A 55,045-nucleotide genomic window follows, 5' to 3' on the forward strand; every position below is an offset into this window, starting at 1 on the left:
ACAAGGTGGTGGTGGCCAACAGTTTCACCGCCCACCGCCTGATCCACCTTGCCGCGGCGCATGGCAGGCAGGACGCGGCCAAGGAGCGCCTGCTCAGCGACCACTTTGAGCATGGCAGGGACATCGGCAGCCGGAACTACCTGTCCTCCCTCGGCAAGGACCTTGGGCTGCCTGCCAACGAGGTGGATGAACTCTTCACTTCCGACAAGTACACGGACGAGGTCCGGTTCGACATCCAGGAGGCCCGGGGACTGGGAGTCAGCGGCGTGCCGTTCTTCGTGATCGACCGCAAGTTCGGACTCTCCGGCGCCCAGCCCACGGAGACGTTCACGGCCGCCCTGAACCAGGCCTGGCAGGATGCCAACCCGCTGGTCCTGGTCAATTCCGGTGACGGGGAGGCCTGCGGCCCTGACGGCTGCGCGGTATAACATCTTTTACTGACACATCGCGGTAAAGTGTCTGTATGCCCAGGATTTCAGCGGCCAGCAACGCGGAACAACGAGCGGACACCCAGCGCCGCATCCTCACCGCTTTCGGCGAACTTCTCTTCACCCATGGCCTTCCAGGGCTGACCATGACCGACGTGGCCCGGCACGCGGGTGTGGGCCGCACCGCCGTCTACAACTACTATGCGGACATCGAGGAACTCCTCATCTCCTACGCCCTGGATGAGACCGAAAAGTTCCTGTCCGACCTGCGCGAGTCGCTGGCGCGCCTGGAGAACCCGGTGGAGCGGCTGGCCCTGTACGTCCGCGCCCAGGTGGTTGACCTCAGCCGGCGCCATCTCCCGCCCGGACCTGCCATGGGGGCGGTGCTGTCGCCGTCGTCCTTTGCCAAGCTCTCCGACCACGTCGGTGAGCTCAGCGTCCTGCTGCAGGGCATCCTGCGTGACGGCATGGAGCAGGGCTACCTGCCGGTGGCGGATGTGGGCCAGCAGTCCCAGTTGATCCTGGGCACCCTGTCCTCCAGTGCGGCGAGGGGCAGCGATGAGCCCGCCGAGCTGGAGGCCCGGGTGGCCAGGACGGTGCGCTTCATCCAGTTGGGCGCGGGTGCAAGGTTCGACGACGACGGGCGGCCCATCCGCCTGGCACAGCTTCCCGCAGTGGCCGGCTGAGCAAGGGTCAGGCAGCAGGGGTGACGGGCAGTTTGTCCGTGTCCGCTGCGCGCCGGCTTTCCCGCGGGCAGCTGAGCTTGCCGGGCGTCTGGTCCACCAGGTCCGGCGGGACGAGCGCCTTGTAGTCCTGCGCCAGGATCAGGTCCACGCTGGCATCGGTCCTGCCGTCCTGGAAGTAGTCGGACCCCGGCGCATTGCGCTGCACGGTGAACGCCGCCGATTGTCCGGCCGCCCCTGACACTACGGCGGCCACACCCCGGTAGCCGGCGTTGATGTTGGAGACATTCCCCACCACGAACTTCCGTGCCAGCAGCTCGTCCGCGACGGTCCGGGCCAGCCCGGGCCTGCTGGTGGAGTTGTAGACGTTGAGGTTGATCTTCTCGTTGGGCGTGTAGTCGAACATCGAGGCAGGGCAGGATGACACCGGCGTTGGGGCGGGCTCGGCGGCGGGTATCCGCAGCCGGCCGTTGATGATGGCCAGTGCAACGATGATGCCTGCGGCGATCAGTCCCGCCAGGAGGACCAGCACCACCCCGTGCAGCACGCGGCGCCGGACCCGGGCAGTCTCATCGGCATTCGCTGCCGCTTCCATGGCGGCCCGCAGCTCGGGGCCGGAAACTACATGGTGGCCGTGAAGGACACTGGGGTCCACCGGCCGCTTCCTAGCCATCGAGCACCAGGACCCGGGCGTGGATCGCGGTGCGCTGGTGCAGGGCGGTCCGGACTGCCCTGTGCAGGCCGTCCTCCAGGTAGAGCGTCCCCTGGTACTGCACCACGTGCGGGAACAGGTCCCCGAAAAATGTCGAATCCTCCGCCAGCAGCGCTTCCAGGTCAAGGGTGCGCTTGGTGGTCACCAGTTCGTCCAGCCGGACCGGTCGCGGCGGCAGCGACGCCCACTGTTTGGGGGTGCTGTAACCATGGTCGGGGTAAGGGCGGCCCTCGCCCACAGCTTTGAATATCACCATGCCACAGTAGGCACCGCGCTGCGCCAGCGAAAGTGGCAGGGCGGACCGGCGCCAGGTTGTAGCCAAACAGTGACCATACGTCACTCGCCCGGTGGGCAGGCAGGACAGGGCCCCTCCTGCTGACAGAATGGAGCCATGACAGCATCCGAGTCCCCTGCCGTGGCCGTGCCCGGAATCCGCCTGCCGTCCGCACCCCCGCTGGCGCTCCTGCTTGACGTGGACGGGCCGGTGGCCAGCCCCGTGACGCGGGATGTCAAGCCGGACATCATCCTTGACCTGGTGGCCCTGGCAGCGGCGGGAATCCCCGTCATCTTCAACACCGGCCGCTCCGACGCCTTCATCCGCGAGCAGGTCATGGAGCCGATGATCGCCGCCGGCATCCCAGCGGGAACCGTCATTCACGCCGTTTGCGAAAAGGGTGCGGTCTGGTTCAGCTACACCTCTGCCGGCCCCGGGCCCATCCACGTGGACCGGGAGCTTGCCGTTCCGGCGGCCTACGGCGACGACATCCGCCGGCTGGTGGCAGAAGACTATGCGGCCCACATGTTCTTCGATGAAACCAAGCGGGCCATGGTGTCCGTGGAGCAGCACATCGATGTCCCCAGCGACGACTACCTGGCAGAGCAGAAGCTGTTCGACGCCGAGGCCATGGAAATCATGGGCCGTCACGGGCTGGGTGTGGTCCGGCTGGACCACCACGCCCCGAATTCCGACGACGAGGTGGACTACCGCGTGGACCCCACCATCATTTCCACTGACATCGAATCGGTGCGGTTGGGGAAGGACCTTGGCGCCAGCCGCGCGGTGGAGCTGCTGGCAGCCCAGGGCATCACGCCGCAGGCGTGGCGGACCGTGGGCGACTCCCGCACGGACTACGCCATGGCGGACTGGCTGCACCACAATGACCACCCGGTGAAGCATGTGGACGTGCGGCCGGCGGACGGCGTGCCGACCAAGCCCTACCCGGTGCTGACCGCAGCGGACCTGGGGCTGGAGGCAACAGTCATCCACGACGACGCCGGCGGCGCCTTCCTGCGCAGCTGGCGTGAGGCGCTGGGCGCCTGAGCCCCTGCCGGGCCGCCGTCGACCGTTCACCAGGGCGCCCAACAGCGCCCCGGAAACCTTCCGTTACTCCGGCAGGACTATCATGCAGGTAAGAATGCCCACTTTCACCAGCTCGGAGACAACCATTACAGAAGCACCGGTCCAGGACGAGGTCTACTACGGCGGCCAGGCGTCCGTGGAGGAACAATTTCACGCCGAGATCACGTCGGCGGCGGCTGAACAGCGGCTCAGGCACCGCCCTGACGTCATCCGGCACAAGGGCCGCTACGCCCTGATCAACGACACCAGGACCCCGTACCAGGCCATGGTGGAAGACCTGCTGTTCCTGCGCAATGTCCTGGCCGGCGCCGGCCTGGCCTATCTCCTGGTCCGCGGCAACAACGACCGGCCCGTCCTGGCCCTCGACTGGCAGGACCGGAAGAAGCTCCGCGCCGCCCTGGTGGAGGCGTGCCGCGACGAACCCTTCTATTCCATGACCGTGGACGCCAAGAAGAAGACGTCCGTCCTGGTGGCCGACGGCGAGCTCTCGCCCAACCGGCAGGGACGCATCTTCCGCCTGTACCGGCCACGTGTGGAGCCGGTGGGCGGCTTCGAATTCGGCGCCTCTGCCGGCGTGCAGATCGAACTGTGGTCCTTCGAGGGCGAGGAACTCACCCTCCCCATCGAAAACTCCCTGACCCGCAGGACCCTGCTGCGCCAGGACGCCGTCCGCGGCACCGTGGAACGCTACGGCCACACCTGGCCCACCATCGAGAACATGTTCGCCGACCATGCAAGCGACATCAGCTTCGACATCGACATCGTTTTCTCCTGGGTCGACGGAAGCTCCCCGGAATACATTGCGGCCCGCCGCGCCCAGCAGCAGGGGGTTGTCCTGGGCGAAGGCGACGACCACGAGGCCCGGTTCCGGCAGATCAACGAACTCAAGTATGCGCTGCGGTCCGTGTACATGTTTGCGCCCTGGATCCGCCGCATCTTCATTGCCACGGACTCCCCCGCCCCTGCATGGCTGGCTGAGCACCCCGCCGTCACGATCGTCCGCAGCGAGGAATTCTTCGCCGACCCCTCCGTGCTGCCCACCCACAACTCACAGGCCGTGGAATGCCAGCTCCACCACATTGAGGGCCTGTCCGAACACTTCCTCTACTCCAACGACGACATGTTCTTTGGCCGCGCCGTGGGGCCCGACATGTTCTTTACCCCCGGCGGCATCACCAAGTTCATCGAGGCGGAAACCAGGATCGGCCTGGGGGAGAATGCCGCGGAGCGCAGCGGGTTCGAAAACGCCGCCCGCGTGAACCGGAAGCTCCTGTGGAACCGCTTCGGCCGGATCACCACGCGCCACCTGGAGCACAGCGCGGCACCCCTGCGGCGCAGCGTGGTGGGCCAGATGGAGGAGGAGTTCCCGGCAGAGTTCAGCAAGACGGCGGCCAGCAGGTTCCGTGCGGCGGACAACATCTCCGTGACCAACTCGTTCTACCACTACTATGCGCTGCTCACCGGCCGGGCCGTCACGCAGACCGCCGCCAAGGTGCGCTATGTGGACACCACCATGCGGTCAGGGCTCAAGTACCTGCCCAAGCTGCTGGCCAAGCGGAACATGGACTTCTTCTGCCTGAACGACGGCAGTTTCCCTGAGGTCAGTGCCGACGAGCGCGCCGAAGTAGTGACGGACTTCCTGGAGAGGTATTTCCCCATCAAGGCACCCTGGGAGAAGTAGCCAGGTACAGGCTGCACAGGACGACCGGCGGACGCACGTACAGCCTGTACTCACCGGATGTAGGTGCTCACCGTCCGGGGGACACTCCGAACTTGGCGTTGGCGCGCTTCTTGGTGGTCTCCGGGATCCGGACTCCCGCAGCCTCCAGGCGCCGCGCTGTCTCCTCGGGTGACACATACTCCCCCACCGTTGGTGAACTGCCCAGGGGGACCACGGAGTGCACGATGGTGTGCTCGTAGACGTGCACCAGGTTGAAGGATTGGCCGGCGTCCTGTCCGCGGGTGCCTCCCGCGGGGACGTTCAGGTCCTGCGTGTAGCAGGTGGCGGAAGCGACCGAGACGGGAACGCCGGCGAAGCTGGCGGTGGTGGAGTAGTGCAGGTGGCCGGCCAGGATGGTGCGGACGTCCGAGTTGCGGACCACTGCTTCCAGCGATGCCTGGTCGCGCAGCTCCACCAGCACGGAAAGGTCCAGCACTGACGGGACCGGAGGATGGTGGAGGGCCAGGATGGTGCCGTCCGGGGCAGGGGTTTCCAGCTGCCGGGCCAGCCAGTCCAGCTGGGCGGCACTGAGTTCGCCGTGATGGAAACCAGGGACGGTGGTGTCCAGGGTGATGACACGCAGCCCGTTGATGAAATAGCTGTGGTCCACCGGTTCGTCACTGCCGGGCTGGTCCAGCAGGCCTTTCCGGAAGTTGGCCCGGTTGTCGTGGTTTCCCATGGCCCAAATGACCTGGGCTCCGAGCTCCTTGCAGGCAGGCTCCACAATGGCCCGCAGTTTCACATAGGCCCGGGGATCACCCTTGTCGGCGAGGTCGCCGGTGAAGATGACTGCCTCCGGCCGGGCCCCGGACGCTTTGACTTCGTCGAAGAGCTGAATAAGCCTGGCTTCGCTGTCAACGGTTCCGTAGAGGGGGTCCGGACCTCCCAACAGGTGGGGATCGCTCAGGTGGAGTAGGAAGTGGCGTGGCCGGGGATGTTCGGCCTCGATGTGCTCCATTGCTACCTCTATGGTCGGTGGGAAGCCGTTCTTCCCTTGTACCCTTCAGTAATATTTATCCAATCAGACATTTGGCAAACTTGGGGTGAATCGCCGTAGCTGATGTGGAAAAAGTTGGAAGAACTGCGCTTTTGCAGGCCGGATTCGGCGAGACCCCTGTTTAGCCGAGCGCCCGCTCCACCGCGTCGATCACCTCAGCGGAATCCGGTTCAACCGTGGGGGCGAACCGGGCCACCACCTCGCCTTCTCGGTTGACCAGGAACTTCTCGAAATTCCACTTCACCAGCCCCGGCAGCAGCCCCGTCTTGAACTTGGTGAGCTCCGTGTACAGCGGGTGCTGGTTCCTGCCACGGACGTCGGACTTGACGGTGAGCGGAAACGTCACGCCGAAGTTCCGCTCGCAGAACTCCACGATGTCACTGTCACTTCCCGGCTCCTGCCCCGCGAACTGGTTGCAGGGAACGCCCAGGACCTCGAAGCCGCGGTCCTGGAACTTTCCGTAAAGGGCCTCCAACCCGGCGTACTGGGGAGTGAAGCCGCAGTTGGAGGCAACGTTGACCACCAACACCACCTTTCCCCTGAACCGGCCGAAGTCGGTCATGGTGCCGTCGTTAAGGACCAGGGGGACTGGATACAGTGGCCCCGGCCCGCGGGTCTGCGGAAGGTTGTTCATGTGGACGGTTCGTCGCCGATCCGCCCAGGGACGGGTCCCAGGTGCAGATTTCCTTCGCCGGCGGCGTCGCTGCCGCTGCGGTTGGCGTCGCGGTGGCCGTTGCGGAGGCCGTTGCGGTTGCCGTTGCGGTTGCCGCCGGCCCGGGTTCTGCCGGCGGCAGTGTGGGAGTGGGTGCAGGTTCAACTACCGGAGGCGGAGCCGGGGTCGTAGCTGCCGGCGCAGGCTCATTCACAGTCGGCGCGGGCGCAGGCGCGGGCTCTTTCACGGTCGGCGCGGGCGCAGGCTCAACTACCGTGGGCGGCGGGGCCGGCGTTGTGGCCACGGGGGCGCTCGGCAGTGGTTCCGTCGGCGGGGGCACAGGTTCACTCGAGGCCGGAGCCGGTTCAGGTTCAGTTGGAGTCGGTGCAGCAGTTCCAGAACCAGTCGGCGACGTGGCGTGAGTCGGAGTCGCGGTATCGGTCGGCGACGGGGTCGGAGTCGCAGAATGCGTCGGCGACGGGGTCGCGGTTTCCGCGTCGGTCGGCAACGGCGCAGCAGTTCCAGAACCAGTGGGCGACGGCGCAGCAGTTCCAGAACCAGTCGGCGACGGGGTCGCGGATTCCGTGTCAGTGGGCGACGGCGCAGCAGTTCCGGAACCAGTCGGCGACGGTGTCGGTGTCGGGGTCGGGCTGGGGTCCGTCGGCGACGGGGTGGGAGCCGGAGTCGCCGTATCGGTAGGTGACGGCGTCGGGTCGCCGGGTGTCGGGCTGGGCGCAGGGTCCGTGGGCGGCGGCGACCCGGCACTTCCTGAAGGTTCAGCGGATGGCGGGGCCGTCGTCGTCAATTGCACGTCAGGGGGTGGAAGCACCACACCCGTCGCCTGCGACGGCGCAGGTGCCGGAGCAAGCGGCAGGAGTGGCGGGAAGGTCGGGGCCTGAAGCCCGGCTGCAGGGAACCCACCGCCCGTGTCCACCTTGAGGGGGATGGTCCAGGTGATCCTGCCGCCGGCCGACGCCTGGCCGGGCGCGTAGGAAACCATGCCGGCAGGGAGTGCCCAGTTCACGTCGCGCAGCTGTAGGAAGCTCCATTTGAGCGGGTTGATATAGCGCCCGTCCAGGATGGCCTCGAAATGCAGGTGGCAGCCCGTTGACCACCCGGTGGTACCAACGCGGGCGATGACCTGGCCTGCCTGGACAGTGTCGCCCGAACGGACGCCGATGGACTCAAGGTGGTTGTAGGTGGTGATGAGCCCGTCGCCGTGATCGATTTCCACGCGGTTGCCGCCACCCCAGGGATGCCACCCGGCCGCGCGCACAACACCGGCGTCAGCTGCGTGGACGGCGGTGCCGCAGGCCGCTGCATAATCCTGACCCAGGTGGAAATCACCGGCAGCCCCGCTGATGGGACTGACCCGGAAACCGAAGGGCGAACTCGGATCCAGAAGCTGCAGCGGGGCCATGAGAAAGCCGGCTCCGGGCCTGCCCATGCCTGCGGGGCCAACTGTCAGGGCCCCGTCGCCGCCTTGGACGGCATCCCCTATTGCCGTGTGCGGGAAGGCCAGGGTGACCAGCGGATTGGACAGGATGGCCGGCGGGACCGCACCTGCGCCCACCTGGTCCGACGTCGGGTGGGCCGGTTCCCTGCGCGCTTCCAGGAGGTTGTCCCCCGCGGAGGTTCCACCCCGAACAGCTGCACCCTGGGCCCCGGTCCCGGCGACTGACCCCGCCAACTGCACCCGCTCAGCGGAGCCGGCAGAAAGATTCACGGCACATACGGAGGCCGCCAGCACCCCTGCAGCGGCCACGGCGCGGGCAACCGGGGAAAAGGTACGCTGGCCCGGCTTCCTGTTGCCGCGCACTGAATTCCTGCCCAATTGATTGACTCCACGACGTGGCCTGCCGCACGTTGTCTCGACGGTATGTCCCATGGGACCACAGCGGTGCAGGGGTGGAAACCCCACAGGGGGACTTTGCGGGTTTTTTGCGGGCGTTAGGGGGTGGGAGTTTCCGCTGTTCAGGCGGTGAATACGGGCACCTTCGCGGAAATGGGCAACAATGTCTCATGCGCAATGTCCTTCGCACCTGGCAGGACGAAGTCAAAAAGACCTTCTCCGGGAAGGCTGATGCCCCACCTGAATGGTCGCTGCGGCTGGCGGACGGTGACGACGCCGGCTACCACCTGCCCGGTTCAGCTGTGTGGGCAGTACACGGCTCCATGACGCCGATCGTGGGCGGAATCCGCACGCTGCTCATGCAGTCGCTCCATCCTGGCGCCCTGGCGGGAGTGCACGAACATTCCAACTTCCGCGAAGACCCCCTGCGTCGGCTGGCCAACACCATCCGCTGGATTTTCACGGTCAGTTACGGGTCAACGGCAGCTGCGGAGGAGGCAACGCGGCGCGTCCGGCTCCTGCATGAGCCTGTCCAAGGCAGTTACCAGGACAACGACGGCGGCGTCCGCACCTATAGTGCCAACGATCCCGGGCTGGCCGGCTGGATTCACATCGCCTTTACGGACGGCTTCCTCGCGGCCCACAAGATCTGGGGCGGACCCATTCCCGGCGGCCCGGACGCCTACGTCAGGGAGTGGGCACAGGCCGGGCGGCTGATGGGAGTGGACAACCCGCCGCTGACCGAAGCGGAGATGCGCAGCCAGCTGGACCAGTGGTACACGCAGGGCGGGCTGCGGTCGGACGCCAGGGTGAAGGAAACCGTTCAGTTCATCCGCAACGCTCCGCTGCATCCCCTGCTGAAGCCCGGTTACCGGATCCTGTTTGCAGCTGCCGTCTACAGCCTGGAACCGAGGTACCGCCGGATGCTCGGGCTTTCCGTTCCACGGCTGGGCCCCTTCCCCCTGCCCGTGAAGCTGGCCACAAAGATGGTGCTCGGCGTCGTCCATCTCGCCCTGGGCGGCCCCCGCCGGCGGATGGGTCCCAGCGAACTGGCAGCGAGGCAGCGCCTAAGGCGGCTTGGTGAACCTTTGGCAGATATGGCTTAACGGCCGTGGGCCTTGGACGTTTGTGGCGAAAACGCAAGAACCCGGCCCCGGGAGTACCGGGGCCGGGTTCTTAACCGGCGGAGAATGGGGGATTTGAACCCCCGAGGGCGTTAACCCAACACGCGTTCCAGGCGTGCGCCATAGGCCGCTAGGCGAATTCTCCAACTGCTTCTGAATCAAAAGCAGGTATTAGATTACCTGAACTTTTCCCCATCGCCCAATTGGGCTGTTCAGGGCAGGACTTCGGCGCTCCGTGCACGCTGTGTTCGCGGCGCCCGCATGGCGCCTTAACCTGAAAATGGACGCCCCCAATGCGCCCATTCCCTGTTGCACCGTTGAGCTGCCGGGTCCGTCCCGTCCACCAGGCCACGCAGCTCACAACCTTGAGATTGCCCCAATCGGTGTACATGCCCATGATCGCGGCTCGCGCCGGGATAAGCAATGAAATCCGCGATCTGAATGCCCTTTCGGCACTCGGAGGCGATGGGCACGGGGCCGGGGAAGGGAGAGGGGGCCGATTCGAGTCGAGCCCGATGTTCGGGTAAAGTATCTGACGGCCCCTCATGTGGCGTCATCCTGTTGAACTCCCCCAGGACCGGAAGGTAGCAAGGGTAGGCGGGCTCTGGCGGGTGCATGGGGGGTCTTTACTATTCCCCCACAGGGCGGCATGATGTCAGCCCGGATTGGTAGGGTTTTCTCTGTGACAGTTACTACCGCCCTGTACCGCAGATACCGTCCCGACTCGTTCGCTGACGTTATCGGGCAGGAGCATGTCACCGAGCCGCTGATGACGGCTTTGCGGAAAAACCGCGTCAACCACGCCTACCTTTTTTCCGGTCCCAGGGGCTGCGGCAAGACCACGTCCGCGCGAATCCTGGCCCGCTGCCTCAACTGCGCCCAGGGCCCCACGGACACCCCCTGCGGAACCTGTCCCAGCTGTATCGAGCTGGCACGTGGCGGTTCGGGCTCCCTTGACGTCATCGAGATTGACGCCGCCAGCCACGGCGGCGTTGACGACGCACGCGACCTCCGCGAGCGCGCCACCTACGCCCCGGTGCGCGACCGCTACAAGATCTTCATCATCGACGAAGCCCACATGGTTACCTCGGCCGGGTTCAACGCCCTGCTGAAGATCGTGGAGGAACCGCCGGAACACATCAAGTTCATCTTCGCCACCACGGAACCGGACAAGGTCATCGGAACCATCCGCTCCCGGACCCACCATTACCCGTTCCGGCTGGTGCCGCCCGAGCCGCTGATGGCTTACCTCGAGCTCCTGTGCCGCCAGGAAAACGTCCCCGTGGCCCCTGGTGTGCTGTCGCTGGTCATCAGGGCAGGCGGCGGTTCCGTCCGTGATTCGCTGTCCGTCCTGGATCAGCTCATGGCCGGCGCCGGTCCCAACGGACTGGACTATGAGCTCGCCGTCGCACTGCTGGGCTACACCCACGCCTCACTGCTGGACGACGTCGTTGAGGCCGTAGCCGCCTCCGACGCCGCCACGGTCTTCCGTGCCGTGGACCGCGTCATCCAAACCGGCCACGACCCCCGCCGGTTCGTGGAGGACTTGCTGGAGCGCTTCCGCGACCTCATCATCGTCCAGGCCATGCCTGAAAGCGCGCACGCCATCCTGCGCGGGATGCCTGCGGACCAGATCGCCCGCCTGCAGAACCAGGCCCACAACCTTGGTGCCGCGGAACTTTCCCGCGCCGCGGATGTCACCAATACGGCCCTGACCGAAATGACCGGAGCCACGTCCCCCCGGCTGCACCTGGAACTGCTGTGTGCCCGGATCCTGCTGCCCAGCTCGGAACAGAATGAGCGCGGCATCGCCGCCCGGATCGACCGTGTGGAGCGGCGCCTCAACTACACCGGAAATGACGTCACCGCTCCGGTTTCCCAGGCAGCTCCCGCAACGCCGGCGCCTGCAGCCGCGCGTGCCGGCGTCCCCGAAGCCACATCGAGCGAACCCTCCTCGCCCGTGCCGCAGCCCATGACTGTCACGGCTAGCCCTTCCGCTCAGGCGGCACCGGATCAGCCGTCCCAGTCCGCATCCGCCCGGCCTGCCGCTGCAGGATCCCCGCAGGCGCAAACCACGCCCTTCCAGCCTGCGGCGGAGGCTCCGCGGAGCCCGCTCACACCACCGCGGCTAAGCACCAATGACTGGCCTGTCGAGGACACCGCACGCGCGCGGACATCAGAGGGCCCCGCCGCTGCAGGCCCCGGCCAGGCAGCGCCGCAAAGCACCGGAGCACCGCAGGCCGGTACAGGACCGCAGGTCCAGGAAAACCTGCAGGCTTCCGGCCAGACGGCCGTGCCGCCGGCACAGGAAACACGCCCGGCACCCGGCCCCCGCGTACCAAGCCCGCAGGTGCCCGGCGAGCAGGCCCCTGGCCAGCAGCCTCGCGACAAGGCAGCCAGCCAGGAGGCGACCAGCCGCCCATTCCCGGGCACGCAAGCGGCTGGTCAGGCGGCACCGCCGTCGGCCCAGCAGGAAGCGCCCGCCAGGTCCACCCCTGCCGCTCCCCCGGCCCTGGGTGACGTTGAGGTCGTCCGCAGGGCCTGGCCGGACGTCCTGCAGGCACTGTCCAAAATCAAGCGCAGTACCTGGGCGCTCGTTGAACCCAATGCGCAGGTCAGCGCCTTCGACGGCAGCATTGTGACCCTGTCCTTCACTACCCCGGGACTGGCCGGCGCCTTTGGCAGGGCGGACCACTCGGACAACCTGCGCCAGGCCATCCACAAAACCGTTGGCATCGACTGCCAGATAAACGCGGTTGCCGGCGGAGCCACCCAAGCGAGCTCTGAGCCAAACCCAAAAGTGCCCGCCAGCCCGGTGGTTCCGGCCACGTCAGCTGACGTTGCCTGGGGGCTTGCTCCTGCCCCTGCTCAACCAGCCCCGCCGGCACCGGCTCCCGCGGCCGGTGCAGGCTCCGCGGCGCCGGTGGAGGGAAACCCGGTGCGGGCAGCTGCTGCCCTCAGCAACACCTCTGCCCAGGGCCCATCCTTTGGCGGAAGTGCCGGAAGTACTGCTGTTGCTGCCAGCCCCGCAGCTGCAGTAGAGGGAATCCGCGCGGCGGCCGCCTCTCCCGCCTTACGTCCGGCACCTGACGTCAACCCGGACGGCCAGGACACGAATTCTGTCCAGCCAGAAGCCCAGGGCACAGAAACCCCGGGCCATGGCTCCCGTGCGGACGCCGGCGCATCCCCGTACCCGTCAGCCGGCGGCGACTATTCGTACTCGGATGACGACTGGGGTGCCCCGCGGGACGAGGACGCTCCCCCGCTGGAGGAGGAGCCTCCCATGGACTGGGAGCCCGCCACCCGTCACGGCAACAGGACAGCGCCATCGTCCCCGGTGATGGGCAACCGCACGGAAGCCTCCGGCTCCCGCAGTGAGGCAGCCATGCACCCCCGGGAGACACCAACCGGTGGTTCCGGCACGGGCAGCGCGCCCCAGCCGGTGAGCCGGAATCCGGGCCCCGCCCACGATCCCTGGACGCGGGCTGTGGAACAGGCCCCCGGCGTATGGGTGGTCGGAGACAGGAGCAACGTTGGCGCCAGGCCTGCCCCCGGGTCCGTGCCTGACAACATCGGAACCCAGACCGATGTCCCGCACTACCCCCCGGCAACAGCCCAGGTGCCACCCTCCATCCCCGTTGCACCGGCAGCCCCGGCTGTTGCGACAGCAGGGTCGGGTTGGGGGCCGGCCGCGGCTTCCAACGGAGCTTCGGGTCCGGGTCACGGAGCGGAGGCGGGAACGTACCAGGTGCCATCCCCTGACCGCGCGCCTGCGCCCGAATTCGCCATGGCGTCCGCGGCACCCGCCCCAGTTGCCCCCTCGATGACGGCACCGGCCCAGGTTGCACCGACGCCCGTTGTCCAGACCTCCGTTGCCCAGTCCACGGTTGCACCCTCCCGGCCCCAGGCGCAGGCGGTTGCACCGGCAGCCGGACGAACGGAAACGCGGCAAAGCCTTTACCAGCGGCTCTCCAACAGTCCCGAAGCTGAGGCCGGACGGGCCAAGGCGCCGGCCAGGGCCGCCGCCGCACCGAGCGCCTTCGTCCAGGACGTGCCCAGCGCTGACGATGAGACCATCGAAGAATCGGGCGTGTTCGGCCGGGCCGCCGTGGAACGCATCCTGGGCGGAAAATTGATCGAGGAGCGGTCCCTGGACGGAAGCCCGGTCGCGCCACGCTACTGATAACCGCAAGGCAGCACCGGCAGCATGACCAACTTTTTGTTCCACCCGCCATCCACACCAAGCTAAAGAGGGAAACGTGTACGAAGGTGCTGTCCAGGAGCTGATCGATGAGCTCGGACGCCTTCCGGGGGTGGGCCCCAAGTCCGCGCAGCGGCTGGCGTTCCACATCCTTGAAGCCGACCCCCAGGACATGAAACGGCTGGTGGAAGCCATCACCACCGTCAAGGAACGCGTGAAGTTCTGCACAGTCTGCGGCAATGTCACCGAACAGGAACTGTGCAACATTTGCCGTGACCCGCGCCGCGACCCCTCGGTCATCTGCGTCGTGGAGGAATCCAAGGATGTCCTGGCCGTGGAACGCACGCGTTCCTTCCGCGGCCGCTACCACGTCCTGGGCGGCGCCATCAATCCCATCGCGGGCGTGGGACCGGAACAGCTGCGCATCCGTGAGCTGCTCACCCGGTTGAACGACGGCGAAATCCAGGAAGTGATTATCGCCACCGACCCCAACCTGGAGGGGGAGGCGACGGCCACCTACCTGGCCCGCATGCTGAAGACGATCGGCATCGCCGTGACCCGCCTCGCCTCCGGCCTCCCCGTGGGCGGTGACTTGGAGTACGCGGACGAAGTCACCCTGGGCCGTGCCTTCGAGGGCCGGCGCAACGCCCTGGGCTGACGCATCCCGGACCTTAAGCTCCCGGGGTTGTTCGGGCCGGATCGTCCCGCGTCACGTCAAGGTTTCGTTTTCTCCGGTATCCCCCTGCCACGATGGCGCCGGCTACCGCGGCCTGGCCAAGGAACCCTGCCAAGGCCATGGGCATGCGGGGCTCGTCCCGGCTGCGCGGCTGCCCCTGCACGCACGGCACCTGCCTGGCGTCCGCGGCTTCCTGAAGTGCTGCAGGCACCCACCCCAGGACGTGGCCGGCCTTGTCGACCTCCGCGCCCGTCATCAGGAACAGCACGGGCGGGCTCAGCGCCGGGAGCCACATCAGGCGCTCGGTATGGTAAACCTCACTGATCCCAGCGTCGATTTCGGAGCATCGAAACGCCAGGCGGGTTCCGTCTGGCGCCCATTCGACATTAAGCGCCACCGTGACCGGTTCCTCCGCCCGGACCAGGGGCAGCAATGCGATGGCGGCAGCCGGGGTTCCCGCCACAAAGGCAATGCACAGCATCCATCCGGCGGCAGACGCCAGCCGCCGTCGTCCAGCCCACGCCGAAAGTCCCGCCCCGATGGAGCCAAACACCACGCACTCCACCAGGACGACGCCGGCCGACACAGCCGCCACGGCGCCAGGGGCCCCCGCAATCCAGGCCTGCACCAGCAGTACACCTAAGACAAGAGCTCCCAAGGACATGCCCCTCAAAGCGGTGGCCAGCACCGGATTAAGGAGAGAACCTCCGGGACGCCCTGGCGTGGCCCGGAATCGGCCCTCCGCATGCACGCCCCAGGTAACAGCCAGGAATGCGGCGGTCACCGGCATCAGGGCGGAGGCAAAGGAGTAGACCAGCAGGGGCTGGACCAATGGACTTCCCTCGCCACCCGAGGGCGCCAGCAGGACCACAGCGCCGGCAGCAGCCCAGGTGCCCAGGATCGCGGTTGCGACAGTGAACCAGAACCGGACTGTCCTAATGCCTGCCAGCCAGTCGGCCAGCACCCGATCCAGGTTTGCCCTGACAAAGCGGGCACGTGAGAACCCGGGCAGACCGGTATCCGCATCCTCATGGGGGCCAACCGCATGGGCGTCATTGTCCATTCCCGGGCCGATCGGTTCGAAAACCGGCTCCTGGTCCAATCCTGCAGCAGGCTGCGGGTCGTCGGCCACCACGGAATCCTCCATGTCTCCAAAGGACTGGACCTGGCCCTGGGCCTGCACCGGTCCGTGCTGCTGCCGGAGGCCGGGCAACTGGTCCAATCGTGGTCCGCCCCGGCCGGTCTGTCCATAGGTCCATGGCCGGTATGTGGTCACAATTCAGCGCCGCTGCGGGCACGGCGATAAACTGTCTCAAGGAATGTTGCGCCGTCCCGGCGTCAGGCTGCCTGGCCTCCAGAACTCCAATTGATCCAATGAAGGTACGCGCATGAGTACGCCCACTACCGAAGTGCACAACGCAACGCAGCCGCAGGTGGCCCCCGCCGCCGGCGCGGTGACCAAACAGCTCATCGTGCAGAAATTCGGCGGCTCCTCCGTGGCGGACGCTGACGGGATCAAGCGTGTGGCAAAGCGGGTGGTCGATGCCCAGGAAGCCGGCAATGAAGTGGTAGTGGTGGTCTCGGCCATGGGCGACACCACCGATGAGCTCCTGGACCTTGCTGCGCAGGTGACCGATTCCGCCCCCGCCCGAGAAATGGACATGCTCCTGTCGGCCGGCGAGCGCATCTCCATGGCGCTGCTGGCCATGGCCATCAACAAGCTCGGCGCATCCGCCCAGTCCTTTACCGGGTCGCAGGCCGGTATGATCACCGACGGGATCCATGGCAAGGCCCGGATTATCGACGTCGACCCGCACCGCATCCGCACCGCCCTGGACAAGGGCAACATCGCCATCGTGGCAGGCTTCCAGGGCATGACCCGGGCCACCAACGAAATCACCACCCTGGGCCGTGGCGGATCCGACACCACCGCGGTGGCGTTGGCGGCAGCCTTGGAAGCGGACGTCTGCGAGATCTACACCGACGTGGACGGCATCTTCACCGCCGATCCCCGCGTGGTCCCGTCAGCCCAGAAGATCGACACCATCTCCAGCGAGGAGATGCTGGAACTCGCTGCATCAGGGGCCAAGATCCTCCACTTGCGCTGCGTGGAATACGCCCGCCGGTTCGGCGTCCCCCTGCACGTCCGTTCCTCATTCAGCCAGCATGAAGGCACCTGGGTCATCCCCAGCGCCGACGACAAGATCACCACTCAAGAGGGAGTTGCCTTGGAGCAGCCAATCATCTCCGGCGTTGCCCATGACCGGTCCGAAGCGAAGGTCACCGTGGTCGGCGTCCCCGACATCCCCGGCAAGGCCGCCGCGATCTTCCAGGTCATCGCCGACGCACACTCCAACATCGACATGATCGTCCAGAACGTGTCCACCCACGGCACGGGCAAGACCGACATCTCCTTCACCCTGCCCATCGTCGAAGGCGCAGACGCCCTGGCCGCCCTTCATGCAGCCCAGGACCAGATTGGCTTCGAGACCATCGAATACAACGAGCAGATCGGCAAGCTCTCCCTGATCGGCGCCGGAATGCGTTCCCACCCGGGAGTCTCCGCCACCTTCTTCAAGGCGCTGTCCGATGCGGGCATCAACATCAACATGATCTCCACCTCCGAGATCCGCATCTCCGTGGTGACGCATGCCGACCTGCTGGATGAGGCCGTGCGCGTAATCCACAAGGCGTTCGGCCTGGACACCGAAAGCGAAGCGACTGTCTACGGCGGCACCGGCCGCTAGGCGCATCAAAAAAGCCGGGCTGCCTTTCCCTCGAAGGAAAGGCCGTCCGGCTTTTTGGTTTCTGGGAGCGGCCTGGAAAGGTCAGCTTTCGCGTTCCAGGTCTTCGCGGCGTACTGCGTAATGGTGGCCGGTAGAGTCGGTCTCGACCACGAAATGCGAGAGGTCCTCTTCGGAGGCCTGTTCGAATTCATCGTGTTTGTGCACCACGGGCGTATCAGAGTCCAGTCGGGTGGCAGGACCGAAGAAGAAGCGGAGCCTCTCAGTCAGGCCCATGAAACTATCGAGTACATGTGCCACTGTTTTCCACCCCCTTCCCGATTCCTCGGGCGAAAGCGCACTTGGCTCCGGCAGGAGCCAGTGCCCTCATTTTAAGCCCGCAGAAGGAAAAAGGCGCCGATGCATTAAGGCAGCAAGGTGGAACAGGTCCGGCTACCGCAGGGACCGGTCGTCGGGGTTTCTTGGCACCACGTACGTGCTGCCGTCCGGCCTGGTGACGGTTTCCCACTGCTGGGTTTCCGCCTGGCGCTGTGCCAGCAGCCTGCGGTTCTCCTCGGTCATATCGTGCCCGAGGGCAGTGCGGCTCGCGGGGCCGAAAACAGCACGGAGCTTTCCTGTGGCGCGCATGAAGCGCTGGGAGGCGTTGCCCTTGTCCGCGGACTTGTCCCTGCCCATGAAGAAGTTCCTTCCACTCACATTAACCTGCAATAAATGTACACTAATCATTAGTGCACTAACAATGGGAGGACGCATGAGCACCACGACAGCAGAAACGGAACCGGCAAGGCGCGCCGCAGGACAGCCCGCTGAAGTGCAGGAGGAAGACCTGCTGCTGGAACACCAGCTCTGCTTTGCCCTCACGGTGGCTGCCCGCAGCGTGGTGGGTGCCTATAAGCCGGTGCTCGAGAAACTCAACCTCACCCATCCTCAGTACCTGGTGATGCTTTGCCTGTGGGAAGAGAGCCCGCGGACGGTGCGGAACATCAGCGAGGCCCTCGCCCAGGAGCCCGCCACCATATCCCCCCTGCTCCGCAGGCTCGAGGCAGCGGAGCTGATCACGCGGCGCCGCGCGGACGGAAACGAGCGTGCACTCGCCGTCGAGCTAACGCCCAAAGGTGCGGCGCTGCGGCAGCGGGCCCTGCAGGTACCGGGGACAATGATGGAGCGGCTGGGGCTGACCCGGGACCAGGTCACGGAGCTGCACGCATCCATGATGGGGCTGATCGCGGCGACGTCCCGGTGAACGGCGGACAGGACCAATACCGGGACCAGTCCCGGCCTGTCCGCACCGGCTCAAGCGACTAGAATAACTGGACCAAGGAGAGGAAGCCTGATGCGCAATTTCCGCATGCTCGCAGCGGTCCTGACGGTTGGCGCCGGGCTGATTTCCGGCTGCAGCGGCACTCCTGACAATGGCGCGTCGGCCTCACCAGCTCCTTCTTCCTCCGCGGCAGCAAGCTCTCCCGCCGCCTCTGCCACCCCCTCCCCGGACACCGAAACCTCGGTACCGGCACCCGCTCCCGCCACGTCGCAGCCAAATGCCGGTCCGGGGCAGGGAAACGCGGAACTCGCCATCACTGTGGTCCCGTCCCAGGGCGCGGCCGAGCTCGATTACACCCTTGTCTGCTCCTCCGGCACCCCGGCCGCGGAAAGCAGCCACCCCAATGCCGCTGCGGCCTGCTCAGCCCTGAAGGCCAACCCGGGCATCCTGTCACCGGCGGAGCCCGGAACATCCCGGCCCTGCACCCAGCAGTATGGCGGTCCCCAAAAAGCCACCGTGACGGGCATGGTGGACGGCGTAGCGGTGGAGTCCTCCTTTGCGCGGAGCAACGGATGCGAAATCAGCGCCTGGGATGCTGCCAAGGATGTACTGGGTGCCGCCGGTGGAGCCTCTTAAGCTTCTGGCGGCGGCGGATGCGTTGGCGCGGGAAGAAGCCCACATCCAGCGCGTCAGCCGCTACGCCGATCCCTACCTGGCCCGACGGTCGGCGGGGCAGAAACACCCGGTGGAGGATTTCCTCTTCACCTATTACACGCAGAAGCCCGGCCAGCTAAAGCGCTGGCACCCAGGTGCCGGAGCGGTCCTCACCGGCGGACAGGCAGCTGCGCGGCTGGGGTGGAAGCATTACCGGATGCTCGACGACGGCGAACTTGCCTCCCTGGGGCTGGTTGCGGGAAGCACCGCAGTCACCTTCGACCGGCCCGCCTTCCTTGCCGACCGCATGGAGGCCGTGGACTTCGCCGGGATCATCCTCCGCGGGACGGCGGCCAGGCCGGCGCAGTTCGGCTGCTTTGGCCTCCACGAGTGGGCCATGGTGTACCGCCAGGACAAGTTCGATCTCCGCCACGAGTATCTGCAGCTGCGCCTGGGAGCGGCCGGCACGGACCGGGTGGTGGAGGACAACAGGATCCGCTGTACCCATTTCGATGCGTTCCGCTTCTACACCCCGGACGCCATCCCGCTCAACGAGCATTCCCCCAGCCGGGACACGCAGCGCCACCTGGAGCAGCCGGGCTGCCTGCACGCCAACATGGACCTTTACAAGTGGGCGTACAAGCTGCTGCCGGCGCTGTCCAGCGAACTGGTCATGGACTGTTTTGAACTCTCCTGGCGGATCAGGGCCATGGATATGCAGGCTTCCCCCTACGACCTGGCCGATTGGGGCTACCCCGCCATCCCCATCGAGACACCCCAGGGCAAGGCAGCTTATGTCGAACACCAGCGGGCATTCGCCATGGAAGCGGGGATCCTCCGGGAACGCCTGGCCGCGGAACTTGGGGCCCTGTCAGACCGGGCGCCGCGGTGATCGACCTGACCATCAGGATCCGGGAGGACCCGGACGCGCCTGAGCACGTGTTCCGGCTTGTGGCCACGGACGGCGCTCCCGCCGCCGAAACCACGCTGCCCCGGCCCGGGGACGCCCTGGCCGCCGTGGAGCGGTTCGGTGAGGACATCTTCTTCCCGAAACCGGGCCCGCCCAGGCTGTGCACCCAGCAGTACGGCGGCCCCCAGATCGCGGTGGTCACCGGCACCTTCCACGGCCGCCCCGTCAACTCGACCTTCACCCGCACCGACGGATGCGAGATCGCCCGGTGGAAGGCCATGGGCCCCCTGCTGGGCGGGACAGCCACCTAGCTTCTGCATTGCCGGGTATTCCGGGGGCAGGAACGAAAAAGGTCCCGGGCGGCCTGATGACCGCCCGGGACCTTCCCCCCATGCTTTCCGGTCAGGTGCCGGGTACCGCCTGGGCCAGGTCAAGCTGCGGAGCGCCGGCCGGGGCGGGGGCAGCGCCCTGCCCCACCTGCACGTTCACCCAGGTTTTGATGCCGTTGCTGCCAAGGCTCAACCGGGAGAGATAGGACCCCTCCTGGAGTCCCGCCCAGCTCAGCGTCGCCGAGGTGGCGGTTCCGTTCGGCGCCACGATGGGGTTGGGGTCCACCGTGAGGTTGCCTGCGTCGCCGGCGAAGCTCACAGCCTGGACGGAAGCGGTAGCGGGGCCGTTGTCCGGCGTGGCGTACAGGTTGGCCACCACGTAGTAGGTGCCGGCCCGCGGCGATTCCAGGTCCAGAAATTCACTGGCCGATGCCGTCGCCACCTGGGTGGGGGTCAGCCCGCCCGACGCGTTCGGTGCGTAGACCACCATGTCCCAGTCGACGTCGTTCGACTGCGCCTGGATGCCCACCCGCGCAAACGAGGCACCGGCCGGCACGTTCACCTGGAGCACGGCGTTGTGGGCGTCATTCGTGGGTGCGTACTCGCCCGGAGTCTTGGTGATGGCGGTCTGGCTCAGCGGTGCCAGGCCCTCCACGCCGACGGCGATGGGGCTGTCGGAGCCGGAAACGAGCTCCATGGAGCCGCTGCCGGTGCCTGTGGCCGAGCTGAAGGAGAACGACGGGGCAATCTGAGCATCAACCGGCCGGACGGCGATCGGTGACGTCACCGTTCGGGGGCCCTTCCAGGTGAGGCTTCCGGTACTGAACTTGCCCACCGGTGCGCTCGCGTTCCGGATGGTGACGGTAACTTCGCGGGTCTGGCCGGCCTTGGCGAAATTCAGCGCCTTGGGTTCGACGTTGACGTTGAAGCCCGGCATGTTGACCTCGGGGTGGTACATCCCCGGCACCAGGGCGGTGAGCTTGCGCTTCACCTGCACTTCTCCCACCAGGCTGCCCAGCGCGATGGAAGGCAGGTTGAGGTCGCGGGCGGCGATGCTGCCAGCCTGCGGGGCACCCGTCTCAACACCCTGGCCATTCAGGAAGCCCAGCCAGTTTTGGATTCCCGAGTCGTAGACCAGCCCGGGATCAAGGACGCGGGTGGAATCGATGTGGCCGGCGCCGCCCTGGAACGGGTCGGCGTTGGGCGAACCGTCGGCCTTGACCAGCGGGTAGGCAGTGGTCATCATGGCGGACTTCACCATCGCAGGGGTCCACTTCGGCTGCTTGCTCAGCACCAAGGCACCGAAACCGGCGATGTGCGGTGCAGCCATGGAGGTGCCTGACATGAATCCGAACTGGTCCCCGTCGTTGCCGATCGTGGAGACACCCGCCAGGACGTTGACGCCCGGAGCGGAAATATCCGGCTTGAGCAGGTCGCCGCCGGATGCCAGGGTGGGGCCGCGGGACGAGAACCCTGCGATCTGGGGTGCCGCGGCCGGCGGCAGGCCGGTCAGGTCGCCCTTGACCAGGCTGACAGTCAGCGCCGGGTTGGCCTCCAGCTTGGACTTCAGTTCCAGGCTCTTGGGGGCGTTGACGTGGACGGTGGGGACGACGTGGTTGTCGGCGTCCTCCGAGCTGCTGGTGAGGTTCACCAGGATCATGCCCACACCGCCCTTGTCCAGGACTTCCTGGCTCTTGGCAGTCCGGTCGATAACGCCGCGGTCGCAGACCACAACCTTGCCGGCCACCTTGGCGGCATCGAGGGTACCCGGGCCGCAAAGGTTGGGGTTGACAGCACCCGGGGCGGCGGCGGCCGCAGCGAGGACGGCGGGCTTGCCCGCCACTTCCGACTTCATGATGGAAGCGCCGCGGTACAGCGATCCGTCGGAGACCTTGACGGTTCCCACCAGGTCGCTGGGGAAGGTGGAGGCAGCCACCGTTGTCAGCCAGGGTGAGGCATGGTTCACGGTGGAGGCTGCAGGACCGGAGTTGCCGGCCGAGGCCGAAACGAACACACCGGCGGCGGCAGCGTTGAGGAATGCCAACGCCACCGGATCAGTGGTGCTGTTGTTGTTGCCGGAGATGGAGTAGTTCAGGACATCCACGCCGTCCTTGATGGCTGCGTCCACGGCCTCAACAGACGCCGAGGAGTAGCAGCCGCCGGTGTCCGGGTTGGTGTCCTCCCAGCAGATTTTGTATACCGAGACCTTGGCGGCGGGTGCCACGCCGGAGCTCTTTCCGAAGCTCGCGCCGTCGATCACCTGCTCGACGTTGGCGTTGCCGGCTGCCGTGGTGGCGGTATGGGTGCCGTGGCTGCCCACGTCCACGGGGGAAATCTGCTCTTCCGGTGCCCGGTTGCCGGGTGCCACGTACTGCAGGAAGGAATCGGCGAAGTAGCGGGCACCAATGACCTTGGAATTGCAGAGCGAGCCGTCAAATGAGGCTCCGGTGCCCTGGCCTTTCTGGCATTCCCCTTCGAAGGTGCTGCCGTCCGCCTTGAGCATGGCAATTTTGCCGTCACCGGTGCGGTAGGGAACGCCCACCTGCGGATCACCCTGCAGTGGCTTCACCGGTTCGCCTTGCAGGAAGGGGTTATCCGGGGCGTAACCGGAGTCGATGACACCTACAACAACGCCCTTGCCGGCGTTGGCCTGCCCACCGAACTGCTTGGCCCAGGCACCGTCAGGGCCGCTGAGCTTAAGGAAGTCGGTGGTGGTGTAGTCAGGCTTGTTTTCGACGTCGGGCGCCACCGCCAGGACACGGCTGTCCTTGGACAGGGCTGCCGCCTGCGTCGCGGTCAGCTCGGCAGTGAACCCGTTCAGTGCCGCGGTGTACTGCTTGGCGGGGCTGACGCCCTGGGCCGCTGCGACCTCACGCTGCTGCTTGCGCAGGTGGGCGTCGTAGGCCTGGTAGCTGGGGCTGCCGGCGTCGAGCTTCCTGCCCTGCTGGGGCTTTGTGGCGCCCAGTCCGGCAACTCCCCCTTCGTACGCCGCAGCAGCGGGACCGGCGAGCACCACGATGTACCGGCCGTCCTTGAATTGACTGTCCTTCGCAGTGGACGAGGAGTTCTCCGCACCCTGGCCTCCGGGTGCCGCGGACGCGGGACCCACTGCCAGGGAGCTAAGGAGAAGGGGCAACCCGACAGCCAGCGCGGCTGCCTTCCGGAGTCCCCCAGCCCGCGAGGGGCTCTTTCCAGTTGATTTCACGTGCAACCCTTTCACGATGTACCACCCAGCCTTGGTGGGCAGCCCTGACGACTGGAACTGCAGAGGGAATTACAGGTTTTGTAATTTGCTGAGACCAGACTGTTCACAGAGTACAGACTGAGAGCGCGATATGACATAGGGCACATTCGGGAAATTTCCGCTTGTCAAACGGGTTGGGCTGCGGGCCGGCAGGATGGGGAAGCAGTCATGGAAAAGGGCGCCCCGGAGGACGCCCTTGCAAGGAGGCAGGATGGCAGGCGGCGCTACGAGCGCGGGGTGCGCACCACGTCACTGATCCATTGCCTGGTCTTTTCATCCACGGGGCCAGTCACCCGCGTCTCGCGGGCCAGGCGGTCCGCCTTTATTTTCTGGAACACCATCCTGCCCAGGCCGGCAAACACCGCCGCGGCAACCACGGGCAACAGCACGGATTTCGAATTCTCAGCCATCCAGCAATCCTAGTGAAGGCCCTCCGGCAACTCCAGAACCACGCCCTTACCGGTCCGCCCCGCTTCCTGAACCGCCGAATGCAAAGGGGTGCGTCCGGCCCGGTAGAATGGTAAGGCAAGCTCGCGGAGCGCCCGACCTCATGGTGAACCAATGCAGGTGACCAACTGTCGCCAACACCCCGGTACGGCGTGAGACGGCACCACTCCGCTGCGCCCTTACCCAAGCTCACGCACAGGAGTTGCCGGATGCCCCGGATCGTTGTTGACGTCATGCCCAAGCCCGAGATTCTGGACCCGCAGGGGAAGGCGATCGTCGGCGCTCTCCCCCGGCTGGGCTTCACCAGCTTCAGCTCTGTCCGCCAGGGCAAGCGTTTTGAACTGACGGTCGACGGCGAGGTGACCGAAGACATCCTGGCCCAGGCCCGTGATGCCGCAGAGACCCTCCTGTCCAACCCGGTGATCGAGGATGTCGTCAACGTCGAGGTCGTCGAGGCCTGACATGACTGAACTCCCCCTGATCGGCGAAGCCGTGGCGGTTGCGGCCGACGCCTCTGGTGCTCGCGGGCTCGCTGGCGCGCGAATCGGCGTCGTTACTTTCCCCGGCACCCTTGACGACCGGGACGCTGCCCGCGCCGTCCGCCTGGCCGGCGGCACCGCCGTCGAACTCTGGCACGGTGACAGCGAACTCGGCGACGTGGACGCCGTCGTCATCCCCGGCGGTTTTTCCTACGGCGACTACCTGCGTGCCGGCGCCATTGCCCGCTTTGCGCCGCTGATGTCCAAGATCATCGACGCCGCCAACTCCGACGCCAAGCTGCCTGTCCTGGGCATCTGCAACGGCTTCCAGATCCTCACCGAGTCGCACCTGCTGCCCGGTTCGATGATCAAGAACGACCACCTGAAGTTCCTCTGCCGCGACCAGGTGCTGCGCGTCGAGAACAGCAACACCGCGTGGACGCTGAATTATGAGGCGGGCCAGGAGATCACCATTCCGCTGAAGAACCAGGACGGCCAGTACATCGCGGACGAAAAGACCCTGGACGCCCTTGAGGCCGAGGGCCGCGTAGTGTTCCGCTACGTCGGCTTCAACCCCAACGGTTCCCGCCGTGACATCGCCGGCATCTCCAACGCCGCCGGCAACGTGGTGGGCCTCATGCCGCACCCGGAGCACGCCGTGGAGCCCGGCTTCGGCCCCGAATCGCTGGACGGCATCGGCGGTTCCGACACTGACGGGCTGGGTTTCTTCACCTCCGTACTGAACAAGATTGTGGGAGGCGACAAGTGACCACGGAAACCACCAAGAAGTTCAACATCGACACAGTCGAGCACGCCGCGAAGACCCCGGACACCGAACTGCCGTGGGCCGAGCTGGGCCTGAAGCAGAACGAGTTCGACGAGATCGTCAAGGTCCTGGGCCGCCGCCCCACCGGCGCCGAGCTGGCCATGTACTCCGTCATGTGGAGCGAGCACTGCTCCTACAAGTCCTCCAAGAACCACCTGCGCCAGTTCGGCCAGAAGGTCACCGAGGAAATGAAGAAGGACATGCTGGTGGGCATCGGCGAAAACGCCGGCGTGACCAACCTGGGGGACGGCTGGGCCGTGACCTTCAAGATCGAATCACACAACTCGCCGTCGTTCGTTGAGCCCTACCAGGGTGCCGCGACCGGCATCGGCGGCATTGTCCGCGACATCATCTCCATGGGCGCCCGCCCCGTGGCCGTGATGGACCCGCTGCGTTTCGGTGCCATCGACCACCCCGACACCGCGCGCGTCATGCACGGCGCCGTCGCCGGCATCGGCGGCTACGGCAACTCGCTGGGCCTGCCGAACATCGGCGGCGAAATGGTGTTCGACTCCGTCTACCAGGGCAACCCGCTGGTCAACGCCCTGGCTGTGGGCGTCATGCGCCACGAGGACATCCGCCTGGCCAACGCTTCCGGCAAGGGCAACAAGGTGGTCCTGTTCGGTGCGCGCACCGGCGGCGACGGCATCGGCGGCGCCTCCGTGCTGGCCTCCGAATCCTTCGACGACACCAAGCCGTCCAAGCGCCCCGCCGTCCAGGTGGGCGACCCCTTCGCAGAGAAGGTCCTCATCGAGTGCTGCCTGGAGCTCTTCAAGGGCTCGCTGGTGGAAGGCATCCAGGACCTCGGCGCGGCAGGCATCTCCTGCGCCACGTCCGAGCTGGCTTCCAATGGCGACGGCGGCATGCAGGTTGAGCTGACGTCTGTGCTGCTGCGCGACCCCACGCTGACCCCGGGCGAGATCCTGATGTCCGAGTCGCAGGAACGCATGATGGCCGTCGTCACGCCGGAGAACGTCGAGGCGTTCGAGGCCGTCATGGACAAGTGGGCCGTGGAGTACTCCTGGCTGGGCGAGGTGACCGACACCGGCCGCCTGATCATCACTTGGGAAGGCGAGGTGATTGTCGACGTCGATCCCCGCACCGTGGCACACGACGGTCCGGTCTACGACCGCCCGTTTGCCCGTCCCGAGTGGCAGGACGCCGTCCAGGCAGACACCTTCACCGGCTCCGTGCAGGACGCCGGCCGCCCGGCCGCCCCGGCTGAGCTCGCTGCCGCTGTAACCGAACTCGTGGCATCGCCGAACATGTGCTCCAAGTCCTGGATCACCAACCAGTACGACCGCTACGTTGGCGGCAACACCTCCATGGCGTTCCCCGACGATGCCGGCGTGGTCCGCGTGGACGAGGAGTCGGGCCTGGGCGTTGCCCTGGCCACCGACGCCAACGGCCGCTACACCTACCTGGACCCGTACCACGGCGCGCAGCTTGCATTGGCCGAGGCCTACCGCAACGTGGCCACCACGGGCGCCATCCCCATGGCCGTCAGCGACTGCCTGAACTTCGGCTCCCCCGAGGACCCGGACGTCATGTGGCAGCTCGCCGAGGCCATCCGCGGCCTGTCCGATGCCTGCATGGTGCTGGGCATCCCGGTCACCGGCGGCAACGTCTCGCTCTACAACCAGACGGGCACCACGCCCATCCACCCCTCCCCCGTGGTGGCGGTCCTGGGCAAGCTCGACGACGTCGCGCGCCGCACGCCGTCGGGCTGGCGTGAGGACGGCCAGGCCATCTACCTCCTGGGCACCACGGGCGCCGAGCTGGATGGTTCCGAGTGGGCCAACATGCGCGGACACCTAGGCGGCCAGCCGCCGAAGGTGGACCTCGAAGCAGAGCGCGCGTTGGGTGAGATCCTGATCAACGCGTCCCGCGACGGCATGATCGATTCCGCGCACGACCTCTCCGAAGGCGGCCTCGCGGCTGCCCTGGTGGAGTCCTCACTGCGCTACGGCGTAGGTGCCCGGATCGCACTGCAGGACGTCATGGACCGGGACGGCGTGGACCTGTTCACGGCGCTCTTCTCCGAGTCGCAGGGCCGCGCCGTTGTGGGCGTCCCGCGCTCCGAGGAAGTCCGCTTCACCGACATGTGCACCGCCCGCGGCTTCGCCCACACCCGCATCGGCGTGGTGGACGCGGCCAGCGGCAAGTTGGAGATCAACGGCGTGGAGGCCCTGTCCCTGGACGCCCTCCGCGAAGCCCACGAAGGGACGCTGCCGAAGTACTTCGGCTAGAACCTCCCCACCGCCACCCACCCATCGACTGCTCCGTAACTGCCCTTTTGAGCCCTCAAAAGGGCAGTTACGGAGCAATCGTTTTTAAGAACCTCTCCGCCAGCCGGCCTGTGCCAGGGCAACAAGAACTTTGGCCGCGGCCGGTTTCGCATCGTTGACCATGTGCCGCTTGGAGATCCTGACCTCCGTCCACCCCAAGGCGGCGTACCGTTCAGAGCGCGCTATGTCCCTGGCGATCTGGCTTTCCTCGCCGTGGTGCTCGCCCTCGTACTCGATTCCGATCCTGTATTTGCGGTAAGACAGGTCCGGTTCATGGTGCCTGACGCCGTCCTCAGTGATGATCGGGATATTCAGCTCGGGTTCGGGCAGGCCCGCGCGGACGATAGCAAGCCGGAGCATGGTTTCCTGGGCCGAATCCGATCCGACCCGGATGAGTTCCAGGGCCTCCTTGGCCTTCCGGAGGCCCCGCTTTCCCCGATGCCTGTCAATCGTCCGCTGCAGATCCCACATGCTGCACAGCGGCATGCTTCGGCCCTCGAATTCGAGGCGCGGAACGCGAACGCATGCATCCCCCATGGCCACGATTTCATCGACGGACAGCAGTTCCGCCATGTCGAGCCACGTCCGCTCCGGCGTTGTCACCGGAATCCCGTCCATCGTTGCGAGTTCGTCCTCGTACAGCTTCATGCGGTGCACGATGACGTGGGGCCTGTCCAGATGTGCTGCACCTTCGGGCCGGATGAGGTGGAAGGCGTCGAAGGCGTCGTCCCGGCGCCGCTGCGGCAGCGAATAAAGCTCCGCGGCCGTAACGTGCGAGGCAGCACATAGCTCGTTGACCTCAATGAAGGGCCGCACCCGCATGGCCAACGCAAGCTCCGCCGTCGGGCCGTCTACTCTGATGCCCTTACCAAGCCTGCTGAGGGAACGATGCCTCAAGCGCTTGGCTGAGACCCCCGCCCTTGCCGCCTCAGCCGCAGTGAAGGGCCTGCCCTCAAGTACGTCAGGAAGCGGACGTGCAGTCTTCATTGCTACATCAGAGCAGAAGGAGCCGCATGTCCGCAGAAGTTATCCACATCCTCCATCGACTGCTCCATAAACGCCCTTTTGAGGCGCCAAAAGGGCGTTTACTCAGCAACCGATGGGATCAGTCTTCGCTGTGAAGCTCGCGCTGGCGCACGCTGAGCAGCTCGATCTCGGGCCGTCCCGCCACGAAGCGTTCGACGGCGGCGAGCACCTCCACGACGTGCCTCCGGTCGGCTGCCACCAGGCCAACACCGAGCTGGGTTCGCCGGTACTGGCTGTGGTCCCCCACCTCGGCAACGGAGACTTCAAAGCGGCGTTTGAGTTCGGCCAGGAGGGGCCGCACTACGGAGCGTTTCTCCTTCAGGCTGTGCACGTCGCCCAGGAGGATGTCGAACTCACTCCACCCGATCCACATGCTTCATGCTATCGAGTGCTCCGTACCCGCCGTTTAGGAGGGCCAAAACGACAGCTACGGAGCAATCGATGGGGTCAGATGGTGAGTTCGCCCATCAGGTCCCAGCCTTCGCCGTCGAGCTGGCGGCTGATGATCCGGGGCGTTTCGGCGAGCGCCTGCGGCATGTCCGCCATGGCCTTCTTGAAGTGCGCGCTGTTGACGTGGTCCCCAGCGGCGTCGTCCTTGAACGCCTCCACCAGGACGAACTCGTTGGGATCATCCACGCTGCGCGACCAGTCGAACCACAGGTTGCCCGGCTCCTCCCGGGTGGCCCGGGTGAAGTCGCCCACGAGATCGAGCCAGCGCTCCGACCATTCAGGCTTGACCTTGAACTTGACGACGATAAAGATCACTGGGATGTTCCTTCCGCGGCGAGACTGCGTGCCCCTTCAATGTACCGGGAAGTAACGTAGCGCTGCGCCGCGCGGGTGACTATGCCGCCGGCGGCATAGAACCAGTTGGCAGGCTTGCTGAAGGCACGGATCCTCAGCCACACTTCCCCGTGATTGTTGATCTCAACCTCGAAGGATTCCTCCCCCAGCGCAGGATGCCCCGGCAGGGTCCCGTAACCAAAACCGGCGGACTGGGGAACACCCTCCGGCGCCGGTTCCCGGGTCCAAACCACTTGGCAGGGTGCGGGCAGCCGTAAGGGACCGACGCCGAATCCGCTCACCACGTGCGCCCCCGGCACAGCCCTCGGCGAATCGGCGCGGACGCGCAGCCCAGCCCGCCGCTGCAGTTCCCAGCCGAGGATGCCGTCCGCCACCCGCCGGTAGACGTCCAGTCCGGTGCCAAGGCGGGCTTCCTCCAGGACACGGCCATACCCCTGCGGGGCGTCGCCGTGTTCGGTGCCGCCGATTCCCGGATAGCTGAGCTTTCCCGCGTCAGTCATTGCCGCCTGCCCTTTCGAGGCGTGCCCACCCCAGTTGCTCCTGCTGCTTCCGGCTCAGCCCTGACACCACAAGATCGTACGAGTCCTCCACCATGTCACGGACCATCCCGTCCGGCAGCGAGCCGTCAAGGCGGACGCCGTTCCAGTGGGTCTTGTTCATGTGCCATGCGCCGGTGATGGCAGGGTGGACTGCGCGCAGCTGCGCGGCCAGGGCCGGCTCGCACTTCAGGTTCACGTAAAAGTCGCGTTCGTCCATGGATGACAGGGCAAACAATTTGGCCTCGTGCCGGGCTCCCCCGGCACTGCCCGCGCGGACCTTGAAGACCGAGGTCTCCGGTCCGAACGGAAAATCCTCATAGGCTCCCGGAAACGAAAGGCAGATCTCCCGCAGCGCACTTGGGTCCATAAGGGAAGCCTATAAAGCGGACCCGCGCGGTGCTAGTCTGCGAGGATGTCAGGCGACCAGGGAGCCATACCTGTTCTGGATCTAAGTTCCGCACGGCAGCCATACGGGTCCTTCAACCCGGAGTTCATTGAGCAGCTGCGGCATGCCACCCACGACGTCGGGTTCTTCCAGGTCACAGGCTACGGTGGACGGCCGGCCCAGGCCGAAGAGCTCCTGGACATCATCCGGCGCTTCTTCGACCTTCCCCTTGAGGAGCGGATGAAGCTGGACAACCGCCTGTCCCCCCATTTCCGCGGGTACACCCGCATGGGCACGGAGGTGACCCAGGGCCGGGCGGACGCGCGGGAGCAGATCGATTACTCACCGGAGCGCGAGCCGGTCAAGGACTACCCGGACGGCCAGCCCTACTGGCTCCTGCAGGGCCCCAACCTCTGGCCTGACGAAACATTCCCCGAGTTGAAGCCTGCTGCCATGGAGTGGGCGGAGCTGATGTCCGGGGTAGGCATGGAACTGTTGAGGGCCATCGCCGTTTCGCTGCACCTGCCGGAAGACTACTTCGACGAACCCTTCCGGGATTCACCGGCCTGGATGGGCAAGCTGGTGCATTACGTGGGCGGCGTGGTGGAAGCGGCCGGGGACCAGGGCGTGGGCTCGCACGCGGACTACGGCTTCGTGACCCTCCTCCTCCAGGACGACGTAGGCGGCCTCGAAGTGCTGCCGCCCGGTACCAACGAGTGGCTGCCAGTGGAGCCCCTGCCGGGAGCGCTGGTGGTGAACCTTGGCGAGATGCTCGAAGTCGCCACGGAGGGATACCTTGCGGCAACCATCCACCGCGTGCAGGCACCGCCGCCCGGCGTCGACCGTTACTCGGTGCCGTTCTTCTGGTCGCCCCGGCTCGACGCGGTGATCGACCCCGTCCCGCTGGCTCCGGAACTGAAGGCGGCAGCCCGGGGCATCACGGACGATCCGGACAACCCGCTCCTGGCATCCTTCGGCCTCAACATGCTCAAGGGCCGGATGCGGGCCCACCCGGACGTGACCGAACGGCACTATCCGGACTTGATGAAGCGTTAAAGGTTGTACTTCCAGGCCAGCTGCGCGGGGCAGGCGTTCATCACCACGTCCAAACCGGCAGCCTTGGCGCGTTCCGCCGCTGCCTCGTCGATGACCCCCAACTGCAGCCACACGGCTTTCGCCCCCACGGCGATGGCCTGGTCCACCACGCTGCCCACCTTCTGCGAGTTCACAAAGCAGTCCACGACGTCGATGGGCTGCTTTTCCGGCGGGATGTCGCCGAGGGTGCGGTAGCCGGTTTCGCCGTGGACGGGGTCGCCGGGCAGGTTGACGGGGATGATTTCCATGCCGAGCCGGTCGCGGATCATCAGCGACACATCGTACGCAGAGCGCCACTCATTGGTGGTGAGTCCGACGATTGCCCAGCGGCCCCTGGTTCGCAGAAGGCGTTCGATGACTGCAGGATCGTTCGTGTGGCCCATGGCAACAGACTACGCTTCCGCCCAAGCAGCAGGCATTCATCGAATAAAAGAATGATGACTAAAGGCAGAAGGAGGTGTGAACGAATATTACGCGGCCCCAGCGAGAGTTTGCTCTCGCTGATTCATTGCTGTGTAGTGGTCTTTGACCATCCCGAGCGGCCGAGAGACCTGGATCGATGACGCCGCAGCAACCCTGGTCGCCGGACGCTTCCCAAACGCCCCGGTGATAGCAAGGATTCCAGCCACGGGTATCCGGAACTGACCACTCCGGCGAAGGCTGGCTCCGTAGGGTGCTACTGCCAGGACCGATGGAGTGATCCTATGACCGCAGTCCTGTCGCCGCTGCCCGGCGCCGCCACCTCCGCCCATGCCCCTGCCCTTACGGTGTCCTTCCGGGGCCTGCGCCGCACGTTCGGCACCGGCTCCGCAGCCCGGACCGTCCTGCGGGATGTGACCTTTGATGTTGCGGCCGGTGAGGTCCTGGCCATCCTGGGGCCCTCCGGCTGCGGTAAATCCACGCTCCTGCGCGCCACGGCCGGCCTGGACCACCCCAGCGCCGGCGCCGTCGTCATCGAGGACACCCCCGTGCACGGCATCGACCCGCGGTGCGCCTTCGCCTTTCAGGAACCCCGGCTCCTGCCCTGGCACACGCTGCAGGCCAACGTAGCCATCGGGCTGCCCACCGGCTGCAGTGCAAAGGAGGGCAAAGCCAAGGTGGCCCGGCTGCTGGAACTCGTAGGGCTGGAAAACTTCGCCAAGCACCGCCCCCGCGAGGTATCGGGCGGCATGGCGCAGCGTGCGTCCCTGGCGCGGGCGCTGGCCCGGAACCCGGGCGTCCTGCTGCTCGATGAGCCTTTCGGCGCCCTCGATGCCCTTACCCGGATCAAGATGCAGGACCTGCTCCTGGAAATCCACCGGGCAGAGCCCACCACCGTCCTGCTGGTCACCCACGACGTGGATGAGGCCCTTCAGCTCGCGGACCGCATCATCGTGCTTGGCCCTGATGCCGCCGGAGAAGGCGCGTCGATCGTCAGGACCGTTGAGGTGCCCGGCAGCCGTCCCCGCGGGCGCGCCTCAGCCGAACTTGCCCTCATGCGTGCCTCCCTGCTGGGAACCCTCGGCGTCGACGGGCACCACTCCAGCTGACGGGCACTCCGCAGGCTCCCCTCCCATTGCCGTAACCCGCCCTGTTAGCCCGGGCCGCCGTCGGACCCCACTCCTGGCCGGCGGCACCAGCCTGGCCCCTGATTCATACCGTTCCATCCCCGCTTTCAAAGGAAACCCATGCCGCACGCATTGCCCATCACCCGCCGTTCAGTCCTTGGCGCAGCAGCCCTTGCCGCTTCCGCCGTCCTGGCACTCACGGGCTGTGTTGCAGGGGAAGGTTCATCCGGCAGCGCAGCCGCGGCCGGCAGCAGCAAGGGCGGCACCCTCAACATCGACTTCGCCACCTACAACCCTCTGAGCCTGGTCATCAAGAAGCAGGGCTGGCTCGAGGCAAGCCTCAAGGACCAGGGCGTGACCGTGAACTGGGTCCAGTCCGCCGGGTCCAACAAGGCCAACGAAGCCCTGCGCTCCGGTGCCATCGATGTGGGTTCCACCGCCGGGTCCGCCGCGCTGCTGGCCCGCGCCAACGGCTCGGAAATCAAGACCATCGACATCTTCTCCCAGCCCGAATGGGCAGCCCTGGTGGCTCCCGCCGGATCGGACATCACCTCCGTGGCCGACCTCAAGGGCAAGTCTGTGGCCGCCACCAAGGGCACCGACCCCTACTTCTTCCTGCTGCAGGCACTGGAGCAGGCGGGGCTGAAGCCCGGTGACGTGACGGTCCAGAACCTGCAGCACGCCGACGGCCGCACCGCCCTGGAAAACGGCTCCGTCCAGGCCTGGTCCGGGCTGGATCCGATCATGGCCGGGGCGGAGCAGAAGGGCGCCAAGCTCTTCTACCGCAACCTGGACTTCAACACCTACGGCTTCCTCAACGCCACTGAGCCGTTCCTGAAGAACAAGCCTGAGCTGGCGCAGGCAGTGGTGAACGCCTATGAAAAGGCCCGCGCCTGGGCCGCACAGAACCCGGACCAGACCGCGCAGATCCTGGCCGACGCCGCCGGCCTGGACCCCGCCGTCGCCAAGACCGTGGTGCTGGAGCGCAGCAACCTGGACGTCAACCCGGCGCCGGGGGACGCGCAGCGCAAAGTACTGGAGAAGATTGGTCCCACTTTCGTGGAAACCGGTGACGTGAAGACGCAGAAGCAGATTGACGACGCCGTGGCCTCCCTTCTCGACGACTCGCTGGTGAAGAAGGCTGATCCCTCGGCCATTAAGGCCTCCTGATGAGCTATCCAGGAGAACCAAAGATCACCGGCAGCAGTGTTGCGGACGGGCGTGCTGCAGCCGCCCCCGCAACAACGGCAGACGCAGCCCAGGCGGGTGCCGTGCCGGCACCCGCTCCGGCAACGGGATGGTCTCCCGCCGGAGTCCGCACCAGGAACTGGGCGCGTCTGCCCCTTGGCCTGATCATCCCGGCCGCCCTCCTGGCTGCCTGGCAGGCAGCCTCGGCCAGCGGCCTGTTCACCGTAGTCCAGCTGCCTCCGCCCGCCATGGTGCTGGCCGCTGCCGGAGAACTCGTTGAACGCGGCGAACTGGGCATCCACATCGCGATCTCCACCCAGCGGGTCCTCATCGGATTCCTGGTGGGCGCCGCCCTGGGGCTGGTCCTGGGTGCCGGCGTGGGACTGTCCAAACTCGCCGACGCACTTCTGGCGCCCACGATCGGTGCGCTGCGCGCCGTGCCGTCCCTGGCCTGGGTGCCGCTGCTGATCCTGTGGATGAAGATCGGCGAGGACTCGAAGGTAACGCTCATCATCATCGGCGCGTTCTTTCCGGTGTTCACCACGGTCTCCCTGGCCCTGCGCCATGTGGACCGCAACCTGGTGGAAGCCGCACGCGCCTTCGGGTTGAAAGGCGTCCGCCTGCTGACCACCGTGCAGCTGCCCGCCGTCGTTCCCGCGGTGTTCTCCGGGCTGCGCCTGGCGCTGGCCCAGGCCTGGCTGTTCCTGGTGGCGGCGGAACTGATCGCTTCCTCGATGGGGCTGGGCTTCCTGCTGATTGACTCGCAGAACAACGGCCGCACGGACCGGCTGCTCCTGGCCATCGTGATGCTGGCCGTCATTGGAAAAATTACCGACGCCCTGCTGGGGCTGGCCGAAAAATGGGCGGTGAAACGATGGGCCTGAGCACCACCGAAACCTATGACCTGAACGCGGGCGTGCGCCCGGACAACGTCGCCTTCTGGGAGCAGCAGGCACTCCGCCTGGACTGGGACACCCCCTGGCACACAGCGCACCGCTGGATCCCGGCGGACCCGGAGGCCGGCCGCGGCCCGGAAATCACCTGGTTTGAGGGCGGCACACTCAACGTGGCCGCCAACTGCGTGGACCGCCACGTCGCGGCCGGCCGCGGGCAGAAGGTGGCGCTGCACTTCGAGGGCGAGCCGGGTGACCGGAAGTCCATCACCTACGCCGAACTCCAGCGTGAAGTGTCCAAGGCAGCCAACGCGCTCCTGGCCCTGGGCATCACCAAGGGTGACCGCGTGGTCATCTACCTCCCGGTCATCCCGGAAACGGTCATCATCACGCTCGCGGTGGCCCGCATCGGCGCCATCCACTCGCTGGTGTTCGGTGGCTTCTCCGCAGAGGCCCTGAAGTTCCGGGTGGAGGACACCGGCGCCAAGCTCCTGGTCACCACCGATGGCCAGTTCCGCCGCGGCGTGGCCGTCCCCGTGAAGGACAACGCAGACGCCGCCGTCGCCGGGGACAACGCCATCGAACACGTCCTGGTGGTCAACCGCACCACCCCGGCCGCCGACCTGGCAACCGTCCCCATGACGGAAGGCCGCGACGTGTGGTGGCACGACGTCGTCGACAACGCCCCGGACGTGCACCAGCCCGAGGCGTTCGACGCCGAAACACCGCTGTTCATCATGTACACCTCCGGCACCACCGGCAAGCCCAAGGGCCTGGTGCACACCTCCGGTGGATACCTGACGCAGGCGTCCTGGAGCTTCGAGCACCTGTTCAGCAACCCGGACCCGGCCCTGCGGGACCAGGACGTGCACTGGTGCACCGCGGACCTCGCCTGGGTCACGGCACACACCTACGAAATCTACGGCCCGCTCTCCAACGGCGTGACCCAGGTGATCTTCGAAGGCACCCCCAACACCCCGCACCCGGGCCGGCACTTCGAAATCATCGAACGCTACGGCGTGACGCAGTACTACACCGCACCTACGTTGGTCCGTTCCCTCATGGGCTGGTTCCCGGACGGCGTCCCGGACACCTACGACCTCTCCTCCATCCGCCTGCTGGGCACGGTGGGCGAAGCCGTCAACCCTGAAGCCTGGCGCTGGCTGCGGGAGAACGTGGGCGCCGGCACCGCCCCCGTGGTGGACACGTGGTGGCAGTCCGAGACGGGCGCCACCATCCTCTCCCCCGCCCCCACGGACACCAGCTTCAAGCCCGGCTGTGCCGCGCGCCCGCTGCCAGGGGTCAGCACCAGGATCGTGGACGACGGCGGCAAGACGGTTGCGCCGGGCATCCAGGGAAACATCGTGGTTGACTCCCCCGGGCCCGCCATCGCGCGCACTGTCTGGGGCAACCCGCGCCGCTACTTCGATTCCTACTGGAGCAAGTACGCGGACCGCGGCTGGTTCCTGGCCGGCGACGGCGCCAAGTACGATTCCGACGCCGATATCTGGATCCTGGGCCGGGTGGATGACACCCTCAACGTATCCGGCCACCTGCTCTCCACGATTGAAATCGAATCCGCCCTGGTGTCCCACCCGGAGGTGGTGGAAGCCGGGGTCTGTCCGGTCGCTGACCCGAAGACCGGCCATGCGGTGGTGTCTTTCGTCGTCCTGAAGGCAGGCGCTGAATCCCGGCTTGCCGGCGATGTGGCCCACGAGCTCCGGAACCACGTGGCCAGGGAGATCGGCCCCATCGCCAAGCCGCGCGACGTCGTGGTGGTCCCCGATGTTCCCAAGACGCGCAGCGGCAAGATCATGCGCCGGCTGCTCACCCAACTGTTCGAAGGTACCGCGCTGGGCGATACCACTTCACTCCAGAACGAACCGGCGATCGCCGGCATCCAGCACGTCCTGCACCAGCGGGCCCTAGCAAAGGAAAATTCATGACCGAGATCAGCAACGTCGCCCGACTCTCCGAACCGCTCAAGTTCGCCTACTGGGTGCCCAACGTCTCCGGCGGCCTGGTGGTGTCCACCATCGAACAGCGCACCGGCTGGGACTTCGACTACAACAAGAAGCTGGCGCGCATCGCCGAGGAGTCCGGCTTCGAATACGCCCTGACCCAGACCCGGTACGCCGCCTCCTACGGGGCAGACAAGCAGCACGAGGCCACCTCGTTCAGCCTGGCCCTGCTGGCCGCCACCGAGCGGCTCAAGGTGATCGCCGCGGTCCACCCGGGCATGTGGCACCCCGGCGTGCTGGCGAAGTACATCATCACCGCTGACCACATCTCCAACGGCCGCGCCGCCGTCAACATCGTCTCCGGCTGGCTGAAGAGCGAGTTCACCAACTTCGGCCTGGAGTGGCTGGAGCACGATGAGCGCTATGTCCGCACCGAGGAGTTCATCAACGTCCTGCGCGGCCTGTGGACCGAACAGGAGTACAGCCAGTCCGGCAAGTACTACAACATCACCGACTTCACCCTGAACCCGGCGCCGGTTGATGTCCCCGGCCGCGCCCACCCGGAAATCTTCTTCGGCGGAAACTCGACGGCGGCCCAGGCCACGGCCGGCCGCGTGGCCGACTGGTACTTCTCCAACGGCAAGGACCTGGAGGGCTTCAAGGAGAACATCGCCGGCGTGGTCGCCTCCGCCGGCGAGGCCCGCCGCGGCGCCGAGGGCCGGCTGGCAGCGCCGAAGTTTGGCCTGAACGGATTCGTCATCGCCCGCGACTCGGAGAAGGAAGCACGGGACACCCTGCGCGAGATCGTCGAGAAGGCACACAAGCCGGCGGTCCAGGGTTTCCGCGACGCCGTGCAGGAAGCCGGAGCGTCCACCAAGGACGGCAAGGGCATGTGGGCCGACTCCACATTCGAGGACCTGATCCAATACAACGACGGCTTCAAGACCCAGCTGATCGGCACCCCGGAGCAGATCGCCGAGCGCATCGTGGAGTACAAGAAGATCGGCGTGAACCTGTTCCTCACCTGCTACCTGCACTTCCAGGAGGAGGTGGCCGCATTCGGCCAGGACATCCTGCCGATCGTCCGCGAACTGGAGGCCGACCTGGCAAGGAAGAACCGCACCGAACTTGACCTGTCCGCTACTCCCGTCGCGCAGGCGGTGGCTGTCTGATGGCTGACCGCACCTTCGGTTTCCGCACCCGCGCCCTGCACGCCGGCGGCACTCCCGACGCCGAACACGGCGCCCGGGCCGTCCCCATCTACCAGACCACGTCTTTTGTCTTCAAGGACACCGACGACGCCGCGAACCTGTTCGCCCTGCAGAAGTACGGCAACATCTACTCCCGCATCGGCAACCCAACCGTGGCGGCCTTCGAGGAGCGCATCGCATCCCTCGAAGGCGGCATCGGCGCGGTGGCGACGTCCTCCGGCATGGCTGCAGAGTTCATCACCTTCGCCGCGCTTACCCAGGCCGGAGACCACATCGTGGCAGCCTCCCAGCTGTACGGCGGCACGGTGACCCAGCTGGACGTGACCCTGCGACGCTTTGGCGTGGACACCACGTTCGTCCCCGGCACCGACCCCGCTGACTATGCCGCGGCGGTCCGGGGGAACACCAAGGCGATCTTCGTGGAGGTGGTGGCCAACCCGTCGTCGGAGGTCCAGGACCTGGCGGGGCTGGCGAAGGTGGCGCACGACGCCGGGATCCCCCTGGTGGTGGACGCCACCTTGAGCACGCCGTACCTCGTGCGCCCGATCGAGCACGGCGCCGACATCGTGATCCACTCCGCCACAAAATTCCTGGGCGGCCACGGCACCACCCTGGGCGGCGTGGTGGTGGAAAGCGGCCGGTTCAATTGGGGCAACGGCAAGTTCCCCACCATGACCGAGCCCGTGGCTTCCTACGGCAACGTCTCCTGGTGGGGCAACTTCGGCGAGTACGGCTTCCTCACGAAGCTTCGCAGCGAACAGCTGCGGGACATCGGCCCGGCCCTGTCGCCGCAGTCGGCGTTCCAGCTCCTCCAGGGCGTGGAAACGCTGCCGCAGCGGCTCGACGAGCACCTGAAAAACGCCCAGGCCGTGGCCGAATGGCTCGAGAATGATGACCGGGTGGCGTACGTGAACTACTCCGGGCTGCCCTCGCACCCGCACTTCGATCGGGCACGCAAGTACCTGCCGCTGGGCCCAGGCTCGGTCTTCTCCTTCGGGGTCAAGGGCGGACGGGCCGCAGGCCGGAAGTTCATCGAGTCGCTGCAGCTGGCCTCGCACCTGGCCAACGTGGGTGACTCGCGGACCCTGGTGATCCACCCGGGCTCCACCACCCACCAGCAGCTGAGCCCTGCCCAGCTCGAATCAGCGGGCGTGCCGGAGGACCTGGTCCGCATTTCGGTGGGCCTCGAGGACATCGAGGACATCCTGTGGGACCTGGACCAGGCGCTGACCGAGGCGTCGAACCTTGCGGCCGAAACCGCACCCGTCATCGAAGAACCAGCAGACGCCTGCACGATCGGAGCAAACGCATGAGCACCGCCGAACGTACCTGGTCCGGCCCGTCAGCACCGGAGCGGCTTGCCCTGCTCCGGCAGGCGACGTCGATTGCGATTGTTGGCGCTTCGGACAAACCGTCGCGGGCCAGCTACTTCGTGGCCACCTACCTGCTGTCCTCCACCCGCTACAAGGTGTACTTCGTCAACCCTGTGGTCAAGGAAATCCTGGGCCAGCCCACCTACGCCTCACTGGCGGACCTGCCGGAGAGCCCGGACATCGTTGACGTGTTCCGCAAACACGACGACCTGCCCGGTGTCCTGGACGAGGCAGTGGCCGCGGGCGCCAAGACTCTTTGGTTGCAGCTGGGGTCCTGGCATGAAGGCGTGGCCGCGGACGCGGAAGCCGCCGGGCTCAATGTGGTGATGGACCGCTGCGTGAAGATCGAGCACGCCCGCTTCCACGGCGGCCTCCACCTGGCCGGTTTCGATACCGGGGTCATTTCCTCGAAGCGGCAGGTCCTGTCCTGACCGTTTCCGGCACCTAACAGTAGAGCGGGCCCGTTGGACGGGCCCGCTCTTGGTGTATATCAGCTATTTTGCCGGGGGCGCCGGCTTCTGGTTGTTTCCCTGGTTTCCGCCCTGGCCTTTGCCGGGCCCGGCGTCTCCAGTCCCCGCGGGGCCTGCCGCTTTCTGCGCCGACCCGGCCGGGTCCACGCCGGCTGAATCCACGCTGCCTACCGCAGCATCCGGCGCCGGCACCCCGGCCTTTCCCGTGCCGGCATCAGCCGGTCCCGCCGGGGTTCCTGCCGATGCTCCTGCGGCCGCAGCCGCTCCGCCGCCGTCCTTGCTGCCGCCGGCCCCCGCCAGCCCAGGCGCCCCGGCCGGTATGGCTGCGCACTTCCCGGAGCCCGCGCCGGCGTCGTGCATGACGGGGCCAAGGCACTCCGGCGAGCCGGTGTAACCGGCCAGGCCTGCAGGACCCTGCAGGAGGCGGAACGCGGTTCTTCCCGGTAGTACAGCCCCGCCGGGCGCCGGGGTTGAGGCGGGGGCGGTAAGGTCCGCATTCGCGTCCACCTTTGCCGCTGGGTTGCCTGTGGCGGCGGCCGGCGCGCCAGCGTTGGTGTTGCCCCAGGGCGTCCAATCCTGCAGCAGGTGCCCAATGGGGCTGTTTCCGGGTGCAGTGGTGCTGGCGGCTACTCCCCCAACGCCCAGCCCCATCCCGGCCACCAGGACCAGGCCCAGTGCCGTGGGGCGGTGCCGGCGGCGACGGCGCGCAAGTTCATCGTCCGGCTGATGGCGATTCGACCGGTCACCGTTCGAATGGTGATGGACAGGCTGATCCTCGGACGGGGCATCACCCGGCTGTTCAGCCGGGGTTCCATCGGAGGCAGCCTCCTTTGCCGCACCGCCGGCGGCAAGCAGCGCGGCGAGCTCCCCGGTGGGTGCCGGAGCGGGCAGCGAAGCCAGGGAACCCAGCGTGACCAGGGCGTCCCGAAGTTCCGGGTCCTGGGCCAGGCCGGCGTCCTGGAGCATATCGTCAACGACCGTGGCGAGGTTGTCCGAAGCGGATGTCATGGCGTGAAATACTCCCTCACTGCCGCAAGTTCCCGGAGTTTCAGCAACGCGCGCCGCTGGAGCTGCTTCACGGCGCCGGCGCTCTTGTTGATGGTCTCCGCTGTCTGTTCCACCGTCAGGCCGCCCACCAGGCGCAGCGACAGCACTTCGCGCTGGTCCTGGGGCAGTCCGTCCAGCAGCCCGAGGATTTCCTGGGGTGAAATGCGCTGCAGGGCTTGTTTTTCCGCTGAACTGTCCTGGCGCTGGTCAAGCTCGGGCTCGAACGGCAGCCTGACCGGGCTTCGGCTCTGGCGGCGGTGGTCATCCACCATCCGTGCGTGGGCAACCGAAAAGATAAAGGTGCGCAGCCCGGCATCTCCTCCGTGCACAGTGTCGAGCCTGGGCAGGACTGAAAGAAACACTTCCTGCATGGCGGCCTCCGGATCCTCTACTCCCCGGGCGGTGAGATAGCCCAGTACCTGCGGCGCGTATGTCTTGTAGACGAGGCTGAAGGCAGGGGTCCCGGGAGCTGGCTGCTCCGGAGCATCGTCTGTCTGTGCATCGGTCACTGACGTAGTGCTTTCCGTCAAAGAGGGATTTGGCAAGGTCAGCGCTCAGTACATCGGGAACGCTGCCCCTACTTTACCCTCCAGTAACTACCGCTGCAGGCACCGCCGCGGCGCCGGGTTGGCGGGCCGCTGCAGGATCCAGCGTGTGCTGCCGTTTGGGCGGAAAGACAAAAGAGCCGGTCTGGAACGTGATGGGGGACAGGTTCCAGACCGGCACTTCATAGGGGTAATCGCTGCGCACCCCGAAAGGGTTACGCGATACCAAAAAACTTTTTTTGGCTTGTTTCGCAGCTCTCAGCGGGCAGCTGCCCTGGTCCACCGGGGCAGTGCCGCCTGCCGGCGCGGCGCCTTTGCCAGCGCCATGGAGTGCAACCTGACGGGCATGCGCTCGTCGCCGCACACGGGTACGACGGCGGCGGGCGGCTCAGCGGAAACGGCGTTACCAGCCGCAACGGGCAGGGTTGCGGGACGGGGTCCGGCCGCAGCGGGACAGAGATCGGTGACCAGGCCGGTGCCGGCGCATTCCCGGACGGCAGCGATTCCGGCAGCGAGGGCCTGCTTGTCCTGGAACGGCCCGGAGACAGCCATCACCGTTCCATCCGGGGCCAGGAGTCGGAACCGGAAGAACGAATCAGCGTCGATGAATGCTTCAAATTTTCCGGCCATGACGATCCTTCCTTGGGCACCAGGGGGTACTAATGAGTCTCACCGGTGCGCTTGCAGCCTCACAAGACCGTGCGCGTTAAGCCTGTGTAAATTGCTTTCCACCCGGCAGGAAAAGGCCAGGACGCGCAAACGGCAGGCCACCTGCAAAAAGTGGCCTGCCGTCGTCGTCATTCTGCCCTGGGGTGTCAGTCGTTGATGAGGTCGTTCACCACAATGGTCTGGTCCCGGTCGGGGCCCACGCCGATCGCGGAGAAGCGGGTTCCGGAGAGCTTCTCCAGCGCCAGCACGTAGTTCCGGGCGTTCTCGGGCAGGTCCGCCAGGGTGCGGGCGCCGGTGATGTCCTCAGTCCAGCCGTCGAAGTACTCGAAGATGGGCTTGGCGTGGTGGAACTCGGTCTGCGTCATGGGCATTTCGTCGTGCCGGACGCCGTCCACGTCGTAGGCAACGCAGACGGGGATCTGTTCGATGCCGGTGAGCACGTCCAGCTTGGTGACGAAGTAGTCCGTGAAGCCGTTCACGCGGGAAGCGTGGCGGGCCAGGACGGCGTCGTACCAGCCGCAGCGGCGCGGGCGGCCGGTGTTGACGCCGAATTCGCCGCCGGTCTTCTGCAGGTAGACGCCCATCTCATCGAAAAGTTCGGTGGGAAACGGTCCGGCGCCAACACGGGTGGTGTAGGCCTTGATGATGCCGATGGAGCGGGAAATGCGGGTGGGGCCGATGCCGGAGCCCACTGACGCGCCGCCGGCGGTGGGGTTGGAGGAGGTGACGAACGGGTAGGTGCCGTGGTCCACGTCCAGGAACGTCGCCTGGCCGCCTTCCATGAGCACTACCTTGCCCTCGTCCAGGGCCGTGTTCAGGACCAGGGTGCTGTCGATGACCAGCGGACGGAGCCGGTCTGCGAAGGACAGGAAGTACTCCACGATCTCGTCCACCACTACGCCGCGGCGGTTGTAGACCTTGACCAGGAGTTCGTTCTTCTGGCGCAGCGAGCCTTCCACCTTCTGGCGGAGGATGGATTCGTCAAAGACGTCCTGGACGCGGATGCCCAGGCGGGCCACCTTGTCCATGTAGGCGGGGCCGATCCCGCGGCCGGTGGTTCCGATGGCCCGGCTGCCGAGGAAGCGCTCCGTCACCTTGTCCAGGACCTGGTGGTACGGGGCCACCAGGTGGGCGTTGGCGGAAACCCGGAGCTTCGAGGTGTCGGCGCCGCGCGCCTGGAGCCCGTCGATTTCCTGGAAGAGTGCCTCGAGGTTCACCACGCAGCCGTTGCCGATGATGGGAACAGCATTGGGGCTGAGGATGCCGGCCGGCAGCAGCTTGAGTTCGTACTTTTCACCGCCTACGACGACGGTGTGCCCGGCGTTATTGCCGCCGTTGGGCTTGACGACGTAGTCAACGCGGCCGCCCAGAAGATCGGTGGCCTTGCCTTTTCCTTCGTCGCCCCACTGGGCTCCTACGATCACAATTGCTGGCATGGGATCCTCCCCCATTCGTTCGGGCTGACCGGGTCCTGCCACCTGGTGGCGGGCCCGCGCAGCGCCGTTCATGAGAATGCCCCGAATCGACCGGTCTTCGCTGGTCCGCGGGGCGGCACGGCGAAGCAAGAGTTCCGGGGCTCTTACCACCCAAGTTTAGCCGATGGGACACTTTGTCCACCGTTGGGGCCCGCCGCGGCCCTTGCGGAAGAAAGGACCGCGGCTGCACCGGGCCGTTACTCGTCTTCCGCTTCCCCTGCAGGCCGGGACGTCTGTTCGGCAAGCGTGTCCCAGAAGGACGTGTCGGCGTCGGCAATGGATCCATCCGCAATGGCCGCGGCAGTGGAGGTCAGTGTGGTGACCGTCTGCTGGATCAGGTAGCCGTTGCTCCGCTGCCCCAGCGCATACCCGTCCAGGTAATGGTCCGACATGCCGCGCATCTCGAAGAGCAGGGTGGCGATTCCATATTCCACTGAAAGGCCGTTGCGGCTGATGGTCTCGGCGCTGCCGCCCTGGTACTTGCCCAGGTGGCCCCAGCCGGTGGAGTCGACGTTGTTGAAGACCACGGCGCCGAGCTGCTTTGATTTCTCCACGACGGCGGGGTCGGCGTTCGGGGTGGTGGGATACAGGATGGAGCCGGAGACCAGCTTCCCGTCCCGCTCGGCCCGGGTCCCCTGGTGGTGCAGGTCGATCATGTAGTCGATGCGGTACTTGCGCATCACGTTGTTGTGCAGCGCCTGGGTTTCCGGCTGGATCTTGGCCACGTGGTCCCGGTTCAGGTCCACACCCTCCGCGTTGTAGCGGGTGAGATGGCGGTCCCCCTTGGCCAGATAGTCCTCCAGGGAGAAGTTGACGTCCCCCATGGCGCCGTCCGCATTGAGCATGGGCACGATCAGGATGTTCACGCCGTCCAAAATGCCTGCAGACTTTCCGGTCCCCAGGTGCTTGATGAACTCCATGGCACCTTCGGTGGTGAGCTGTTCGTTGCCGTGCTGCTGGGTGAGGTACAGGATGGTGGGCTTGGCCGGATCGGAGATGTACTTGACCAGGTGGATATCGCGGCCCTTGACGGTCTGGCCGATGACCTCCAGCTCCATGGCCGGCTGGCGCGCGTCCTGGTCCTTCAGGAACGAGACCAGCTGGTCATAGGTGGCCAGCTTCGACGTGGTGATCTGGCCATTGCCGTCGTAGGTGGGCCCTTCGCCCACGGCATTGGCAAGCGGAGCCGGTCCTGCCACGACGGTGAGCGCCAGGGCTCCGGTTGCGGCAAGGATCCTGAAGGATTTCGTCACAGTGCGTTACCTCTTTCGAGTGCTTCGGGTACCGCCCAGCCGCTTCGTCGCGGCGGCGGGATGTGACACCCAGCCAAGCAAGCCTAACGAAAACTGTCAATACGCTGGACAAAACCTGAAAGTACGCCCCTGCGCAGGGGAAACACCGGGCAGTGGCTTCCATTGGCGGAAGGGGCCCGGCGTTTCGTTTCCCGGGGCTTGGTAAACTGGCAAAGGCCGACCAGGAATCGGCCCACCCCAACTAACCACCGTTGATGATCCGCGCCGCCGTGCGCCCATTTTCACCGGTGGAAGCAATATCAATCCCCGCAGGAGAACCAGCACTTCATGACAGCCCTGGCACCCGAAACATTCCACGAACAGCTCATGAGCCGCCGCTACGAACCCAGCGTTGCCGCCGTCAACGAACTGTGCGATTCCCTGCAGGAGGCCAAGCCCGGAACCGCGGTGCCCTACGTGGACCCCATGCACGACGTGGAGGAAACCCGCATCATCAGCCTGTTCTCCAACATTGGCGAGATGGATCCGTCCGGGTTCATCACGGCCGGGGACCAGGATGCCGCTACCCGGATGCTGGGGATCCAGTGGAAGCTGGGCCTGCGCCCCGAGTTCGTCATGCCGTGGAACGTCCACCCCTGGCACGTTCCAGGCGAAGCCAACGGCAAGTTCACTCCGGACCAGATCCAGGCAGGCCTGAAGCCCCTGCTCAAGTTCCTGGCCCTGGTCCCCCGCGCCTCGGTGATCGTGGCGCACGGCACTGAAGCCAACCGCCTGGCCAACCTCCTGTTGAAGACCGAAGTGCCACTCCTCTGGCGCCGCGGCCTGAAGACCTACAAGGTCCGCTCCCTGAGCGGCCGCGCCTTCGCCGGTTCCCCGGCGCGCCAGGAGGAGTACCTGGAGGACATGCGCGCGGCATACACAGACGCCATGGCCCGCACGGGTATCGCCAAAGCCTAAGCCAAGGACTTTAACGCCCGACGGCGGGTGGCCACCTTTTCAGGAAAGGTGGCCACCCGCCGTCGGCCGTTTAAGCCTGGGAACTTTTAGGATTTGCCCTCGATCGCTGCCTTTGCGGTGGGGTCGGAGTCGTTCAGGAACTTCTCAATCCGCTCCGGCTCGTCAGCCTCACCGATGGCTGCCGAGGCCCTCCCCAGGGAGTAGAGGGCCCGCAGGAAACCGCGGTTCGGCTCGTGCTCCCAGGGGATGGGACCCACGCCGCGCCAGCCGTTGCGGCGCAGCGCATCCAGTCCGCGGTGGTAGCCCACCCGGGCGTAGGCGTAGGAGTCGATGGTGCGGCCCTCCGTCCACGCCTCCTCGGCCAGGACGGCCCACAGGAGCGAGGACGTGGGGTGCTGCGCCACCAGGTCCAGGGCCTCGTGGCCGGCCTCAAGCTGTCCGTACACCTCTGTTTCGGCGGGCAGGAGCGTGGGCTCCGGCCCCATCAGGTTCCGGCGGAACTCGTCCGACATTTAGAAGGTCTTTCCGGCCGAACCGAGCTGCTTGGTGGCTTCCACCACGCGGGCTGCCAGGCCGGCTTCGGCGGAAGCGCCCCAGACGCGGGGGTCGTAGGTCTTCTTGTTGCCCACTTCGCCGTCCACCTTCAGCACGCCGTCGTAGTTCTTGAACATGTGGTCGGCCACGGGACGCGTGTAGGCGTACTGGGTGTCGGTGTCGATGTTCATCTTGATCACGCCGAAGGAGACGGCGTCGGCGATTTCCTGGTCGGAGGAGCCGGAGCCGCCGTGGAAGACCAGGTCGAACGGGTTCTCCTTGCCGATCTTCGAGCCCACCTGCGCCTGGATGTCCTTGAGGATCTCCGGGCGCAGCTTGACGCCGCCGGGCTTGTAGACGCCATGGACGTTGCCGAAGGTCAGGGCCGTGATGTAGCGGCCGTTCTCGCCGGACCCGAGGGCGTCGATGGTGGCCAGGGCGTCTTCCACCGTCGTGTACAGCTTGTCGTTGATGGCGTTTTCGACGCCGTCTTCCTCGCCGCCAACAGTGCCGATCTCCACCTCGAGGATCATCTTGGCGGCAGCAGTGCGGGCCAGCAGGTCGCGGGCGATGCGCAGGTTCTCCTGCAGGGTTTCTGCGGAGCCGTCCCACATGTGGGAGTTGAACAGCGGGTTGCGGCCGGCCTTGACCTCAGCCTCGGAAGCCTCGAGCAGGGGCAGGACGAAACCGTCCAGCTTGTCCTTGGGGCAGTGGTCCGTGTGCAGGGCGACGTTGACGCCGTAGTTCTTGGCCACTTCGCGGGCGAAGGCTGCGAAGCCCAGGGAACCGGCAACCATGTCCTTGGTGGATGCGCCTGACCAGTAGGCGGCGCCGCCGGTGGAAACCTGGACGATGCCGTCGGACTCCGCCTCGGCGAAACCGCGGAGCGCTGCGTTCAGCGTCTGCGAGGACGTGACGTTCACGGCCGGGTATGCAAAGCCGCCCGCCTTCGCGCGGTCGATCATTTCGGAGTAGATCTCTGGGGTTGCAATGGGCATGCTGGCTCCTCTGCTGAGTTTCGTCTGTGGGTGGAAGACCCTCAAGTAGACCGCTTACGGCTTGGCACCATCCTAGCCATTCCCGGACCGCGAGGGTGTTTCGGGTCACCGCCCGGTAACACTCAGACGTGCTGGTTGAACACGTGCCGGCGGATCCAGGCGTGCATGGCGATGGCGGCTGCGGAGGCGGCGTTGATGGAGCGGGTAGAACCGAACTGCTCGATGGACAGGGTGGCGACGGCGGCCTGGTGGACTTCCGGGGTCAGGCCGGGGCCCTCCTGCCCGAAGACCAGCACGCAGTCTCGCGGCAGTTCGTACGTCTCCAGCGGGACCGAATCCGGGAAAATGTCGATGCCGATGATCGCCAGCCCCTCCCGCTGCGCCCACTGGACGAAGTCCTCAACAGTGGGGTGGTGGCGGACGTGCTGGTAGCGGTCGGTGACCATGGCGCCGCGCCGGTTCCACCGCCGCCGGCCGATGATGTGCACCTCTTTGGCGAGGAAGGCGTTGGCCGTGCGCACCACCGTGCCGATGTTCAGGTCGTGCTGCCAGTTCTCGATGGCCACATGGAAGTTGTGCCGCCGGGAGTCGAGTTCCGCCACGATCGCCTCGTGCTTCCAGTAGCGGTACTTGTCCAGGACATTGCGGCGGTCGCCATCGGCAAGGAGGTCGGGATCCCAGTGGTCGCCGTGGGGCAGCTCCCCTTCCCAGGGCCCGACGCCGACCTCCGCCTTTGCGGGTTCGGCCTCCCCGGGCTCGTGGCGGGGTTCCTCTGGCAGGCCGGGCGTCTGGTTCACCCCTCAACACTAGACTGGACCACTGGAGCATTCATCACCGGTGGAGGTAGTCGTGGCAGAAGAAGACCAGGTAGCAGGAAACCCCGCGGTTTACCGCAGCGGCCAGGAGATTGAATGCTGGCTGACGGACATGGACGGCGTCCTGGTCCACGAGAACCAGCCCATCCCCGGCGCCGCGGAACTGATCCAGCGGTGGGTGGACACGTCCAAGCGCTTCCTGGTGCTGACCAACAACTCCATCTTCACCCCGCGCGACCTGGCCGCCCGGCTGCGGTCTTCCGGCCTGGAGATTCCTGAAGAAAACATCTGGACCTCCGCCCTGGCCACCGCCCAGTTCCTCAAGGACCAGGTGCGCTCGGAGTCCGGCAACCGCGCCTACACCATCGGCGAGGCAGGGTTGACGACGGCGCTGCACGAGGCCGGCTTCATCCTCACCGACCAGAACCCGGACTTCGTGGTGCTTGGTGAGACGCGCACGTACTCCTTTGAGGCCATCACCACGGCCATCCGCCTGATCCTTGCCGGTGCCCGGTTCATCGCCACCAACCCGGACGCCACCGGCCCCTCGAAGGATGGCCCCATGCCGGCCACCGGAGCCATCGCGGCCCTGATCACCAAGGCCACCGGACGCGAACCATACATTGTGGGCAAGCCGAATCCCATGATGTTCCGTTCCGCCATGAACCAGATCGACGCGCACTCCGAGACCACCGCCATGATCGGCGACCGGATGGACACGGACATCATTGCCGGCATGGAGGCCGGGCTGCACACCGTTCTGGTCCTGAGCGGCATTACGCACAAGGACGACATCGCCGCCTATCCGTTCCGGCCCAACCAGGTGCTGAACTCCGTGGCGGACCTGAAAAACCAGATCTAGAAGATGCTCACCCGGGAACCGCCCCGGGGCAGCGGGAAGAATCCGTCCAGCAGTTCCGCCACCAGGGGCCGGTAGATCTGCGGATTCCAGCCGGGGCTGGCGTGCGCCGGCGCCGCACCGGTGGTCTGCAGGTTGCTTGAGACCATGTTGTCCTTGAAGACCACGGCCCAGGTTTCCGCTGCGGTTTCATAATCGACGGTCCTGTCCCGGGGGTTGCCGATATAGGCCATCTTTGCGGTCCCCAGCTTCCCGGCGAACTGGCGTCCCTCGAAGTGGTAGATGTATGCGGACTCCGTCTGGACCAGCACGTTCGAAGGGGCGATCGGGGACAGCTGCTCCAGCGTCTGGTCCAGGATCTGGCGCCAGCTCCGTTCGTCCTTGTGGATAATGCGCTCGCCCAGCTCATACCCGCCGCGCAGCGTGGACGGGAACCTGAAGCCGCGCTCGTAAAGGAACACCACGCCGTCGAACCAGCTCTGGTCCAGGACATCGTGGGCGCTGTAGGGACTGGAGTCCAGGAGGATGAACTGCACCTGGACTCCCCGCAGGGCAAGCAGCCGGGCTGCCACCTGGGTGGCGAGCATCCCCCCAAAGCTGTGCCCGTAAAAGAACAGTTTGGTGATCTTCTCCGCGGTGATGTAATCGGTGATCGCGTTGACCACCTCGGTGATATTCAGCCCCAGGTTGGAATACCCGACGGCGGCGAGCCGGGCGCGCTTGTTCAGCGCGCCACGCATGGTGTTGAGGATCCATTGGGCCTCTTCCCAGCTGGTTTTGTAGCCCGGGAACAGGAACCAGCTGGCATCCGGGTAGTAGGCGTCGGCGAAGTCATCGGCAACGCTGAGGATCCTGGTGGTCCGGCGCTGCGACTGGACCTCCCGGGTCACCAGCATGTCGGCAGCGAGCAGGCCTGATGCCCCCGCGCTGGCCAGGAAGGTGCGGCGCGAAAAGCGCTTAAGGGCAGCCGCCTCCGACAGCAGCCGGGCACCGGATACCCCACGCCGGCTCTGCGGACTGACCTCCCCCTCATACGGCACACTCCTACCGTAAGCCCAGCCAAACGTGCCTCCGCAACGGGCGGCTGTAACCGTTGGGTGACGCAGGGGTCAGCTGGCGGCCTGGCCTTCCGTGGCGGGGAGGGGGGCCGACGGTTCCTGCTGGCGGCGGTGGATTTCCAGCCCGATGTCGTTGTAGCGGCCCAGCAGGTCCGCGCTGTCCTGCGTCTGCGGACTGTCGAGCAGAGCGAAGAGCGCGTCACTGGCCGCAAGGAGCTCGTCGTTCGAGTATTCCGTGAGTGGCCGGCCGTACAGCTCCTCGATCCACATGACGGGCAGGTGCGGATATTCCCCGGCGAAGCGGCCGCCAGGGAACAGTTCCCTGATGTCATCGTCCATGGGCAGCGGCTGGTCACTGGAGGGACCGCCCGGGGAAGCGGTGCGTGCAAGGGGTGTCAGCTGGAGGGAAACCCCGGCGCCGCTACCGGCCAGGGTGTTGGCGTCCAGCACGTTCAGGTCACTGCGCAGTCCAGCCAGGGCGGTGGACTCCACAAGCCCGGCCTGTGACAGGTCGACGCATATGTGGCAGCGGATGCCCATCCGCCGGACACGGCGGATGATGTGGATCAGGTGGGGGCGGGAACCGCACGTCAGGCTGCCCCGGACTTCAATCCGGACGACGTCTGCGGGGACATCAAAGTTAACAACTGCTTCTAATGCTCGGTCCATAGGTACTCCAAAAGAGGTCTATGGCCGACGGCTCAACCTCCGCAAGCGTAACCTTCACGGGAGCCCTCGCACAACCCGTCCCTTAGGAGCGCACGCCTTGGCTTACCTTGCCCGGTTCCTCGTAGTGCGTCCGGGCACCGGTGCCGCCCACCGAATCCACCAGGGTTTTGGCGATGTCCCGCAGCTTGGTGTTGCTGTTGCTGGACGCCTCGGTGAGGATTTGGACGGCAGCCTGCTGGCTGCAGCGGTTTTGGGCCATGACAATGCCAACGGCGATGTCGATGATGGTGCGGGACTCCAGGGTGGCCCGGAGGTTTGACGCGCTGTCCGCATGCAGTGAGAACCGGACGGCAAGGCGCAGGGCCTGTGAAATCTCGCGGGTGAAGTCCCGTGCCCTGGCCGCGGCATTCCCCTCGAATTTACGGGGAACATCGGAATAGAGGTTCAGGGCCGCCTTGGCCTCGCCCTGCAGGGTGAACGGGAGGGAGAGCACCGAGCGCAGCCCGTGGGACGCCACGGCCGTGGCGTAATCGGGCCCCCACCGGTTCTCCTCCAGGAGGTCGGGAACGTGGACTTCACGTTCCTCCTCAGCGGCCGTAAGGCAGGGGCCCTGGGACAGCGAATACTGGATTTCGTCCACTTCCCGGGCGGAGTCGCTGCTCCAGCCGATGGTGGCCGCCTTGCGGTCGCGCAGCAGGGTGATGCCGCACAGGGCGTCGTCGCCGTCGCCGGCCATCTGGTGGGCGGAGAAACGGGCCAGTTCGTTGAGGAAGTCCTCGAAGTCAGCGCTTTCCAGGATGAGGTTCTGGACCTGGTCGGTTGCGCTCAAAGGCTGTTGTGGGGGGAGCAAGGTGCGTGGTCTCCAAGCAACTAAAAAGTGTTACCGCATATCATAAAACAGCGCCAACAGCCCAGCCAACTGCGGTCCGCTTGCCGCCCCGGGCTCTCACCCGGGGCGCTGCAGGACTACGCCAGCCCCAGCTCATCCTTGCCGAAAGCGAACAGATAAGGAACGCCTGTTTCCGCTTCGATTTTTTCCTTGGCACCGGTATCCCGGTCCACGATCACGGCCACCGCCACAACGTTGCCGCCGGCTTTCCGGACGCCTTCCACTGCGGTCAGCGCCGACCCACCGGTCGTGGAGGTGTCCTCAAGGACCAGGACCTTGCGCCCCTCGACCGAAGGGCCCTCCACCTGGCGGCCCATGCCGTAAGACTTCTGGGCCTTGCGGACCACGAACGCGTCAACGGCCCGGCCGGTATCAGCGGCAGCATGCATCACGGCGGTGCCAACGGGGTCGGCGCCCATGGTCAGTCCGCCCGCGCACTCAAAGTCGATCCCGGCGTCGTCCGCCAGTGCGAGCATTACCTGCCCCACCAGCTTGGACGCCTCGTGGTGCAGGGTGATGCGGCGCAGGTCGATGTAGTAGTCAGCCTCAGCTCCGCTCGAGAGGATCACCTTGCCGCGGACCACGGCGAGTTCCTTGATGAGTTCGAGCAGGCGGGCGCGGGCAGCTGCGGTGTCGACCGCAGTGTCAGTGGGCGAAGTCATGGGCTCAAGTTTAGTGGCTGGGCTGACGGTGAGCGGGCGGGCAAAGCCGGGTGCATGTTCGGGGCGCGGCCCGAAGGCGATGACGCGCGGCAGGACACGCTTGACCACCGGGTTGTGGCGCAGGATGAAGAAGGCCAGCCGCTGGATGGAGAGCCCGGCGCGGGCACGATCCCGGGCCAGGACATCCCCGGACAATCTCCCGGCGAAGAGCGGAACGAACACCACCCGGTGCATGATGCGCTGCACGGCCTGCACCATCACCGTGGGCATGCTGCGGCGGCGCTGGATCGCTGCAAGGGTCCGGGTCCGCACCTGGCCCCTACGCAGATCCGGTGCAAGCCGTTCCGCGGCCGCCACCGCGTCCTGGATGGCCAGGTTGATGCCCACTCCCCCGGCCGGTGACATGGCATGGGCGGCGTCCCCGATGCACAGGAAACCGTCGGTGTACCAGCGCCGCAGGCGGTTCAGTTTAACGTCCAGCCAATGCAGGTCATCCAGGCTGCGGATCGAATCAACGCGGTCGGCGAGGTCCGGGCGAAGGGCCGCCACGCGCTGCCGGAACCGCTCCACGCCGCCGGCCCTGATCCTGGCATCCGAGCCCTTGGGAGCGAGGTAGCCCAGCTGGTAGTAATCGGTGCGATTGAGGGCAATCATGGCATCCCGGTGGCCCAGTGAGGGCACCACACCCGCCACTTCGCCCTGCTCGGAAGCGCGGCGCGGGAGCTTGAACCACCAGGTGTCGAACGGCACCGGAAACTCCCGGGCGCGCATTCCCGCCGCCTGGCGCAGCACTGAGTGGCGGCCGTCCGCGGCCACCACAACGTCTGCGGAGAGGACGTGTTCGGCCCCGCCGGCGTCCCGGTAGCGCACGCCGGTGACCCGGCCGCCGTCGAACTCCAGGCCGGTGGCCCCGCTCTCCATGAGGAGCGTGAACGTCGGTTCCGCAGCGGCAGCGGAGGCGAGGAAATCCAGGAAGTCCCATTGGGGCATCATGACCACGTAGTTGTACGGGGGTTTCAAAGCGTCGAAGGCTGCCAGGGTGACCAGCCCGGTCCCCGGGACCGGTACGGCCACGTTGGTCAGCCGGCTTTGCGGCAGGCTGCGGAACCCGGTGCCCAGGCCAAGTTCGTCGATCAGGCGGATGGTGGAGGCATGCACCGTGTCGCCGCGGAAATCGCGCAGGAAGTCCCGGTGCTTCTCCAGCACCGTCACGTGCACCCCGGCCCGCGCCAGCAACAGCCCCAGCATCATTCCCGCAGGGCCCCCGCCCACCACGGCACACCCCGTTCGCTCCATGCGTTCACGCTACGCCCCGGACGGGCCGCCCGGAACAGTTGAGGGTTGTTGACTGCGCTGGCTAGTCTGGACCACATGCGCGAACTCCAGGCCAAGATCATTGAAGAAATGGGCGTTCAGCCCCGGATCGATCCCGCAGGGGAGGTGCGCAAACGCGTCACGTTCCTCAAGGAATACCTGAAGGCAACCCACACCAAGGGGTTTGTCCTGGGCATCTCCGGCGGCCTGGACTCCTCCCTGGCCGGAAAGCTGGCACAGCTGGCGGTGGATGAGCTTGAGGCCGATGGCGTGGAGGCCAATTTCGTGGCCGTCCGCCTGCCGTACGGCGTGCAGCATGACGAGGAGGACGCCCAGGCCGCATTGGACTTCATCAAGGCCAAGACGGAATGGACGTTCAACATTTCCGCCGCAGTGGACGGTTTTGAAGACGAGTTCGAAAAAACCGTGGGCTCGGAGATCTCCGACTTCCACAAAGGCAACACCAAGGCACGCACCCGCATGATCGCCCAGTATGCATTGGCCGGCGAATTCAACTACTTGGTGCTCGGCACCGACCATGGCGCCGAGTCCGTCACCGGCTTCTTCACCAAGTACGGCGATGGCGGCGCGGACATCCTGCCCCTGTTCGGCCTCAACAAGCGGCAGAACCGGGCCCTCCTGGCTGAACTGGGTGCACCCGCCCGCGTCTGGGAGAAGGTGCCCACCGCCGACCTGCTCGATGACCGGCCCGGCCGCACGGACGAGGACGAGCTGGGCCTCAGCTACGACCAGATCGACGACTACCTCGAAGGCCGGGAGGTTCCGGACGCGGTTGCCGAATCGATCGAGCAGAAATACCTCCGGACCCGCCACAAGCGCACCGTGCCGGTGACCATCTTCGACACCTGGTGGAAGCACGAGGGCCCGGAGGAGCCCCGCGCCGGACTCTAGGCAGCCTCGCTGACTTTCCCACCCTTGGGGAGCACGACGGCGGACGGCACCGCAAAAGGCGCCGCCCGCCGTCGTCGTTCCCCGCCTTTGCCGTAGAGACTCAGCGGGCGCGCCGGCCACCGCCGCCCCCGCCAAGCTGCTGCGTGATCCGGTGCGCCTCCGCCATCAGGAGGCCACCCAGTTCCTCCTGCCGTTCCGGCTTGAAGCGCGGCTCAATGCCCGTCAACGACAGCGCCCAGGCAGGTTTCCCGGAGCGGTCGAACACCGCGGCACCCATCCCCCAGCTTCCCTCCAGGACCAGCCCGGGGTT

The 55,045-nt window shown here is 66.3% G+C and carries 57 protein-coding genes, 1 tRNA gene, 1 other RNA gene and 2 pseudogenes (2 of these 61 cut by a window edge); 29 read left to right on the plus strand and 32 right to left on the minus strand.

What is annotated here, in order from left to right; translation table 11 throughout:
* On the plus strand, positions 1 to 428 hold the 3' portion of the coding sequence (locus ACR65K_RS14410; protein ID WP_440153579.1) for a DsbA family oxidoreductase. 271 nt of this gene lie to the left of the window's left edge; 428 of the gene's 699 nt are visible here — the last part of the coding sequence; the start codon falls outside the window, past its left edge; it ends in the stop codon at positions 426 to 428.
* A 35-nt stretch (positions 429 to 463) separates the two neighbouring features.
* Positions 464 to 1,114, plus strand: coding sequence for a TetR/AcrR family transcriptional regulator (locus ACR65K_RS14415; RefSeq protein ID WP_056337314.1), 651 nt, complete (start codon positions 464 to 466; stop codon positions 1,112 to 1,114).
* 7 nt (positions 1,115 to 1,121) lie between these two features.
* On the opposite strand, the gene ACR65K_RS14420 is transcribed toward ACR65K_RS14415, so the two are convergent.
* On the minus strand, positions 1,122 to 1,784 hold the full coding sequence (locus ACR65K_RS14420) for a LytR C-terminal domain-containing protein (RefSeq protein WP_440153581.1): 663 nt from the start codon (positions 1,782 to 1,784) through the stop codon (positions 1,122 to 1,124).
* Positions 1,777 to 2,076 (minus strand): type II toxin-antitoxin system VapB family antitoxin, encoded by a 300-nt coding sequence (locus ACR65K_RS14425; protein ID WP_026264985.1) that lies wholly within the window; start codon positions 2,074 to 2,076, stop codon positions 1,777 to 1,779. Before ACR65K_RS14425 ends, ACR65K_RS14420 begins: the two co-directional genes overlap by 8 nt.
* Positions 2,077 to 2,214: 138 nt before the next feature.
* Between ACR65K_RS14425 and ACR65K_RS14430 the strand changes: the two genes are divergently transcribed.
* Together ACR65K_RS14430 and ACR65K_RS14435 are read left to right on the plus strand one after the other, a co-directional pair.
* Positions 2,215 to 3,144: a hypothetical protein gene (locus ACR65K_RS14430; protein WP_440153582.1), complete on the plus strand. Its 930-nt coding sequence runs from the start codon at positions 2,215 to 2,217 to the stop codon at positions 3,142 to 3,144.
* A gap of 82 nt (positions 3,145 to 3,226) precedes the next feature.
* Positions 3,227 to 4,864, plus strand: coding sequence for a stealth family protein (locus tag ACR65K_RS14435; protein ID WP_056337305.1), 1,638 nt, complete (start codon positions 3,227 to 3,229; stop codon positions 4,862 to 4,864).
* A gap of 67 nt (positions 4,865 to 4,931) precedes the next feature.
* Here ACR65K_RS14435 and ACR65K_RS14440 read toward each other — a convergent pair whose 3' ends face one another.
* Complete coding sequence (locus ACR65K_RS14440) at positions 4,932 to 5,861, minus strand: phosphodiesterase (protein ID WP_056337302.1); 930 nt, start codon at positions 5,859 to 5,861, stop codon at positions 4,932 to 4,934.
* 160 nt (positions 5,862 to 6,021) lie between these two features.
* A complete protein-coding gene (locus ACR65K_RS14445) occupies positions 6,022 to 6,534 on the minus strand; it encodes a glutathione peroxidase (RefSeq protein ID WP_440153584.1) in 513 nt (170 codons plus the stop codon).
* Positions 6,535 to 6,575: 41 nt separating this feature from the next.
* Between ACR65K_RS14445 and ACR65K_RS14450 the strand changes: the two genes are divergently transcribed.
* Positions 6,576 to 6,974, plus strand: coding sequence for a hypothetical protein (locus tag ACR65K_RS14450; RefSeq protein ID WP_440153726.1), 399 nt, complete (start codon positions 6,576 to 6,578; stop codon positions 6,972 to 6,974).
* A 162-nt stretch (positions 6,975 to 7,136) separates the two neighbouring features.
* Positions 7,137 to 7,451, plus strand: a complete 315-nt coding sequence (locus ACR65K_RS14455) for a hypothetical protein (protein ID WP_440153728.1) — start codon at positions 7,137 to 7,139, stop codon at positions 7,449 to 7,451.
* A gap of 215 nt (positions 7,452 to 7,666) precedes the next feature.
* On the opposite strand, the pseudogene ACR65K_RS14460 reads toward ACR65K_RS14455, so the two are convergent.
* Positions 7,667 to 8,440, minus strand: a pseudogene (locus ACR65K_RS14460) (M23 family metallopeptidase); the annotation flags it as partial.
* Between the two features lie 134 nt (positions 8,441 to 8,574).
* Here ACR65K_RS14460 and ACR65K_RS14465 point away from each other — a divergent pair.
* On the plus strand, positions 8,575 to 9,510 hold the full coding sequence (locus ACR65K_RS14465; protein WP_056337286.1) for an oxygenase MpaB family protein: 936 nt from the start codon (positions 8,575 to 8,577) through the stop codon (positions 9,508 to 9,510).
* Positions 9,511 to 9,588: 78 nt separating this feature from the next.
* On the opposite strand, the gene ACR65K_RS14470 is transcribed toward ACR65K_RS14465, so the two are convergent.
* Positions 9,589 to 9,673: transfer RNA gene (locus ACR65K_RS14470), tRNA-Ser, on the minus strand.
* Between the two features lie 389 nt (positions 9,674 to 10,062).
* Here ACR65K_RS14470 and ffs point away from each other — a divergent pair.
* From ffs to recR, 3 genes are all read left to right on the plus strand, one after another.
* An RNA gene (gene ffs, locus ACR65K_RS14475) (signal recognition particle sRNA small type) lies at positions 10,063 to 10,159 on the plus strand.
* 21 nt (positions 10,160 to 10,180) lie between these two features.
* Positions 10,181 to 13,711 (plus strand): DNA polymerase III subunit gamma and tau, encoded by a 3,531-nt coding sequence (locus ACR65K_RS14480; RefSeq protein WP_440153586.1) that lies wholly within the window; start codon positions 10,181 to 10,183, stop codon positions 13,709 to 13,711.
* A gap of 76 nt (positions 13,712 to 13,787) precedes the next feature.
* A complete protein-coding gene (gene recR, locus ACR65K_RS14485; RefSeq protein ID WP_056337278.1) occupies positions 13,788 to 14,387 on the plus strand; it encodes a recombination mediator RecR in 600 nt (199 codons plus the stop codon).
* 13 nt (positions 14,388 to 14,400) lie between these two features.
* On the opposite strand, the gene ACR65K_RS14490 is transcribed toward recR, so the two are convergent.
* Positions 14,401 to 15,627 (minus strand): hypothetical protein, encoded by a 1,227-nt coding sequence (locus ACR65K_RS14490; protein WP_440153588.1) that lies wholly within the window; start codon positions 15,625 to 15,627, stop codon positions 14,401 to 14,403.
* A 166-nt stretch (positions 15,628 to 15,793) separates the two neighbouring features.
* Here ACR65K_RS14490 and ACR65K_RS14495 point away from each other — a divergent pair, with 166 nt between their 5' ends.
* Positions 15,794 to 17,152, plus strand: a complete 1,359-nt coding sequence (locus ACR65K_RS14495) for an aspartate kinase (protein ID WP_056337271.1) — start codon at positions 15,794 to 15,796, stop codon at positions 17,150 to 17,152.
* Between the two features lie 81 nt (positions 17,153 to 17,233).
* Here ACR65K_RS14495 and ACR65K_RS14500 read toward each other — a convergent pair whose 3' ends face one another.
* Positions 17,234 to 17,425, minus strand: a complete 192-nt coding sequence (locus tag ACR65K_RS14500; RefSeq protein WP_440153589.1) for a hypothetical protein — start codon at positions 17,423 to 17,425, stop codon at positions 17,234 to 17,236.
* A gap of 156 nt (positions 17,426 to 17,581) precedes the next feature.
* Positions 17,582 to 17,824: a hypothetical protein gene (locus tag ACR65K_RS14505; protein WP_142030108.1), complete on the minus strand. Its 243-nt coding sequence runs from the start codon at positions 17,822 to 17,824 to the stop codon at positions 17,582 to 17,584.
* Positions 17,825 to 17,900: 76 nt separating this feature from the next.
* Here ACR65K_RS14505 and ACR65K_RS14510 point away from each other — a divergent pair, with 76 nt between their 5' ends.
* The 4 genes from ACR65K_RS14510 (at position 17,901) to ACR65K_RS14525 (ending at position 20,285) form a co-directional block, all read left to right on the plus strand.
* A complete protein-coding gene (locus ACR65K_RS14510) occupies positions 17,901 to 18,392 on the plus strand; it encodes a MarR family winged helix-turn-helix transcriptional regulator (RefSeq protein WP_440153591.1) in 492 nt (163 codons plus the stop codon).
* Positions 18,393 to 18,482: 90 nt separating this feature from the next.
* Complete coding sequence (locus ACR65K_RS14515) at positions 18,483 to 19,046, plus strand: SSI family serine proteinase inhibitor (protein WP_440153592.1); 564 nt, start codon at positions 18,483 to 18,485, stop codon at positions 19,044 to 19,046.
* Positions 19,015 to 19,956, plus strand: coding sequence for a 3-methyladenine DNA glycosylase (locus ACR65K_RS14520; RefSeq protein ID WP_440153594.1), 942 nt, complete (start codon positions 19,015 to 19,017; stop codon positions 19,954 to 19,956). The genes ACR65K_RS14515 and ACR65K_RS14520 overlap by 32 nt, the downstream gene beginning before the upstream one ends.
* Entirely contained in the window at positions 19,953 to 20,285 is a 333-nt protein-coding gene (locus tag ACR65K_RS14525; protein WP_440153596.1) for a subtilase-type protease inhibitor, read from the plus strand. The genes ACR65K_RS14520 and ACR65K_RS14525 overlap by 4 nt, the downstream gene beginning before the upstream one ends.
* 91 nt (positions 20,286 to 20,376) lie before the next feature.
* Here the strand turns inward: ACR65K_RS14525 and ACR65K_RS14530 are convergent, their stop codons facing one another.
* Together ACR65K_RS14530 and ACR65K_RS14535 are read right to left on the minus strand one after the other, a co-directional pair.
* Positions 20,377 to 23,508, minus strand: a complete 3,132-nt coding sequence (locus ACR65K_RS14530) for a S8 family serine peptidase (protein ID WP_440153598.1) — start codon at positions 23,506 to 23,508, stop codon at positions 20,377 to 20,379.
* A gap of 263 nt (positions 23,509 to 23,771) precedes the next feature.
* Positions 23,772 to 23,957, minus strand: coding sequence for a hypothetical protein (locus ACR65K_RS14535; RefSeq protein ID WP_082566836.1), 186 nt, complete (start codon positions 23,955 to 23,957; stop codon positions 23,772 to 23,774).
* Between the two features lie 246 nt (positions 23,958 to 24,203).
* Here ACR65K_RS14535 and purS point away from each other — a divergent pair, with 246 nt between their 5' ends.
* The 3 genes from purS to purL are packed head-to-tail and all read left to right on the plus strand — an operon-like array spanning position 24,204 to position 27,548.
* On the plus strand, positions 24,204 to 24,455 hold the full coding sequence (gene purS / locus ACR65K_RS14540; protein ID WP_003798434.1) for a phosphoribosylformylglycinamidine synthase subunit PurS: 252 nt from the start codon (positions 24,204 to 24,206) through the stop codon (positions 24,453 to 24,455).
* A 1-nt stretch (position 24,456) separates the two neighbouring features.
* A complete protein-coding gene (gene purQ / locus ACR65K_RS14545) occupies positions 24,457 to 25,242 on the plus strand; it encodes a phosphoribosylformylglycinamidine synthase subunit PurQ (protein WP_440153599.1) in 786 nt (261 codons plus the stop codon).
* A complete protein-coding gene (purL, locus tag ACR65K_RS14550) occupies positions 25,239 to 27,548 on the plus strand; it encodes a phosphoribosylformylglycinamidine synthase subunit PurL (RefSeq protein ID WP_440153600.1) in 2,310 nt (769 codons plus the stop codon). The genes purQ and purL overlap by 4 nt, the downstream gene beginning before the upstream one ends.
* An 84-nt stretch (positions 27,549 to 27,632) precedes the next feature.
* On the opposite strand, the gene ACR65K_RS14555 is transcribed toward purL, so the two are convergent.
* The 5 genes from ACR65K_RS14555 to ACR65K_RS14575 all read right to left on the minus strand — a co-directional run bounded on the left by ACR65K_RS14555 (position 27,633) and on the right by ACR65K_RS14575 (position 30,323).
* A complete protein-coding gene (locus tag ACR65K_RS14555; RefSeq protein WP_440153601.1) occupies positions 27,633 to 28,574 on the minus strand; it encodes a type IV toxin-antitoxin system AbiEi family antitoxin in 942 nt (313 codons plus the stop codon).
* A 118-nt stretch (positions 28,575 to 28,692) separates the two neighbouring features.
* Positions 28,693 to 28,986 (minus strand): DUF503 domain-containing protein, encoded by a 294-nt coding sequence (locus tag ACR65K_RS14560; protein ID WP_056337233.1) that lies wholly within the window; start codon positions 28,984 to 28,986, stop codon positions 28,693 to 28,695.
* A 74-nt stretch (positions 28,987 to 29,060) separates the two neighbouring features.
* Complete coding sequence (locus tag ACR65K_RS14565; protein WP_056337230.1) at positions 29,061 to 29,378, minus strand: putative quinol monooxygenase; 318 nt, start codon at positions 29,376 to 29,378, stop codon at positions 29,061 to 29,063.
* Positions 29,375 to 29,917, minus strand: a complete 543-nt coding sequence (locus tag ACR65K_RS14570) for a DUF1990 domain-containing protein (RefSeq protein WP_440153603.1) — start codon at positions 29,915 to 29,917, stop codon at positions 29,375 to 29,377. Before ACR65K_RS14570 ends, ACR65K_RS14565 begins: the two co-directional genes overlap by 4 nt.
* A complete protein-coding gene (locus ACR65K_RS14575; RefSeq protein WP_440153604.1) occupies positions 29,910 to 30,323 on the minus strand; it encodes an MmcQ/YjbR family DNA-binding protein in 414 nt (137 codons plus the stop codon). The genes ACR65K_RS14570 and ACR65K_RS14575 overlap by 8 nt, the downstream gene beginning before the upstream one ends.
* Positions 30,324 to 30,368: 45 nt before the next feature.
* Here ACR65K_RS14575 and ACR65K_RS14580 point away from each other — a divergent pair, with 45 nt between their 5' ends.
* Entirely contained in the window at positions 30,369 to 31,397 is a 1,029-nt protein-coding gene (locus tag ACR65K_RS14580) for an isopenicillin N synthase family dioxygenase (RefSeq protein WP_440153605.1), read from the plus strand.
* Here the strand turns inward: ACR65K_RS14580 and ACR65K_RS14585 are convergent.
* On the minus strand, positions 31,394 to 31,819 hold the full coding sequence (locus tag ACR65K_RS14585) for a CoA-binding protein (protein ID WP_440153606.1): 426 nt from the start codon (positions 31,817 to 31,819) through the stop codon (positions 31,394 to 31,396). The genes ACR65K_RS14580 and ACR65K_RS14585 overlap by 4 nt on opposite strands.
* A 321-nt stretch (positions 31,820 to 32,140) precedes the next feature.
* Here ACR65K_RS14585 and ACR65K_RS14590 point away from each other — a divergent pair, with 321 nt between their 5' ends.
* From ACR65K_RS14590 to ACR65K_RS14620, 7 genes are all read left to right on the plus strand, one after another.
* Positions 32,141 to 32,965, plus strand: a complete 825-nt coding sequence (locus tag ACR65K_RS14590) for an ABC transporter ATP-binding protein (RefSeq protein WP_440153608.1) — start codon at positions 32,141 to 32,143, stop codon at positions 32,963 to 32,965.
* A gap of 138 nt (positions 32,966 to 33,103) precedes the next feature.
* On the plus strand, positions 33,104 to 34,153 hold the full coding sequence (locus ACR65K_RS14595; RefSeq protein WP_440153609.1) for an aliphatic sulfonate ABC transporter substrate-binding protein: 1,050 nt from the start codon (positions 33,104 to 33,106) through the stop codon (positions 34,151 to 34,153).
* Positions 34,153 to 35,055, plus strand: coding sequence for an ABC transporter permease (locus tag ACR65K_RS14600; RefSeq protein WP_440153610.1), 903 nt, complete (start codon positions 34,153 to 34,155; stop codon positions 35,053 to 35,055). Before ACR65K_RS14595 ends, ACR65K_RS14600 begins: the two co-directional genes overlap by 1 nt.
* Entirely contained in the window at positions 35,046 to 37,010 is a 1,965-nt protein-coding gene (gene acs / locus ACR65K_RS14605) for an acetate--CoA ligase (RefSeq protein ID WP_440153713.1), read from the plus strand. The genes ACR65K_RS14600 and acs overlap by 10 nt, the downstream gene beginning before the upstream one ends.
* Complete coding sequence (gene sfnG / locus ACR65K_RS14610) at positions 37,007 to 38,197, plus strand: dimethylsulfone monooxygenase SfnG (RefSeq protein ID WP_440153612.1); 1,191 nt, start codon at positions 37,007 to 37,009, stop codon at positions 38,195 to 38,197. Before acs ends, sfnG begins: the two co-directional genes overlap by 4 nt.
* Complete coding sequence (locus ACR65K_RS14615) at positions 38,197 to 39,549, plus strand: O-acetylhomoserine aminocarboxypropyltransferase/cysteine synthase family protein (RefSeq protein ID WP_440153613.1); 1,353 nt, start codon at positions 38,197 to 38,199, stop codon at positions 39,547 to 39,549. Before sfnG ends, ACR65K_RS14615 begins: the two co-directional genes overlap by 1 nt.
* A complete protein-coding gene (locus tag ACR65K_RS14620; protein WP_440153615.1) occupies positions 39,546 to 40,040 on the plus strand; it encodes a CoA-binding protein in 495 nt (164 codons plus the stop codon). The genes ACR65K_RS14615 and ACR65K_RS14620 overlap by 4 nt, the downstream gene beginning before the upstream one ends.
* A 63-nt stretch (positions 40,041 to 40,103) precedes the next feature.
* Here ACR65K_RS14620 and ACR65K_RS14625 read toward each other — a convergent pair whose 3' ends face one another.
* The 6 genes from ACR65K_RS14625 to ACR65K_RS14650 form a co-directional block, all read right to left on the minus strand.
* A complete protein-coding gene (locus ACR65K_RS14625; protein ID WP_440153617.1) occupies positions 40,104 to 41,087 on the minus strand; it encodes a hypothetical protein in 984 nt (327 codons plus the stop codon).
* Positions 41,084 to 41,635 carry an RNA polymerase sigma factor gene (locus tag ACR65K_RS14630; protein ID WP_440153618.1) on the minus strand — a complete coding sequence of 184 codons (552 nt, stop codon included), beginning with the start codon at positions 41,633 to 41,635 and terminating at the stop codon, positions 41,084 to 41,086. Before ACR65K_RS14630 ends, ACR65K_RS14625 begins: the two co-directional genes overlap by 4 nt.
* Before the next feature lie 73 nt (positions 41,636 to 41,708).
* A complete protein-coding gene (locus ACR65K_RS14635) occupies positions 41,709 to 41,876 on the minus strand; it encodes a hypothetical protein (protein ID WP_440153619.1) in 168 nt (55 codons plus the stop codon).
* Positions 41,877 to 41,929: 53 nt separating this feature from the next.
* A complete protein-coding gene (locus ACR65K_RS14640) occupies positions 41,930 to 42,301 on the minus strand; it encodes a YegP family protein (protein ID WP_440153621.1) in 372 nt (123 codons plus the stop codon).
* A 185-nt stretch (positions 42,302 to 42,486) separates the two neighbouring features.
* Positions 42,487 to 43,776 (minus strand): adenylosuccinate synthase, encoded by a 1,290-nt coding sequence (locus ACR65K_RS14645; protein ID WP_056337478.1) that lies wholly within the window; start codon positions 43,774 to 43,776, stop codon positions 42,487 to 42,489.
* Positions 43,777 to 44,012: 236 nt separating this feature from the next.
* Complete coding sequence (locus ACR65K_RS14650) at positions 44,013 to 45,068, minus strand: M14 family zinc carboxypeptidase (protein WP_440153622.1); 1,056 nt, start codon at positions 45,066 to 45,068, stop codon at positions 44,013 to 44,015.
* A 327-nt stretch (positions 45,069 to 45,395) separates the two neighbouring features.
* Between ACR65K_RS14650 and ACR65K_RS14655 the strand changes: the two genes are divergently transcribed.
* Positions 45,396 to 46,025, plus strand: coding sequence for a uracil-DNA glycosylase family protein (locus ACR65K_RS14655; protein ID WP_440153623.1), 630 nt, complete (start codon positions 45,396 to 45,398; stop codon positions 46,023 to 46,025).
* Between the two features lie 86 nt (positions 46,026 to 46,111).
* Here the strand turns inward: ACR65K_RS14655 and ACR65K_RS14660 are convergent, their stop codons facing one another.
* From ACR65K_RS14660 to ACR65K_RS14670, 3 genes are all read right to left on the minus strand, one after another.
* The gene (locus tag ACR65K_RS14660) at positions 46,112 to 46,537 is read right to left on the minus strand and encodes a DUF3151 domain-containing protein (protein ID WP_440153624.1); all 426 of its coding nucleotides are present in this window, start codon (positions 46,535 to 46,537) and stop codon (positions 46,112 to 46,114) included.
* Positions 46,538 to 47,557 carry a class II fructose-bisphosphate aldolase gene (gene fbaA / locus ACR65K_RS14665; protein ID WP_440153626.1) on the minus strand — a complete coding sequence of 340 codons (1,020 nt, stop codon included), beginning with the start codon at positions 47,555 to 47,557 and terminating at the stop codon, positions 46,538 to 46,540.
* Positions 47,558 to 47,679: 122 nt separating this feature from the next.
* The gene (locus ACR65K_RS14670; protein ID WP_440153627.1) at positions 47,680 to 48,354 is read right to left on the minus strand and encodes a TrmH family RNA methyltransferase; all 675 of its coding nucleotides are present in this window, start codon (positions 48,352 to 48,354) and stop codon (positions 47,680 to 47,682) included.
* A gap of 40 nt (positions 48,355 to 48,394) precedes the next feature.
* On the opposite strand from ACR65K_RS14670, the gene ACR65K_RS14675 reads away from it, so the two are divergent.
* Positions 48,395 to 49,234 (plus strand): HAD-IIA family hydrolase, encoded by an 840-nt coding sequence (locus ACR65K_RS14675; RefSeq protein WP_056337160.1) that lies wholly within the window; start codon positions 48,395 to 48,397, stop codon positions 49,232 to 49,234.
* On the opposite strand, the gene ACR65K_RS14680 is transcribed toward ACR65K_RS14675, so the two are convergent.
* The 5 genes and pseudogenes from ACR65K_RS14680 to ACR65K_RS14700 form a co-directional block, all read right to left on the minus strand.
* Positions 49,231 to 50,271, minus strand: coding sequence for a thioesterase domain-containing protein (locus ACR65K_RS14680; RefSeq protein ID WP_440153628.1), 1,041 nt, complete (start codon positions 50,269 to 50,271; stop codon positions 49,231 to 49,233). The genes ACR65K_RS14675 and ACR65K_RS14680 overlap by 4 nt on opposite strands.
* A 69-nt stretch (positions 50,272 to 50,340) precedes the next feature.
* Entirely contained in the window at positions 50,341 to 50,958 is a 618-nt protein-coding gene (locus ACR65K_RS14685) for a hypothetical protein (protein ID WP_056337155.1), read from the minus strand.
* A gap of 82 nt (positions 50,959 to 51,040) precedes the next feature.
* Positions 51,041 to 51,787, minus strand: a complete 747-nt coding sequence (locus ACR65K_RS14690; RefSeq protein ID WP_235565218.1) for a GAF and ANTAR domain-containing protein — start codon at positions 51,785 to 51,787, stop codon at positions 51,041 to 51,043.
* 137 nt (positions 51,788 to 51,924) lie between these two features.
* A complete protein-coding gene (gene pyrE / locus ACR65K_RS14695) occupies positions 51,925 to 52,509 on the minus strand; it encodes an orotate phosphoribosyltransferase (RefSeq protein WP_440153715.1) in 585 nt (194 codons plus the stop codon).
* 48 nt (positions 52,510 to 52,557) lie between these two features.
* A pseudogene (locus ACR65K_RS14700) lies at positions 52,558 to 53,805 on the minus strand (FAD-dependent oxidoreductase); the annotation flags it as partial.
* 75 nt (positions 53,806 to 53,880) lie between these two features.
* Here ACR65K_RS14700 and nadE point away from each other — a divergent pair.
* On the plus strand, positions 53,881 to 54,735 hold the full coding sequence (gene nadE, locus ACR65K_RS14705) for an NAD(+) synthase (protein ID WP_440153630.1): 855 nt from the start codon (positions 53,881 to 53,883) through the stop codon (positions 54,733 to 54,735).
* 100 nt (positions 54,736 to 54,835) lie between these two features.
* Here the strand turns inward: nadE and ACR65K_RS14710 are convergent, their stop codons facing one another.
* Positions 54,836 to 55,045 carry the 3' end of an IclR family transcriptional regulator gene (locus tag ACR65K_RS14710; RefSeq protein WP_440153631.1) on the minus strand. Its footprint extends 585 nt past the window's final position, so 210 of the gene's 795 nt are visible here — the last part of the coding sequence; its start codon lies beyond the right edge, outside the window — the gene reads right to left on this strand; the stop codon is at positions 54,836 to 54,838.

It is taken from the genome of Arthrobacter sp. SAFR-179 (assembly GCF_059414945.1).

Bases quoted from the DNA above. Each gene is read 5' to 3' on its own strand.
- ACR65K_RS14615 (WP_440153613.1), top strand. From the start codon at position 38,197: ATGGCTGACCGCACCTTCGGTTTCCGCACCCGCGCCCTGCACGCCGGC.
- ACR65K_RS14655 (WP_440153623.1), top strand. From the start codon at position 45,396: ATGACAGCCCTGGCACCCGAAACATTCCACGAACAGCTCATGAGCCGC.
- ACR65K_RS14685 (WP_056337155.1), bottom strand. From the start codon at position 50,958: ATGGACCGAGCATTAGAAGCAGTTGTTAACTTTGATGTCCCCGCAGAC.
- ACR65K_RS14570 (WP_440153603.1), bottom strand. From the start codon at position 29,917: ATGACTGACGCGGGAAAGCTCAGCTATCCGGGAATCGGCGGCACCGAA.
- acs (WP_440153713.1), top strand. From the start codon at position 35,046: ATGGGCCTGAGCACCACCGAAACCTATGACCTGAACGCGGGCGTGCGC.
- ACR65K_RS14645 (WP_056337478.1), bottom strand. From the start codon at position 43,776: ATGCCAGCAATTGTGATCGTAGGAGCCCAGTGGGGCGACGAAGGAAAA.
- purQ (WP_440153599.1), top strand. From the start codon at position 24,457: ATGACTGAACTCCCCCTGATCGGCGAAGCCGTGGCGGTTGCGGCCGAC.
- ACR65K_RS14590 (WP_440153608.1), top strand. From the start codon at position 32,141: ATGACCGCAGTCCTGTCGCCGCTGCCCGGCGCCGCCACCTCCGCCCAT.
- ACR65K_RS14560 (WP_056337233.1), bottom strand. From the start codon at position 28,986: ATGTGGATCGGGTGGAGTGAGTTCGACATCCTCCTGGGCGACGTGCAC.
- ACR65K_RS14575 (WP_440153604.1), bottom strand. From the start codon at position 30,323: ATGGACCCAAGTGCGCTGCGGGAGATCTGCCTTTCGTTTCCGGGAGCC.
- ACR65K_RS14415 (WP_056337314.1), top strand. From the start codon at position 464: ATGCCCAGGATTTCAGCGGCCAGCAACGCGGAACAACGAGCGGACACC.
- ACR65K_RS14495 (WP_056337271.1), top strand. From the start codon at position 15,794: ATGAGTACGCCCACTACCGAAGTGCACAACGCAACGCAGCCGCAGGTG.
- ACR65K_RS14440 (WP_056337302.1), bottom strand. From the start codon at position 5,861: ATGGAGCACATCGAGGCCGAACATCCCCGGCCACGCCACTTCCTACTC.
- ACR65K_RS14445 (WP_440153584.1), bottom strand. From the start codon at position 6,534: ATGAACAACCTTCCGCAGACCCGCGGGCCGGGGCCACTGTATCCAGTC.
- purS (WP_003798434.1), top strand. From the start codon at position 24,204: ATGCCCCGGATCGTTGTTGACGTCATGCCCAAGCCCGAGATTCTGGAC.
- ACR65K_RS14585 (WP_440153606.1), bottom strand. From the start codon at position 31,819: ATGGGCCACACGAACGATCCTGCAGTCATCGAACGCCTTCTGCGAACC.
- ACR65K_RS14520 (WP_440153594.1), top strand. From the start codon at position 19,015: ATGTACTGGGTGCCGCCGGTGGAGCCTCTTAAGCTTCTGGCGGCGGCG.
- ACR65K_RS14480 (WP_440153586.1), top strand. From the start codon at position 10,181: ATGTCAGCCCGGATTGGTAGGGTTTTCTCTGTGACAGTTACTACCGCC.
- ACR65K_RS14555 (WP_440153601.1), bottom strand. From the start codon at position 28,574: ATGAAGACTGCACGTCCGCTTCCTGACGTACTTGAGGGCAGGCCCTTC.
- ACR65K_RS14505 (WP_142030108.1), bottom strand. From the start codon at position 17,824: ATGGGCAGGGACAAGTCCGCGGACAAGGGCAACGCCTCCCAGCGCTTC.
- ACR65K_RS14600 (WP_440153610.1), top strand. From the start codon at position 34,153: ATGAGCTATCCAGGAGAACCAAAGATCACCGGCAGCAGTGTTGCGGAC.
- ACR65K_RS14435 (WP_056337305.1), top strand. From the start codon at position 3,227: ATGCAGGTAAGAATGCCCACTTTCACCAGCTCGGAGACAACCATTACA.
- ACR65K_RS14515 (WP_440153592.1), top strand. From the start codon at position 18,483: ATGCGCAATTTCCGCATGCTCGCAGCGGTCCTGACGGTTGGCGCCGGG.
- nadE (WP_440153630.1), top strand. From the start codon at position 53,881: ATGCGCGAACTCCAGGCCAAGATCATTGAAGAAATGGGCGTTCAGCCC.
- ACR65K_RS14640 (WP_440153621.1), bottom strand. From the start codon at position 42,301: ATGGCCGGAAAATTTGAAGCATTCATCGACGCTGATTCGTTCTTCCGG.
- ACR65K_RS14500 (WP_440153589.1), bottom strand. From the start codon at position 17,425: ATGGGCCTGACTGAGAGGCTCCGCTTCTTCTTCGGTCCTGCCACCCGA.
- ACR65K_RS14595 (WP_440153609.1), top strand. From the start codon at position 33,104: ATGCCGCACGCATTGCCCATCACCCGCCGTTCAGTCCTTGGCGCAGCA.
- ACR65K_RS14535 (WP_082566836.1), bottom strand. From the start codon at position 23,957: ATGGCTGAGAATTCGAAATCCGTGCTGTTGCCCGTGGTTGCCGCGGCG.
- ACR65K_RS14510 (WP_440153591.1), top strand. From the start codon at position 17,901: ATGAGCACCACGACAGCAGAAACGGAACCGGCAAGGCGCGCCGCAGGA.
- ACR65K_RS14620 (WP_440153615.1), top strand. From the start codon at position 39,546: ATGAGCACCGCCGAACGTACCTGGTCCGGCCCGTCAGCACCGGAGCGG.
- ACR65K_RS14660 (WP_440153624.1), bottom strand. From the start codon at position 46,537: ATGTCGGACGAGTTCCGCCGGAACCTGATGGGGCCGGAGCCCACGCTC.
- ACR65K_RS14420 (WP_440153581.1), bottom strand. From the start codon at position 1,784: ATGGCTAGGAAGCGGCCGGTGGACCCCAGTGTCCTTCACGGCCACCAT.
- pyrE (WP_440153715.1), bottom strand. From the start codon at position 52,509: ATGACTTCGCCCACTGACACTGCGGTCGACACCGCAGCTGCCCGCGCC.
- ACR65K_RS14465 (WP_056337286.1), top strand. From the start codon at position 8,575: ATGCGCAATGTCCTTCGCACCTGGCAGGACGAAGTCAAAAAGACCTTC.
- ACR65K_RS14580 (WP_440153605.1), top strand. From the start codon at position 30,369: ATGTCAGGCGACCAGGGAGCCATACCTGTTCTGGATCTAAGTTCCGCA.
- fbaA (WP_440153626.1), bottom strand. From the start codon at position 47,557: ATGCCCATTGCAACCCCAGAGATCTACTCCGAAATGATCGACCGCGCG.
- ACR65K_RS14625 (WP_440153617.1), bottom strand. From the start codon at position 41,087: ATGACATCCGCTTCGGACAACCTCGCCACGGTCGTTGACGATATGCTC.
- ACR65K_RS14430 (WP_440153582.1), top strand. From the start codon at position 2,215: ATGACAGCATCCGAGTCCCCTGCCGTGGCCGTGCCCGGAATCCGCCTG.
- sfnG (WP_440153612.1), top strand. From the start codon at position 37,007: ATGACCGAGATCAGCAACGTCGCCCGACTCTCCGAACCGCTCAAGTTC.